Source organism: Metabacillus sp. 84, from assembly GCF_050107715.1.
Taxonomy (GTDB): Bacteria; Bacillota; Bacilli; order Bacillales; family Bacillaceae; genus Metabacillus_B.
Window position 1 is genome coordinate 1 of sequence record NZ_JBNILN010000013.1, and the last position, 56,995, is coordinate 56,995.

At 45.7% G+C, this 56,995-nt stretch carries 59 protein-coding genes, 1 other RNA gene and 2 other annotated features (1 of these 62 cut by a window edge); of the genes, 51 read left to right on the forward strand and 9 right to left on the reverse strand.

Annotated elements, in window-relative coordinates:
- Positions 1–735: 735 nt before the first annotated feature.
- The 4 genes from recJ (at position 736) to dtd (ending at position 6,531) form a co-directional block, all read left to right on the forward strand.
- Positions 736–3,090: a single-stranded-DNA-specific exonuclease RecJ gene (recJ, locus tag ACQCV8_RS16930; RefSeq protein ID WP_426846427.1), complete on the forward strand. Its 2,355-nt coding sequence runs from the start codon at positions 736–738 to the stop codon at positions 3,088–3,090.
- Positions 3,091–3,106: 16 nt separating this feature from the next.
- Positions 3,107–3,619 carry an adenine phosphoribosyltransferase gene (locus tag ACQCV8_RS16935; RefSeq protein ID WP_426846429.1) on the forward strand — a complete coding sequence of 171 codons (513 nt, stop codon included), beginning with the start codon at positions 3,107–3,109 and terminating at the stop codon, positions 3,617–3,619.
- 249 nt (positions 3,620–3,868) lie between these two features.
- A complete protein-coding gene (locus ACQCV8_RS16940) occupies positions 3,869–6,067 on the forward strand; it encodes a RelA/SpoT family protein (protein WP_426846431.1) in 2,199 nt (732 codons plus the stop codon).
- A 17-nt stretch (positions 6,068–6,084) separates the two neighbouring features.
- Positions 6,085–6,531, forward strand: coding sequence for a D-aminoacyl-tRNA deacylase (gene dtd / locus ACQCV8_RS16945; protein ID WP_426846433.1), 447 nt, complete (start codon positions 6,085–6,087; stop codon positions 6,529–6,531).
- Between the two features lie 65 nt (positions 6,532–6,596).
- On the opposite strand, the gene ACQCV8_RS16950 is transcribed toward dtd, so the two are convergent.
- Positions 6,597–8,303, reverse strand: a complete 1,707-nt coding sequence (locus ACQCV8_RS16950) for an SH3 domain-containing protein (protein ID WP_426846435.1) — start codon at positions 8,301–8,303, stop codon at positions 6,597–6,599.
- A 119-nt stretch (positions 8,304–8,422) separates the two neighbouring features.
- Between ACQCV8_RS16950 and ACQCV8_RS16955 the strand changes: the two genes are divergently transcribed.
- The 6 genes from ACQCV8_RS16955 (at position 8,423) to ACQCV8_RS16980 (ending at position 14,094) form a co-directional block, all read left to right on the forward strand.
- Positions 8,423–8,599, forward strand: coding sequence for a hypothetical protein (locus ACQCV8_RS16955; RefSeq protein WP_426846437.1), 177 nt, complete (start codon positions 8,423–8,425; stop codon positions 8,597–8,599).
- A 58-nt stretch (positions 8,600–8,657) separates the two neighbouring features.
- Positions 8,658–8,889: a binding site (T-box leader), on the forward strand.
- A 121-nt stretch (positions 8,890–9,010) separates the two neighbouring features.
- Positions 9,011–10,282 carry a histidine--tRNA ligase gene (hisS, locus tag ACQCV8_RS16960; RefSeq protein WP_426846439.1) on the forward strand — a complete coding sequence of 424 codons (1,272 nt, stop codon included), beginning with the start codon at positions 9,011–9,013 and terminating at the stop codon, positions 10,280–10,282.
- Positions 10,283–10,304: 22 nt separating this feature from the next.
- Positions 10,305–12,074, forward strand: coding sequence for an aspartate--tRNA ligase (gene aspS / locus ACQCV8_RS16965; protein WP_426846441.1), 1,770 nt, complete (start codon positions 10,305–10,307; stop codon positions 12,072–12,074).
- Between the two features lie 73 nt (positions 12,075–12,147).
- A non-coding RNA gene (ssrS, locus tag ACQCV8_RS16970) (6S RNA) lies at positions 12,148–12,332 on the forward strand.
- 90 nt (positions 12,333–12,422) lie between these two features.
- Positions 12,423–13,184, forward strand: coding sequence for a tRNA threonylcarbamoyladenosine dehydratase (locus ACQCV8_RS16975; RefSeq protein WP_426846443.1), 762 nt, complete (start codon positions 12,423–12,425; stop codon positions 13,182–13,184).
- 163 nt (positions 13,185–13,347) lie between these two features.
- On the forward strand, positions 13,348–14,094 hold the full coding sequence (locus tag ACQCV8_RS16980; RefSeq protein WP_426846445.1) for an SDR family oxidoreductase: 747 nt from the start codon (positions 13,348–13,350) through the stop codon (positions 14,092–14,094).
- A gap of 94 nt (positions 14,095–14,188) precedes the next feature.
- Here ACQCV8_RS16980 and ACQCV8_RS16985 read toward each other — a convergent pair whose 3' ends face one another.
- Positions 14,189–15,457, reverse strand: a complete 1,269-nt coding sequence (locus ACQCV8_RS16985; protein WP_426846599.1) for a replication-associated recombination protein A — start codon at positions 15,455–15,457, stop codon at positions 14,189–14,191.
- A 340-nt stretch (positions 15,458–15,797) separates the two neighbouring features.
- Between ACQCV8_RS16985 and cymR the strand changes: the two genes are divergently transcribed.
- The 5 genes from cymR (at position 15,798) to recD2 (ending at position 21,850) form a co-directional block, all read left to right on the forward strand.
- On the forward strand, positions 15,798–16,214 hold the full coding sequence (gene cymR / locus ACQCV8_RS16990; protein WP_426846447.1) for a cysteine metabolism transcriptional regulator CymR: 417 nt from the start codon (positions 15,798–15,800) through the stop codon (positions 16,212–16,214).
- A gap of 102 nt (positions 16,215–16,316) precedes the next feature.
- A complete protein-coding gene (locus tag ACQCV8_RS16995; RefSeq protein WP_426846449.1) occupies positions 16,317–17,459 on the forward strand; it encodes a cysteine desulfurase family protein in 1,143 nt (380 codons plus the stop codon).
- Positions 17,460–17,477: 18 nt separating this feature from the next.
- Positions 17,478–18,593, forward strand: coding sequence for a tRNA 2-thiouridine(34) synthase MnmA (mnmA, locus tag ACQCV8_RS17000; RefSeq protein WP_426846451.1), 1,116 nt, complete (start codon positions 17,478–17,480; stop codon positions 18,591–18,593).
- Between the two features lie 147 nt (positions 18,594–18,740).
- On the forward strand, positions 18,741–19,397 hold the full coding sequence (locus ACQCV8_RS17005) for a tetratricopeptide repeat protein (protein ID WP_426846453.1): 657 nt from the start codon (positions 18,741–18,743) through the stop codon (positions 19,395–19,397).
- Between the two features lie 80 nt (positions 19,398–19,477).
- Positions 19,478–21,850, forward strand: coding sequence for an SF1B family DNA helicase RecD2 (gene recD2 / locus ACQCV8_RS17010; protein ID WP_426846455.1), 2,373 nt, complete (start codon positions 19,478–19,480; stop codon positions 21,848–21,850).
- Positions 21,851–21,929: 79 nt separating this feature from the next.
- Here the strand turns inward: recD2 and ACQCV8_RS17015 are convergent, their stop codons facing one another.
- Positions 21,930–22,079: a hypothetical protein gene (locus tag ACQCV8_RS17015; RefSeq protein ID WP_426846457.1), complete on the reverse strand. Its 150-nt coding sequence runs from the start codon at positions 22,077–22,079 to the stop codon at positions 21,930–21,932.
- 145 nt (positions 22,080–22,224) lie between these two features.
- On the opposite strand from ACQCV8_RS17015, the gene ACQCV8_RS17020 reads away from it, so the two are divergent.
- Genes ACQCV8_RS17020 through ACQCV8_RS17030 form a run of 3 tightly spaced genes read left to right on the forward strand, consistent with a single transcriptional unit; the run spans position 22,225 to position 23,069 of the window.
- Positions 22,225–22,707: a PRC-barrel domain-containing protein gene (locus tag ACQCV8_RS17020; RefSeq protein ID WP_426846459.1), complete on the forward strand. Its 483-nt coding sequence runs from the start codon at positions 22,225–22,227 to the stop codon at positions 22,705–22,707.
- Between the two features lie 12 nt (positions 22,708–22,719).
- Complete coding sequence (locus ACQCV8_RS17025; RefSeq protein WP_035405225.1) at positions 22,720–22,908, forward strand: hypothetical protein; 189 nt, start codon at positions 22,720–22,722, stop codon at positions 22,906–22,908.
- A gap of 23 nt (positions 22,909–22,931) precedes the next feature.
- Positions 22,932–23,069, forward strand: coding sequence for a DUF3918 family protein (locus tag ACQCV8_RS17030; protein ID WP_426846461.1), 138 nt, complete (start codon positions 22,932–22,934; stop codon positions 23,067–23,069).
- A gap of 26 nt (positions 23,070–23,095) precedes the next feature.
- On the opposite strand, the gene ACQCV8_RS17035 is transcribed toward ACQCV8_RS17030, so the two are convergent.
- Positions 23,096–23,410 carry a hypothetical protein gene (locus tag ACQCV8_RS17035; protein ID WP_426846601.1) on the reverse strand — a complete coding sequence of 105 codons (315 nt, stop codon included), beginning with the start codon at positions 23,408–23,410 and terminating at the stop codon, positions 23,096–23,098.
- A 138-nt stretch (positions 23,411–23,548) separates the two neighbouring features.
- Between ACQCV8_RS17035 and ACQCV8_RS17040 the strand changes: the two genes are divergently transcribed.
- From ACQCV8_RS17040 to ACQCV8_RS17105, 14 genes are all read left to right on the forward strand, one after another.
- Complete coding sequence (locus ACQCV8_RS17040) at positions 23,549–24,511, forward strand: nuclease-related domain-containing protein (RefSeq protein WP_426846463.1); 963 nt, start codon at positions 23,549–23,551, stop codon at positions 24,509–24,511.
- Between the two features lie 76 nt (positions 24,512–24,587).
- Positions 24,588–25,643 (forward strand): AI-2E family transporter, encoded by a 1,056-nt coding sequence (locus tag ACQCV8_RS17045; RefSeq protein ID WP_426846465.1) that lies wholly within the window; start codon positions 24,588–24,590, stop codon positions 25,641–25,643.
- 38 nt (positions 25,644–25,681) lie between these two features.
- Positions 25,682–25,898 (forward strand) — a binding site (T-box leader).
- Positions 25,899–25,982: 84 nt separating this feature from the next.
- Positions 25,983–28,619: an alanine--tRNA ligase gene (gene alaS, locus ACQCV8_RS17050; RefSeq protein ID WP_426846467.1), complete on the forward strand. Its 2,637-nt coding sequence runs from the start codon at positions 25,983–25,985 to the stop codon at positions 28,617–28,619.
- Positions 28,620–28,705: 86 nt separating this feature from the next.
- Positions 28,706–28,972: an IreB family regulatory phosphoprotein gene (locus ACQCV8_RS17055; protein WP_426846469.1), complete on the forward strand. Its 267-nt coding sequence runs from the start codon at positions 28,706–28,708 to the stop codon at positions 28,970–28,972.
- A 3-nt stretch (positions 28,973–28,975) separates the two neighbouring features.
- The gene (gene ruvX, locus ACQCV8_RS17060) at positions 28,976–29,392 is read left to right on the forward strand and encodes a Holliday junction resolvase RuvX (protein ID WP_426846471.1); all 417 of its coding nucleotides are present in this window, start codon (positions 28,976–28,978) and stop codon (positions 29,390–29,392) included.
- A gap of 28 nt (positions 29,393–29,420) precedes the next feature.
- Positions 29,421–29,711, forward strand: coding sequence for a DUF1292 domain-containing protein (locus tag ACQCV8_RS17065; RefSeq protein WP_426846473.1), 291 nt, complete (start codon positions 29,421–29,423; stop codon positions 29,709–29,711).
- Positions 29,712–29,897: 186 nt separating this feature from the next.
- Positions 29,898–31,034 carry an endolytic transglycosylase MltG gene (mltG, locus tag ACQCV8_RS17070; RefSeq protein ID WP_426846475.1) on the forward strand — a complete coding sequence of 379 codons (1,137 nt, stop codon included), beginning with the start codon at positions 29,898–29,900 and terminating at the stop codon, positions 31,032–31,034.
- Positions 31,035–31,176: 142 nt separating this feature from the next.
- Positions 31,177–31,833: an O-methyltransferase gene (locus ACQCV8_RS17075; protein ID WP_426846477.1), complete on the forward strand. Its 657-nt coding sequence runs from the start codon at positions 31,177–31,179 to the stop codon at positions 31,831–31,833.
- Positions 31,830–32,762 (forward strand): peptidase U32 family protein, encoded by a 933-nt coding sequence (locus ACQCV8_RS17080; protein WP_426846479.1) that lies wholly within the window; start codon positions 31,830–31,832, stop codon positions 32,760–32,762. Before ACQCV8_RS17075 ends, ACQCV8_RS17080 begins: the two co-directional genes overlap by 4 nt.
- Before the next feature lie 44 nt (positions 32,763–32,806).
- Positions 32,807–34,075, forward strand: coding sequence for a peptidase U32 family protein (locus ACQCV8_RS17085; protein WP_426846481.1), 1,269 nt, complete (start codon positions 32,807–32,809; stop codon positions 34,073–34,075).
- Positions 34,076–34,079: 4 nt separating this feature from the next.
- Complete coding sequence (udk, locus tag ACQCV8_RS17090; protein WP_426846483.1) at positions 34,080–34,715, forward strand: uridine kinase; 636 nt, start codon at positions 34,080–34,082, stop codon at positions 34,713–34,715.
- Between the two features lie 207 nt (positions 34,716–34,922).
- Positions 34,923–35,399 (forward strand): transcription elongation factor GreA, encoded by a 477-nt coding sequence (gene greA, locus ACQCV8_RS17095; protein ID WP_426846485.1) that lies wholly within the window; start codon positions 34,923–34,925, stop codon positions 35,397–35,399.
- 53 nt (positions 35,400–35,452) lie between these two features.
- Entirely contained in the window at positions 35,453–37,204 is a 1,752-nt protein-coding gene (locus tag ACQCV8_RS17100; protein ID WP_426846487.1) for a peptidoglycan D,D-transpeptidase FtsI family protein, read from the forward strand.
- 72 nt (positions 37,205–37,276) lie between these two features.
- Positions 37,277–37,963, forward strand: a complete 687-nt coding sequence (locus tag ACQCV8_RS17105; protein ID WP_426846489.1) for a YrrS family protein — start codon at positions 37,277–37,279, stop codon at positions 37,961–37,963.
- A gap of 550 nt (positions 37,964–38,513) precedes the next feature.
- On the opposite strand, the gene ACQCV8_RS17110 is transcribed toward ACQCV8_RS17105, so the two are convergent.
- A complete protein-coding gene (locus ACQCV8_RS17110) occupies positions 38,514–38,717 on the reverse strand; it encodes a DUF2536 family protein (protein WP_426846491.1) in 204 nt (67 codons plus the stop codon).
- A 181-nt stretch (positions 38,718–38,898) separates the two neighbouring features.
- Between ACQCV8_RS17110 and ACQCV8_RS17115 the strand changes: the two genes are divergently transcribed.
- From ACQCV8_RS17115 to ACQCV8_RS17140, 6 genes are all read left to right on the forward strand, one after another.
- Positions 38,899–39,540 (forward strand): class I SAM-dependent methyltransferase, encoded by a 642-nt coding sequence (locus ACQCV8_RS17115; RefSeq protein ID WP_426846493.1) that lies wholly within the window; start codon positions 38,899–38,901, stop codon positions 39,538–39,540.
- Positions 39,541–39,564: 24 nt separating this feature from the next.
- Positions 39,565–40,260 carry a 5'-methylthioadenosine/S-adenosylhomocysteine nucleosidase gene (gene mtnN / locus ACQCV8_RS17120; RefSeq protein WP_426846495.1) on the forward strand — a complete coding sequence of 232 codons (696 nt, stop codon included), beginning with the start codon at positions 39,565–39,567 and terminating at the stop codon, positions 40,258–40,260.
- A 28-nt stretch (positions 40,261–40,288) separates the two neighbouring features.
- Entirely contained in the window at positions 40,289–41,212 is a 924-nt protein-coding gene (locus ACQCV8_RS17125; RefSeq protein WP_426846497.1) for a PLP-dependent cysteine synthase family protein, read from the forward strand.
- Positions 41,213–41,214: 2 nt separating this feature from the next.
- On the forward strand, positions 41,215–42,348 hold the full coding sequence (locus tag ACQCV8_RS17130) for a bifunctional cystathionine gamma-lyase/homocysteine desulfhydrase (RefSeq protein WP_426846499.1): 1,134 nt from the start codon (positions 41,215–41,217) through the stop codon (positions 42,346–42,348).
- Between the two features lie 82 nt (positions 42,349–42,430).
- Positions 42,431–42,652, forward strand: a complete 222-nt coding sequence (locus ACQCV8_RS17135; protein WP_426846501.1) for a YrhC family protein — start codon at positions 42,431–42,433, stop codon at positions 42,650–42,652.
- A 608-nt stretch (positions 42,653–43,260) separates the two neighbouring features.
- On the forward strand, positions 43,261–43,389 hold the full coding sequence (locus tag ACQCV8_RS17140) for a YrzI family small protein (protein ID WP_426846503.1): 129 nt from the start codon (positions 43,261–43,263) through the stop codon (positions 43,387–43,389).
- 126 nt (positions 43,390–43,515) lie between these two features.
- On the opposite strand, the gene sigK is transcribed toward ACQCV8_RS17140, so the two are convergent.
- Complete coding sequence (sigK, locus tag ACQCV8_RS17145) at positions 43,516–44,241, reverse strand: RNA polymerase sporulation sigma factor SigK (protein ID WP_426846505.1); 726 nt, start codon at positions 44,239–44,241, stop codon at positions 43,516–43,518.
- Positions 44,242–44,420: 179 nt separating this feature from the next.
- Between sigK and ACQCV8_RS17150 the strand changes: the two genes are divergently transcribed.
- Complete coding sequence (locus ACQCV8_RS17150) at positions 44,421–45,146, forward strand: SGNH/GDSL hydrolase family protein (protein WP_426846507.1); 726 nt, start codon at positions 44,421–44,423, stop codon at positions 45,144–45,146.
- Positions 45,147–45,563: 417 nt separating this feature from the next.
- On the opposite strand, the gene ACQCV8_RS17155 is transcribed toward ACQCV8_RS17150, so the two are convergent.
- The gene (locus tag ACQCV8_RS17155) at positions 45,564–45,701 is read right to left on the reverse strand and encodes a sporulation histidine kinase inhibitor Sda (RefSeq protein ID WP_426846603.1); all 138 of its coding nucleotides are present in this window, start codon (positions 45,699–45,701) and stop codon (positions 45,564–45,566) included.
- 366 nt (positions 45,702–46,067) lie between these two features.
- Here ACQCV8_RS17155 and ACQCV8_RS17160 point away from each other — a divergent pair, with 366 nt between their 5' ends.
- From ACQCV8_RS17160 to ACQCV8_RS17195, 8 genes are all read left to right on the forward strand, one after another.
- Positions 46,068–46,589: a YqeG family HAD IIIA-type phosphatase gene (locus ACQCV8_RS17160; protein ID WP_426846509.1), complete on the forward strand. Its 522-nt coding sequence runs from the start codon at positions 46,068–46,070 to the stop codon at positions 46,587–46,589.
- Positions 46,571–47,689, forward strand: a complete 1,119-nt coding sequence (gene yqeH, locus ACQCV8_RS17165) for a ribosome biogenesis GTPase YqeH (protein WP_426846511.1) — start codon at positions 46,571–46,573, stop codon at positions 47,687–47,689. Before ACQCV8_RS17160 ends, yqeH begins: the two co-directional genes overlap by 19 nt.
- Positions 47,690–47,705: 16 nt before the next feature.
- Positions 47,706–48,554 carry a shikimate dehydrogenase gene (gene aroE / locus ACQCV8_RS17170; RefSeq protein ID WP_426846513.1) on the forward strand — a complete coding sequence of 283 codons (849 nt, stop codon included), beginning with the start codon at positions 47,706–47,708 and terminating at the stop codon, positions 48,552–48,554.
- Positions 48,548–48,841: a ribosome assembly RNA-binding protein YhbY gene (yhbY, locus tag ACQCV8_RS17175; protein ID WP_426846515.1), complete on the forward strand. Its 294-nt coding sequence runs from the start codon at positions 48,548–48,550 to the stop codon at positions 48,839–48,841. The genes aroE and yhbY overlap by 7 nt, the downstream gene beginning before the upstream one ends.
- A 179-nt stretch (positions 48,842–49,020) precedes the next feature.
- Positions 49,021–49,590: a nicotinate-nucleotide adenylyltransferase gene (locus ACQCV8_RS17180; protein WP_426846517.1), complete on the forward strand. Its 570-nt coding sequence runs from the start codon at positions 49,021–49,023 to the stop codon at positions 49,588–49,590.
- Positions 49,580–50,161, forward strand: a complete 582-nt coding sequence (gene yqeK / locus ACQCV8_RS17185) for a bis(5'-nucleosyl)-tetraphosphatase (symmetrical) YqeK (RefSeq protein ID WP_426846519.1) — start codon at positions 49,580–49,582, stop codon at positions 50,159–50,161. Before ACQCV8_RS17180 ends, yqeK begins: the two co-directional genes overlap by 11 nt.
- Positions 50,158–50,514, forward strand: a complete 357-nt coding sequence (gene rsfS, locus ACQCV8_RS17190) for a ribosome silencing factor (RefSeq protein ID WP_426846521.1) — start codon at positions 50,158–50,160, stop codon at positions 50,512–50,514. The genes yqeK and rsfS overlap by 4 nt, the downstream gene beginning before the upstream one ends.
- The gene (locus ACQCV8_RS17195; RefSeq protein WP_426846523.1) at positions 50,511–51,263 is read left to right on the forward strand and encodes a class I SAM-dependent DNA methyltransferase; all 753 of its coding nucleotides are present in this window, start codon (positions 50,511–50,513) and stop codon (positions 51,261–51,263) included. Before rsfS ends, ACQCV8_RS17195 begins: the two co-directional genes overlap by 4 nt.
- A gap of 173 nt (positions 51,264–51,436) precedes the next feature.
- On the opposite strand, the gene comER is transcribed toward ACQCV8_RS17195, so the two are convergent.
- A complete protein-coding gene (gene comER / locus ACQCV8_RS17200) occupies positions 51,437–52,264 on the reverse strand; it encodes a late competence protein ComER (protein ID WP_426846525.1) in 828 nt (275 codons plus the stop codon).
- Between the two features lie 89 nt (positions 52,265–52,353).
- Between comER and ACQCV8_RS17205 the strand changes: the two genes are divergently transcribed.
- The 3 genes from ACQCV8_RS17205 to ACQCV8_RS17215 all read left to right on the forward strand — a co-directional run bounded on the left by ACQCV8_RS17205 (position 52,354) and on the right by ACQCV8_RS17215 (position 55,937).
- Entirely contained in the window at positions 52,354–52,995 is a 642-nt protein-coding gene (locus tag ACQCV8_RS17205; protein ID WP_426846527.1) for a helix-hairpin-helix domain-containing protein, read from the forward strand.
- 62 nt (positions 52,996–53,057) lie between these two features.
- Positions 53,058–53,621, forward strand: coding sequence for a ComE operon protein 2 (locus tag ACQCV8_RS17210; RefSeq protein ID WP_426846529.1), 564 nt, complete (start codon positions 53,058–53,060; stop codon positions 53,619–53,621).
- Positions 53,622–53,642: 21 nt separating this feature from the next.
- The gene (locus ACQCV8_RS17215; RefSeq protein WP_426846531.1) at positions 53,643–55,937 is read left to right on the forward strand and encodes a DNA internalization-related competence protein ComEC/Rec2; all 2,295 of its coding nucleotides are present in this window, start codon (positions 53,643–53,645) and stop codon (positions 55,935–55,937) included.
- Positions 55,938–56,008: 71 nt separating this feature from the next.
- Here the strand turns inward: ACQCV8_RS17215 and ACQCV8_RS17220 are convergent, their stop codons facing one another.
- Entirely contained in the window at positions 56,009–56,143 is a 135-nt protein-coding gene (locus ACQCV8_RS17220; protein ID WP_426846533.1) for a YqzM family protein, read from the reverse strand.
- A 328-nt stretch (positions 56,144–56,471) separates the two neighbouring features.
- Here ACQCV8_RS17220 and holA point away from each other — a divergent pair, with 328 nt between their 5' ends.
- A protein-coding gene (gene holA, locus ACQCV8_RS17225) for a DNA polymerase III subunit delta (protein WP_426846535.1) crosses the window boundary here: on the forward strand, positions 56,472–56,995 show its 5' portion. It continues 514 nt past the right edge of the window; only the first 524 of its 1,038 coding nucleotides appear in the window; it begins with the start codon at positions 56,472–56,474; its stop codon lies beyond the right edge, outside the window.

Sequence of the window (56,995 nt, forward strand, 5' to 3'; positions counted from 1 at the left end):
GAGATCGAAAGTACATGTATGACGGGCAAGAGAACTAAGTTCTCTCCCTTTATAAATTAATACCCTATCCAATTTATAAACTTGAAAACATTGTAATGAACTTTTACACAGAAAAATGGACTTGACCCGGGTTTTTGTCGGAAATCGGCTGAACTTCATTTAAATCGTCCGAACTTCATATAAATCGACTTGGTGCTGTCGCATTTCGGTTGGAATTCATATAAATCTGCCTGGTTTTTTTATATCGGCCGAAATTCGTATATATCGATCGAACTTCAATTATATCGACCGAACTTCATATAAATCGACCGAAACTCAATTATATCGACCAAAACGTAAATATATCGACCAAAACGTAAATATATCGACCAAAACGTAAATATATCGACCAAAACGTAAATATATCGACCAAAACGTAAATATATCGACCATCCTTGCCGATATATCGACTTTTCGACAAAATCCGTGCAGTTTCTTCCCCGCTGCCGGAGCGAATGTCCGCTGGCCGCAGCGCAGCTATGATTCTGCTGGGTTTTTCATTACGCTGTGAGGCATTGGCCTCCTTGCGCTTATCCGGAGCGTTTACGCTTTTTTGAACTGTAAATACACCGATCGGCCAGCATTCCGGTAATGCGCAAAGCGAGAGAACGATAAGTACGTGCTGCTTTTTGAATCCTATGCCGTTTGAAACGGAATCCGCCCTAAAGTATAATAGAATGATTGAGGGGTGAAGAAATGTTAAAACCTAAAGCCCGCTGGAACGTTACTGGCGCAGATGCCCAAAGGTCAAAAGTGCTTGCGGAAAGTCTGAACATCAGCATTCTGGCTGCTTCCCTGCTTGTGAATCGGGGAATTGATGAACCGGAATCGGCAAAAGCATTCTTATATATGGACCGGCAATCCTTTCATGATCCTTTTTTGATGAACGGAATGGAAATGACCGTTGACCGGATAAATGAAGCAATAATTAAAAAGGAAAAAATTTGTGTGTACGGTGATTATGATGCGGATGGTGTAACTTCCACCGTGGTCATGCTGGAGACATTGAAACAGCTTGGCGCGGATGCGGATTTTTACATACCGAACCGCTTTACGGAGGGCTATGGTCCGAATAACCCTGCGTTTCTAAAGCTTAAGGAATCAGGAGTTTCCCTGATTATAACCGTAGATACAGGGATATCAGCCGTTAATGAAGCTGCCTATGCAAAAGAAATCGATGTAGATTTAATTATTACTGATCACCATGAAGCCGGCCCGGTTCTTCCGGAAGCATTGGCAATTGTCCATCCAAAGCTGCCCGGCAGTATATACCCTTTTAAGGAGCTTGCGGGTGTGGGTGTTGCTTTAAAGGTTTCGCATGCATTGCTCAGCACGGTTCAAGATTCGTTTTTGGAGCTGGCTGCTATTGGGACAATCGCCGATCTGGTATCGCTGCATGGAGAGAACAGGCTGATTGCCTATAAAGGCATTGACCGGCTGAAGAAGACTAAACGTCCCGGCATTAAAGCGTTGTTAAAGGCTGCTTCTTCTAAAGAAGGAGAGCTTACTGAAGAAACAATCGGATTTGCGATTGCCCCAAGAATTAATGCTGTCGGGCGCCTGCAATCTGCTGATCCGGCAGTTGAGCTGCTGCGCACATCCGATCCGGTTAGGGCAGATGAACTGGCTTTATCTATAGACAGCCTGAATCGCGAGAGACAAAAAATAGTCCAGGATATAGCACTGGAAGCCATTGAAATGACAGAGAAATTATATCCTCCTGAAGAGTATCCTGTACTGGTTCTTGCCGGAACCGGCTGGAATCCCGGAGTGGTCGGAATTGTTGCGTCCAAACTTGTAGAGAAATTTTACCGTCCTGCAATTATTCTCTGTTTGGATGAAGAAGGAGTAAAAGCAAAAGGTTCCGCCCGGAGCATCGCGGGGTTTGATTTGTTTAAAAATCTGTCTGAATGCCGTGATCTGCTCCCGCACTTTGGCGGCCATCCGATGGCAGCAGGGATGACACTTGCAGCAGAGGACGTGGATGAGCTACGGGAACGCCTTAATGCTCTTGCAAAAGAACAGCTCACAGAAGAAGATTTTATCCCGCTCACCAAGGTGGATTTATCGTGCCAATTGGAGGATGTAACCCTTGAATCCATAGAGGAAATGAACCTTCTTGCACCTTTTGGTATGAATAATCCCAAGCCTGTGATTATGATTGAGGACCTGAGCGTTTCCGGAATGAGAAAAATTGGTTCCAACCAAAATCATCTTAAGCTGACACTTGAACAGGAGATGACCAAACTTGATTGTGTCGGTTTTGGATTTGGGTATCTGCATGATGAGATATCCCCGGTTTCAAAAGTGGCTGTAGTGGGTCAGCTCTCCGTCAATGAATGGAACAATTTCCGAAAGCCTCAGTTTATGCTGCAGGATGCAGCCGTGCAGGATTGGCAGCTTTTTGACCACCGCGGTGCGCGTCAGATCAAATCGATCTTGGACAGGGTACCATCAGATAAGAAGCTCTTGATTTATTTTAGGGATCCAGCAGCCAGTGAGATAAGCGCTGCAGAAATAACTGGGGAACACATCTATATAAAGAATTCCAAAACCGCTGCCTCGATCAGTCTTGAAGGAAGGTATGCTGTATTTATGGATGTGCCAAGTGATCTTGAAATGCTCACAGCGCTCCTTTCCAGAGGGGTTCCTGAAAGAATTTATGCCTTTTTCCTGCAGACCGAAACCCACTTTTTTTCGACCATTCCAACCAGGGAGCACTTTAAATGGTTTTATGGATTTTTGCTGAAAAGGGATATGTTTGACCTGAAAAAGCATGGGGCAGAGCTCGCGAAGTACAAAGGCTGGACATCCGATACAATCAATTTTATGTCTGAGGTGTTTTTTGAGCTGGATTTTGTTACAATAAAAAATGGTCTGATCTCAATTAATCGAAACGGTTCAAAACGCGATTTAAGTGAATCAATTGCCTATAAACAGAAAACAGAACAAATGGAGCTGGAAAACAGGCTGCTGTACTCCTCTTACCGCGAGCTGCTGGAATGGTTTGATGAGCGGATAAAGAGTACCCGGACGCCTGTTCAAGTTTGAGGAGGAAAATCGAAAGATGGATTTAAAACAATATGTAACGATCGTTGAGGACTATCCGAAACCCGGAATTCGCTTCAAAGATATCACAACACTGATGGATAAAGGCGAAGTTTATAAATATGCCACAGACCAAATCGTTGAATTCGCCCGGGAAAAACAAATCGACTTGGTTGTCGGGCCAGAAGCCCGCGGATTTATCATTGGATGCCCAGTTGCCTATGCTCTTGAAGTTGGATTCGCCCCGGTTCGAAAAGAAGGCAAGCTGCCGCGTGAGGTTGTAAAGGTCGATTATGGTCTGGAGTATGGCAAGGATGTCCTGACGATTCATAGGGACGCCATCAAGCCTGGTCAAAGAGTGCTCATCACAGATGACCTTTTGGCGACAGGCGGTACAATTGAAGCTACGATTAAGCTTGTTGAGGAGCTAGGCGGAGTTGTTGCCGGCATGGCCTTCCTGATTGAGCTGACTTATCTGGATGGGCGGGACAAGCTGGACGGCTATGAAGTCCTGACGCTCATGCAATATTAATCCTGACTAGAAGAACCGGCCTGAGCTGCCGGTTCTTTTTTTGGTTCGTTTTGTAAAGTAATTTACGGGAAATTCTGCTTTTTTAACTTTGGGTGAAAGCGCGACCACTGCTTGTATTGCAGCCTTCTTTATTTGGATTGTTTAACGGGCTTTGCAGGAAGGGGTCTTAATTATTTCCCTATCCCTTTACAGAACGGTTTTTTTTCACGATAATAGGGACAATACAGTTTTCTTCAAAAAGGTGATTTCATGGCGAATGAACAAGTCCTGACCGCTGAACAGGTGTTAGATCGGGCTAAGCGGTATTTGGCTGACGACAATTTAGATTTTATCCGGAGAGCATACGATTTTGCAGAAGAAGCTCATAGTGAGCAATATCGCAAATCCGGTGAACCTTATATAATCCATCCAATTCAAGTGGCGGGTATTTTAGTGGATCTGGACATGGATCCATCTACAATAGCAGGCGGTTTTCTGCATGACGTTGTAGAAGATACGGATGTAACTCTTGACGATATCCGGCGGGCGTTCAGTGACGAAGTTGCGATGCTGGTCGACGGGGTTACAAAGCTTGGGAAAATAAAATATAAATCCCATGAAGAGCAGCAGGCCGAAAACCATCGGAAAATGTTTGTCGCAATGGCCCAGGATATCCGGGTCATCCTCATAAAACTGGCAGACCGTCTCCATAATATGAGGACCCTCAAACACCTGCCGCAGGAAAAGCAGCGGAGAATTTCAAACGAAACCCTTGAGATTTTTGCCCCTCTTGCCCACAGGCTCGGGATTTCAAAGATCAAATGGGAGCTTGAAGACACCGCCCTTCGGTACTTAAACCCTCAGCAATATTACCGGATCGTTAATTTAATGAAAAAGAAACGGGCTGAGCGCGAAGAGTATTTAGAAGAGGTAATTAATGATGTGAAGAACAGCGTCCAGGAAGTGCAGATTCAAGCCGAGTTTTCAGGCAGACCTAAGCACATTTACAGCATTTATAAGAAAATGGTGCTGCAAAACAAGCAATTTAACGAAATTTATGACTTGCTTGCTGTCCGCATTGTTGTCAGCAGCATAAAGGATTGCTATGCCGTTCTTGGAATTATCCACACGTGCTGGAAGCCGATGCCGGGCAGGTTCAAGGATTATATTGCCATGCCTAAGCCCAATATGTATCAGTCTCTCCATACAACGGTGATTGGTCCTAAAGGAGATCCGCTGGAAGTCCAGATTCGCACGATGGACATGCATCACATTGCAGAATACGGAATTGCTGCCCACTGGGCGTATAAAGAAGGAAAAGAACTGGATGATCACGCATCACTTGAAAAGAAATTAACGTGGTTCAGGGAAATCCTGGAGTTCCAAAACGAGTCCAACAACGCTGAAGAATTTATGGAGTCGTTAAAAATTGACCTGTTTTCTGATATGGTGTTTGTATTTACGCCGAAGGGGGATGTCATCGAGCTGCCTTCAGGATCCGTGCCTATCGATTTTTCCTACCGGATCCATTCTGAAATCGGCAATAAGACGATCGGCGCCAAAGTGAACGGAAAAATGGTGACTCTTGATTATAAGCTGAAAACAGGAGATATTATCGAGATTCTGACTTCTAAGCATTCGTATGGACCGAGCCAGGACTGGCTCAAGCTTGCCCAGACGTCCCAGGCGAAGAATAAGATCCGCCAATTTTTCAAAAAGCAGCGCCGTGAAGAAAATGTTGAAAAAGGCAAGGAATGGGTCGAGAAAGAAATCAAAAATATGGATTTCGATCTTAAGGAAATTCTTGCGGCCGACAATGTTAGACGCGTTTACGAGAAGTTTAACTTTGCCAATGAGGAAGATATGTTTGCGGCGGTCGGCTACAATGGGATCACAGCACTGCAGGTTGCAAACAGACTGACTGAGAAGTGGCGGAAAAAGCGTGATCTTGAAGAACAGGAAAAAGCCGTTGAAGAAGTATCCACTGAAACAAAGCATTACCCGACTCATAAAAAACGGGACGCGGGTGTGAAAGTAAAAGGCATAGATAACCTTCTCATCAGACTTTCAAAATGCTGCAATCCGGTTCCCGGAGACGAAATTGCCGGGTTTATTACAAAGGGGCGGGGAGTCTCTGTTCACCGCGCTGATTGTACAAACATTCAGGCTGATGATGCAAAGGACAGGCTGATACCGGTAGAATGGGAAAACCAGCCTGATGGGAAAAAAGAGTACAATGTGGAAATAGAAATTATGGGGTATGACCGCAGAGGGCTTCTTAATGAAGTGCTTCAGGCCGTCAATGAAACAAAAACAAATATATCATCTGTATCCGGACGATCGGACCGCAATAAAGTTGCCACGATCCATATGGCTCTATCTATTGCGAATATCAACCACCTTCATAAAGTAGTAGAACGGATTAAGCAGATTTCAGATATTTATTCAGTTAGAAGATTGATGAATTAAAGTGAGGGTTCCTTTTAATGAAGATGGTTCTCCAGCGTGTGAAAAAAGCAGAGGTAACGGTGGACGGGAAATCAGTAGGCAAAATCGGCAAGGGGATACTGGTGCTCGTCGGCATTACTCATGAAGATAACGAAGCGGATGCCAGATATCTTTCTGACAAACTGGCCAATCTTCGTATTTTTGAAGATTTAACAGGGAAAATGAATCACTCCATTCTTGATGTAAAAGGAGAGGTTCTCTCAGTATCCCAGTTTACCCTTTATGGAGACTGCCGTAAGGGAAGAAGGCCGAACTTCATGGCAGCAGCCAAGCCTGACAGAGCGGAACCGCTGTATGAACGGTTCAATGAAGAGCTCCGGAAGCTGGGACTCTCAGTGGAGACCGGTTCATTCGGTGCCATGATGGACGTCTCGCTTGTAAATGACGGCCCGGTTACTCTTACAGTGGACAGTCCGGACCAATAGGAACCTGGAAAGCAGTCAACAAAAACCGCACGGAATTAATCCGTGCGGTTTTTTTACGCGCTTAGTTATTTAAAATAATTCTTTAGTCCTTCCGTAATGCCGGTTGCCGCGTTTTGCTGGAAGGAGCTGGAGTTCACATTCATTTCCTCTGAAGCACTGCTTAAAAATCCGAGTTCGATTAAAGCAGCCGGACGGTTATTGTTGCGGAGAACATGGAAATCCCCGAATTTTACGCCCCGATCTTTAAGTCCCGTTTTGCGAATTAATTCATTTTGCAAAGAGGAGGCTAGTTTTTGGCCTGATGAATGATAATAAAAGAACGTCATCCCTTTGACCGTTTTATTCAGATTGCTGTCATAATGAAGGCTAAGAAAAGCGTCGGCTGCTTTAACACGCGCCGTAGTTACCCTTGAGCTTAAACTGATGTATAAGTCCGAGCTTCTCGTTAAAATGACATTTGCACCCTCGGCTTGAAGCCTGCCTTTAAGCGTGTTAGCCGATTTAAGGGTGAGGTGCTTCTCAAGCGTTCCTCCTGCCCCTTTCGCCCCTCCGTCAATACCTCCGTGTCCGGGATCCACCACGATGGTTTTCCCTTTTAGAGCTGCCTGCTGCCCGGGGGTGCTGATCATTTTGCCATACGTTGTATCTTCGGCAAGCCATCCTGCCACATATCCGGTTTTTCCGCCGGAAAGGGAGATTTTATACCAGTCGTTTTGAACGCCAAGTACTTTAAATGTCTGGCCTGCTGTTCCTCTCGCAAGAATTTGGCTGTTAACAGACGGGTTTGAACGGATGTTTGTTCCGTTTGCCGTTAATCGGATGGATCCGCTTGTTTTCCCAGCTGCTTCCTTGCCGGAGGACTCTCCTTGTTTTTTCAGATACAGACTGGAGACCCAGCCTGTCTGGCTGCCGTTATAACGGATTCTGGACCAGCTGCTTTTTTCTTCGAGAATTTGAACCTTCTCGTTTTTCATCACTTTTCCGGAAAGACGTCCGTTCAAGGAAGGAGCACTTCTTACATTCAATGATGAAGCAGTAACGGTTCCGCTCGTTTCAGCTTTGTTTTCAGACACTGAGCTTTTTACATACTCCTTGCTGACCCAGCCCGTTTTTCCGCTGTATGAAATCCGGTGCCACGAACCCTCAGTCTTTAAAATGGTAACCGGAGTTCCTTTTTTGACCGAACCGAGCATAGAGGCAGCCGGATTCGGTGCAGAGCGGACATTCAGGGAGGCGGCCGTTATGTAACCGGTTGGACCTGAAGCAGGCTGTGTTTTTTCAGCAGAGCTGCCGGAAGACGCCTCAATGTATCGGGTGGAGATCCAGCCCTTCACACCATTGTATGAAATATTCGTCCAGTCTCCTTCTGTTTTTAGCACGGCAGCCTGTTTGCCTGCAGGAAATGTTCCAACAACGGAATACCCTGTACCAGGGCCCTTGCGGATCCGCAAATCACTGGACTTTGTCGAGACCATTTTGGTTTTTGAGGAGGACTGGATCTGGACGAGCCAGCTTGCAGCCCACCCTGTCCGGTTTCCAGGCAGAGAAAGCTTAACCCATTCTTTCTTTCTCTCTAATACAGGATACGTTTCGTTCTTTTTTGCAATGGCTTCAATCCCATAGCTCAATCCGGGACCCTTGCGGATATTAAGAGTATCGTTCAATATCTTAGCGGTTTCCTTTGATGCAGCTTCTGCATTATCAGGATTGGCAGGAATCATGGAGAAAAGCAAAACCATGCATAAAATCAGACTTGCAGCTTTTTTAAACATAAGAACCCCCTTTATAAATCCTAATTCTCTTTTTATATCGGCAATTCCTTGATTCATTTGAAATATTTTTTCGTCAAAATGGGCAAGATAAAATGAATCATATGAAAGGGGGAGTCTTTATGAGGTACAGTGAAAAAGGCAGATTGGCCCACCAGCATCCGGGAAATCTGTTCGCAGCGGATCTGCACGTCCTTTCTAAAACCGAACAGGATTCTGCTTCTCCAGAGATGGCTTCGGAATTTGGTCTTGCTCAAAAAGATGTTAAAAGCCTGAAAAAATATTTACATCAATCTTGACATGACATCTGCAGGTGCGTATGATAAGATAAAATTCGAACAAGATCTTTTACATAATTTTTAACCAGCGAGGAAGAAAAGTAACTGGAAGTACACATGGAAAGAGAAGAAATGCCCAGGCTGAAAGCATTTCCCCATGATGATCCAATGAACGAACACTTCTCAGGTTTCTATCTGAAAAGCATCCCGCTTAGTAGGAATAGGACGCAGCCGGCGTTAACGGTTTGAGCGGAAGCGGTTTTTTTGCTTCAACTAGGGTGGAACCACGGGTATAAACTCTCGTCCCTGCGATTTTTGCAGGGATGGGAGTTTTTTTTATTTTCAGCAAAAGAAAGGAATCGGTCTACACCAAAAAAATGCTTTATACGGGTTTTTTAAACCCTGATTATAATGACAACAGGAGTGATGAAAATGGCTTTTCAAGTTCCAAGAGGAACCCAGGATATACTGCCGGGAGAGTCAGAACGGTGGCAATTCATTGAAAATACAGCAAGAGAAGTCTGCAGCATGTATCAATACAAAGAAATCAGGACCCCCATTTTTGAACACACCGAGCTTTTCCTGAGAAGCGTTGGGGAATCCACTGATATTGTTCAAAAAGAGATGTACAGCTTTGAAGACAGGAAAGGAAGGAGCATGACGCTCCGTCCGGAAGGAACCGCTTCTGCGGTAAGATCCTTTGTTGAAAACAAAATGCACGCTGCACCCCAGCAGCCCGTTAAGCTTTATTACATTGGACCGATGTTCCGGTATGAAAGACCTCAGGCCGGAAGATACCGCCAGTTTGTCCAATTCGGAATTGAAGCAATTGGAAGCGTGGACCCGGCTATCGACGCAGAGGTTATTTCTCTGGCAATGAGCGTCTACCAAAAGGCGGGGCTAAAGAATTTATCCCTTGTCATTAACAGTCTTGGCGACCTCGAGAGCAGGACAAAGCACAAAGAAGCGTTAGTGGCCCATTTTAATCCGCGCATCGATGAGTTTTGTTCTGACTGTCAGAATCGGCTTTCTCAAAATCCGCTCCGGATCCTTGATTGCAAAAAAGACCGCGGGCATGAACTGATTCAATCCGCCCCTTCGATTCTGGAATTTTTGAATGAGGAATCGGCAGCCTATTTTGAAAAAGTAAAATTCTATTTGGACGAGCTCGGCATCAGCTACACAGTCGATAAAAATCTCGTCCGCGGACTGGACTATTATAACCACACCGCCTTTGAAATTATGAGCAATGCAGAAGGCTTTGGCGCCATTACCACCCTTGCAGGCGGCGGCCGCTACAGCGGTCTTGTCAAAGAAATGGGAGGACCGGAAATGTCCGGAATCGGATTCGCGATGAGCCTCGAACGGTTCCTGGCGGCAATTGATGCAGAGAAAGCCGAGCTTCCCGCAGAGGCTTCGATCGACTGCTTTGTCGCATATATGGGAGAAAAAGCAAAAGACCGCTCCGTATCCATCCTGAATGATCTTAGAAAAGCGGGATTATCTTCGGAGAGGGATTATGAAGATAAAAAACTGAAAGGCCAATTCAAATCCGCAGACCGGCTTAAGGCACGTTTTGTAGCCGTTCTTGGCGATGACGAGCTGGACCGGGAGGCCATTACGCTGAAAGATATGGAATCAGGCGAACAGCAGGAAGTTCCGATATCCGAACTCGCCTCGGTAATTCAGTCAAAGCGATCTTAAATGAAAGTTAGGAGAGATAAACATGTTTGGTAGGTCTTACTACTGCGGAGAAGTGACTCCGGAAGCTATTGGAGAGAAAGTGATATTAAAGGGATGGGTGCAAAAAAGACGCGACCTTGGCGGGCTTATCTTTATCGACCTTCGTGACCGGACAGGAATTGTCCAGGTCGTTGTGAATCCGGAAGATGCGAAGAAAGCGTGGGAAACGGCGAATGATGTGCGCAGTGAGTTTGTCCTTGATATAGAAGGGGTGGTTTCCAAAAGAGAGGAAGGAACAATCAACCCCAACCTGAAAACGGGGAGCATTGAAATTCATGCTTCATCTGTAGCGATCCTGAATGCATCGAAAACTCCTCCGTTTATGATTGATGACAAATCAGAGGAAGTTTCAGAGGACGTGCGCCTGAAATACCGCTACCTGGACTTAAGACGGCCGGCTTTATACAACACAATTAAGATGCGGCATGATGTGACCAAGGCAATTCGTACATTCCTGGACCAGGATGGGTTTCTTGACGTTGAAACACCGGTATTAACGAAAAGCACTCCTGAAGGAGCCAGGGATTATCTCGTTCCGAGCCGGGTGCACGAAGGCGAATTCTATGCTTTGCCTCAGTCTCCTCAGCTGTTTAAGCAGCTGCTCATGGTTTCAGGATTTGATAAATACTATCAAATTGCCCGCTGCTTCCGTGATGAAGATTTAAGGGCAGACCGCCAGCCTGAATTCACTCAAATCGACATTGAGACTTCATTTATGAGCCAGGACCAGATCATTGAGATGGCCGAGAACATGATGTTTTATGTAATGAAAACAGTCAAGGGTGTGGATATCCAGCTTCCCCTCCCGCGCATGAGCTATGATGAAGCGATGTCCCGCTATGGTTCGGATAAACCGGATACCCGGTTCGGCATGGAGCTTGCAGACATTTCAGAGCTTGCTGCCTCCAGCGGATTTAAGGTATTCAGCAGTACGGTTGAGTCTGGAGGAGAAGTCAAGGCCATTTGTGTAAAAGGCGGAGCCTCTACCTATTCCAGAAAAGATATTGATGCGCTGACTGAGTTTGTAAAGCCTTACGGCGCCAAAGGGCTTGCCTGGCTGAAGCATGAAGAAGATGGATTGAAAGGTCCCATTGCCAAGTTCTTTTCCGAAGAAGAACAGAATAGCCTGACTGCATCTCTCAAATCAGAGCTTGGAGACCTTCTCCTTTTTGTAGCGGATAAAAAATCAGTAACGGCCGATTCACTGGGAGCTCTCCGCCTGAAACTCGGCAAAGAGCTTGGCCTGATTGACGAAAGCACGTTCAACTTCCTATGGGTGGTAGATTGGCCGCTGCTTGAATTCGACGAAAAAGAAAACCGTTATTATGCAGCCCATCATCCATTTACCATGCCGTCCAGTGACCACTTGGATAAATTTGAGAGCGATCCCGCCGGTATGAAAGCTCAAGCCTATGACCTGGTTCTCAATGGATATGAACTGGGGGGAGGGTCCATTCGTATTTTTGAAAAAGAGATTCAGGAAAAAATGTTTGCACTGCTTGGAATGTCCAAGGAGCAAACGGAGGATCAATTCGGTTTCCTTCTCGAGGCTTTTGAGTACGGAGTTCCTCCGCATGGCGGAATTGCGCTCGGTCTTGACAGGCTTGTCATGCTGCTGGCCGGAAGAAGCAACCTTCGTGACACGATTGCGTTTCCTAAAACAGCCAGTGCAAGCTGCCTGATGACCGATGCACCTGGTGAAGCCAGTGATGCCCAGCTGGATGAATTGCATATTGCGAGAAAGTCAAAGTAACGTGAATGAGGATCGGCCGGATTCCCCTTGATTAGAAAAATCCGGTATAGTATAATTTTTAAAAAGACGGGCCCAAGTCCTGATGTGTACGTTGTAAACCTTGAGTTTTGACCGAACATTTTTTTGATTGGGAGCCCGCGTTTTTGGGATGAGTAAACGCCTTTATAAGGACTTGCGAATTTTCCAGAACAGGGCACCCACCTGCTGAGAGCGGGTTCAAAACAAAGGATGAAATTCGACGGCACGATTGGGACTAAGCCCATTTGGCCATAAACGATATCTGCATGGGCAAAGCTTGCTCATGCAGTTTTTAATGAGAAGATTATCCTTTTATTGGAGTGAGTAAATGTGCTGCACCAATTTTCCCGCAACGAACTGGCCATTGGAAAAGACGGCCTGGAATTATTAAAAAACAGTACGGTTGCCGTGCTCGGAATCGGGGGAGTCGGTTCCTTTTCTGCGGAAGCTCTGGCCCGGTCCGGAGTCGGCAGGTTAATTCTTGTAGACAAAGATGATGTGGATATTACCAACGTCAATCGTCAAATCCATGCTCTTGTCTCTACGGTCGGCCAGCCGAAAGCAGATTTAATGAGAGACCGGGTTAAAGAAATCAATCCGGAGTGTGAGGTCATCTCACTGAAAATGTTTTATACAGAAGAAACTTATGAGGAATTTTTCAGCTATGGGCTTGACTACGTGATTGATGCGTCGGACACCATTTCTTATAAAATCCACTTGATGAAAGAGTGTCTGAAACGCGGCATTCCGATTATCTCCAGTATGGGAGCTGCCAACAAAACGGATCCGACACGGTTCAAAGTGACGGATATCTCCAAAACCCATACGGATCCCATTGCTAAAGTTATTCGTACGAGGCTGAGAAAAGAGCGGATCCATAAAGGGATAGAGGTCGTATTTTCAGATGAAAGCCCGATCGTGATCCGCGAAGACGTGCGCAAGGTGGTCGGAAAAGAGGATGCACCCATCCGAAAAGCAAAAATGCCGCCTTCCTCCAATGCCTGGGTCCCTTCAGTGGCAGGGCTGATTATGGGAGGACATGTCATCATGAAGCTCCTTAAGGACATTAAAATTCATCGTGTAAATGACTGAGCAGCCTTTAAGGCTGCTTTATTTAGCTGCAAGGAATATGAAAAAAGCTATCCGGCGGAAAATTCCTGCGATGCCCAGCCTGTGGTTCGATGTTCCCGTGGATTTTTAACCTTTAACAAAAAGGGTATAGATAAGAAGTCACGATAATAAAAGGAGAGATAAAATGACTTCAATTCAGGGAAAAACAGCGATCATCACAGGAGCAAGCAGCGGAATCGGAGAGGCGATTGCCAAAAAGCTGGCTTCTGAGGGAGCAAATATCGTTCTGGCCGCAAGACGAGAGGACCGGATCAATGCACTGGCGGATGAATTAAAAAGCTCCTATTCAACTGAAGTATTAACGATTCCGACAGACGTCACGTCCAAAGAAGCTGTAGAGCAGCTTGCCAATCAGACAAGGGAGACATTCGGAAAAGTAGACATTCTCATTAATAATGCCGGAATTATGCTGCTGTCCTTCCTTAAAAATGATCATGTCGATCAATGGGAGCAAATGGTTGATGTGAATATAAAGGGAGTTCTATTCGGAATCCACTCTGTACTGCCGGGTATGCTTGAAGCAGGTGAGGGCCATGTCATTAACGTATCATCTGTAGCCGGCCATGAAGTGTTCCCATCTTCTTCCGTATACAGTGCAACCAAATATGCAGTCCGTGCGATTTCGATGGGGATGGAGAAGGAATTGGCTAATACGCCTATAAAAGTAACCAACATTTCTCCGGGAGCCGTTCAGACAGAGTTGACTAACCATATTACCGATGAGGATGTTCACAGCCTATTCAAGGATATGATGGAAGATGTGAAGCCTCTGAACGCTGAGGATATAGCAGAAGCGGTATACTATGCCGTTTCGCAGCCAGATCATGTCAATGTGAACGAAGTGACTGTAAGACCGACCAATCAGGCATAATGGCCTATACAAAAAAGACCGGTGGAGCCCGGTCTTTTTTTGTGTGCGATTTTTCATCTTCTGCTGAGAAACTTTATTGGAAGAGTCGGTTAAGCTATGAATCCTGGCCATTCAGCTTCTTATAAACCTGGGCTAGAGCCTGTTCAAATTTACCTGTAGTCTTCGGAGAATAGTAGCTTTTGTTTTTTAGAGAATCCGGCAGGTACTGCTGTCTAATCCAGCCGTTTTCAAAATCGTGCGGATATTGATAGCCTATTCCGCGCCCTAGCTTGCTGGCTCCCTTGTAATGGGCGTCCTTTAAGTGCGCTGGAACATCGCCGGATTTCCCTGATCTGATATCCGCAAGTGCAGCGTCAAGAGCCGTATAAGCCGAGTTGGATTTAGGCGATAGGCACAACTCGATGACAGCATTGGCGAGCGGAATTCTTGCTTCCGGAAATCCGAGCCGTTCGGCAGCTTCAATGGCTGCAAGCGTCCTGGCTCCAGCCTGCGGACTTGCAAGGCCGATATCCTCATACGAAATGACGAGCAGTCTTCGCGCAATGCTGACGAGATCACCGGCTTCAATTAATCGGCCTAAATAATGGAGGGCCGCGTTCACATCAGAACCGCGGATCGATTTTTGAAAAGCGGAGAGAACGTCATAATGGGCGTCGCCATCCTTGTCATGAGCAAACGCTTTTTTCTGGAGGCATTGCTCTGCCGTTTTTAACTCAATCCGGATGATGCCTTTCTCATTTTCAGGTGTGGACAAAACGGCAAGCTCAAGCGCATTCAGCGAAGAGCGGACATCACCTCCGCTCCCTGCGGCTAAATGATCAAGCGCTTCCTTTGAAACCTCGATGGATTTCGTTCCGAACCCCCGCTCTTCATCTTCAATCGCACGTAAAAGCGCGGTCTTAATTTCTTCTTCCGCAAGCGGCTTCAGCTCAAAAATCTGGCATCTGCTGCGGATAGCAGGGTTTATCGCATGATATGGATTGCTCGTTGTCGCTCCAATCAATACAATCCGGCCATTTTCGAGGTGCGGCAAGAGGAAATCCTGTTTTGCTTTATCCAGGCGGTGGACTTCATCCAGGATTAAAATGACCTTGCCGGACATTTTGGCTTCCTCAGCAACAATTTCCATATCTTTTTTATTGTGTATGACCGCGTTCAATGTCCTGAATGCGGTCCCGGTGCTCCCGGCTATAGCAGCAGCGATTGACGTTTTCCCTATGCCGGGCGGGCCGTATAAAATCATCGAGCTTAAGTAGCCGGCATGGACCATTCTCCAAATAATCTGGCCTTCTCCAGCCAAATGTTCCTGTCCGATGATTTCATCCAGTTTTCTCGGTCTCATTCTGTAAGCAAGAGGCTTCAATTCAATCTCTCCCCATCCATGCATGTCTGCTCCCCATTATAGTACGTTTTTAATTTGTTTGCTAAAATACAGATTCTTTGCATTCAGCGCCTGATTTCATTATAATATTCCAATCAGTCCTGCGGTTTTCAAGCGGACCCCCTGCTAAATGTGGTATAATAGCATAGGTTTTCATGGATATATAGATTGTGCATAAAGCAGAGATCTGTTTAAGCTGTGCACATGACGAATAGATTAATGTGTGCTGGCGAGGCCGGTAAACATCTTTAGTGTAAAGGTGAGGAATATTTGTTTTTATCAGATGTCCTTTTGATACGATTCCGGGTTAGGGGTGTTTTGATTGAAAATATCGACAAAAGGCCGATATGGCCTGACAATCATGATTGAATTAGCAAAGAAGCATGGAGAAGGTCCGACATCCTTAAAAAGCATTGCCCAGACAAATGATCTATCAGAGCATTACCTTGAGCAGCTGATTGCTCCTCTGCGAAATGCAGGTCTCGTTAAAAGCATCAGAGGTGCTTACGGGGGATATGTGCTCGGAGATGAACCCGTGAACATCACATCCGGTGATATCATCCGTGTCCTTGAAGGGCCGATCAGTCCTGTAGAAGTGCTGGAAGATGAAGAGCCTGCCAAACGGGAGCTTTGGATCCGGATCCGTGATGCGGTAAAAGATGTCCTCGATAATACAACACTTGATGATCTTGCAAGCTATACGGATGGAGAACAGGAACCGTATATGTTTTATATTTAGGCGGCCGCTTCTGCCGATCAGAACTTTGCGGCCCGGCGGAAAACCGGTTTAGACCGTACAGCCGTTCAGGCAGGCGGTGCTTATATTTAAAGAGGTGAGTTTATGTCTCGGATTTATTTGGATCATGCTGCGACCTCGCCCATGCATCCTGCTGTTATAGATGCCATGACTTCCTTTATGGCTGAAACCTTCGGCAATCCATCCAGCATTCATGCCCATGGCAGGGAAAGCAGGAGGATTCTGGACGCTGCAAGAGAAGATCTTGCAGCCATTTTGGGAGCTCAGGCGAATGAAATTATTTTTACAAGCGGCGGTACAGAGGCCGATAACATGGCAATATTGGGAACGGCATACGCAAACCGTTCAAAAGGGAATCATATTATTACAACAGCAGTAGAGCACCACGCTGTGCTTCACACATGCCAATTTCTTGAAAAAGAAGGATTTCGTGTAACCTATCTCCCTGTTAACGAAGAGGGGATGATTTCACTTCATGATTTTGAACAGGCACTTACGGATGACACAATTCTTGTAACAGTTATGTATGGGAACAATGAATCCGGAACCATACAGCCGGTGAACGAGATTGGTGAACGGCTGAAAAATCACCAGGCTTTATTTCATACGGATGCCGTTCAGGCATTCGGAGTGCTCAAGCTTGATGTAAAAGAAATGGGTGCGGATTTGCTGTCTGTTTCAGGCCACAAGCTGAATGGGCCAAAAGGAATAGGGTTTCTTTATGTAAGAGCTGGAATCAAGCTGAAACCGCAGGTATTCGGAGGCGAGCAGGAGCTGAAAAGACGTGCCGGAACTGAAAACGCCGCAGGCGCAGCAGGCTTGCACAAAGCAGCGGCATTAGCTGAGCAGACAAGAAACGAGAAGGCTGAAGAGTATTTGGCCATGAAGCGTAAAATGCTGGACGTATTTCGTGATGAAGGGATTCTATTTGAAGTGAACGGTTCCCCGGAAAACAGTCTTCCTCATATACTGAATGTGTATTTTCCGGGCACGAACGTCGAATCCTTTCTGATTAACCTGGATTTAGCAGGTATTTCAGCCTCAAGCGGTTCGGCTTGCACAGCAGGCTCGATTGATCCTTCCCACGTTTTGACAGCGATGTTCGGGAAAGACTCTGGCAGACCGGCTTCATCCATCCGCTTCAGCTTTGGTTTTGGCAATACAGTGGAACAGGTTGAAACCGCAGCCCGAAAAACAGCCGCTATTGTAAAACGGCTTACAGCATAGAAAAGAGGTGAAATTCAAATGGAAAAAGCACCTAAGGATACACGTGTGGTCGTTGGGATGTCCGGCGGCGTCGATTCCTCTGTCGCAGCGCTAATGCTGAAGGAGCAGGGATATGATGTCATCGGTATTTTTATGAAAAACTGGGATGACACCGATGAAAACGGCGTCTGCACGGCGACCGAAGACTACAACGATGTCATTAAGGTTTGCAACCAAATCGGCATTCCGTACTATGCCGTCAATTTTGAAAAACAATACTGGGACAAGGTATTTACCTACTTCCTGGATGAATATAAAGCGGGCAGGACTCCGAATCCGGACGTCATGTGCAATAAAGAAATTAAATTTAAAGCCTTTCTTGATCATGCCATGTCCCTGGGGGCAGATTATCTCGCTACAGGCCACTATGCTAGAGTGGAGAAGCGGGACGGCATCTATAAAATGCTGAGAGGCGTCGACGAAAACAAGGATCAAACTTATTTCCTTAATCAGCTTGGCCAGGATCAGCTTTCAAAAGTGATGTTCCCGCTTGGCGGCATTGATAAATCCGAAGTAAGGGAAATGGCGAAGAATGCAGGGCTTGCCACAGCTTCCAAAAAAGACAGTACCGGAATCTGCTTCATCGGAGAGCGCAATTTCAAAGAATTTCTTAGCGGCTACCTCCCTGCACAGCCAGGAGAAATGCAAACCCTGTCCGGCGCAAAAATGGGCCGGCACGACGGGCTGATGTATTATACGATCGGTCAAAGACATGGGCTTGGAATCGGCGGAAGCGGTGAGCCGTGGTTCGTTATCGGCAAGGACTTAAAACGAAATATTCTGTTTGTCGATCAGGGCTTTCACAATGATCTTCTCTATTCCGATTCCATTATCGCAACAGACATCAGCTGGGGGGCAGGCAAAGCACCTGAAGGAGATTTCCAGTGCACAGCTAAATTCCGCTACCGTCAAAGCGATCATAAAGTAACAGTAACTATGCTTACTGAAACAACGGCAAAAATTACGTTTGAAGAACCGATCAGAGCCGTTACACCAGGTCAGGCCGCCGTTTTTTACGATGGAGAGGCTTGCCTCGGCGGAGGGACCATCGATGAAGTTTTCAGAGACAGCGAAAAATTAATGTACGTAGGATAAATGCACAGCAGGACTGCTCCGAAAGATGTTCAGCCAATCAGCAACCGCTGATGATCAAGGTCTGGCAAATGGCGGGCGGTCCTCTTTGCCTATTTCCAGAAACAGTTGATACGGTGCGAACGTTGCACACAGAGAGGAGCATGGAACATGGATAACAACCAATTAGGCATCCAAGCCATGAAACAAGGCGAACTTGAGCAGGCTGCCAGGCACTTCACAGAAGCGATCGAAGAGGATCCTGCCAATCCGGTCTTCTATGTGAATTTTGGAAATCTGCTTGCTTCAGTCAGCGAATTTGAAAAAGCAGAAAGCTTTTTTAATAAAGCCATTGAGCTTGACCCTAAGTCAGGAACCGCTCTATACGGCAAAGGAAATGTTTACTACGAAAAAGAAGAATATGAAAAGGCAGCCAAGGCTTTTACATCGGCTATCACTGAAGGCGTAGAGGAAGCGGACGCCTATTTTATGACAGGTATGTCTCTCGTTCAGCTGAATAAGGAAAGACTTGGGCTTCCATACTTTATGAGAGCAGTAGAGCTAAACGGCCAGGACGCCGATGCCCGCTTCCAATATGGATTGTGCCTTGCTTCACAGGGAGAGCTCAGTCAGGCGGCGAACGAATTTAAAACAGCAACAGAGCTCGATCCAAATCATGCCGATGCCTATTATAACCTTGGTGTTGCGTTTTCATTTGAAGAAAAAGCACAGCAAGCCTATGAAATGTTTGCGAAAGCGGTTCGTATCCAGCCTGACCACGTTCTCGCTTTGAATGGCAAAAAGCTGATGGAAGAAGCGTTAAAATAATGGTAATCATGGCTGTTCACCGGCCGCAGGAAATGGCCCAGGGATAAGCTTAGAGGAGCCAGGGAGGGGAGGAATGCGTGATGCAAATGTCCATAGATGAATTGGGAAATGGAGATAGCGGGGACAAACCATTTTTAAAAGGAATCATTAAAGCCGTCATATTCCACAATGAAAAAAACCTGTATACTGTTCTGAAAGCAAGACAAGTTGAATCCAATTTGGACATCGATGAAAAAGACGTCACAGTAACCGGATATTTCCCCCTCCTTTCAGAGGAAGAAACTTACATATTTTACGGGATGATTAAGCATCATCCGAAATTCGGAATGCAATTTCAAACAGAGCATTTCCGAAAGGATATTCCGAATACAGAAGAGGGCATTGTCCAATATTTATCAAGTGATTTATTTAAGGGGATCGGGAAAAAAACCGCAGAAATCATCGTGGGAAATCTTGGAACATCTGCCATCTCAAAAATCATGCAGGACCCCGCCGTGCTGCACAGCATTCCGAAAGTCAATAAAGAGAAAGCCGATATTTTAGCGCAAACGCTGAAGCAGCATCAGGGACTTGAGCAAATCATGATCTCCTTGTCGCAATTCGGCTTCGGACCGCAGCTTTCCATGAAGATTTATCAGCAGTATCAGGATGAAACGCTTCAGAAAATACAGGAAAATCCTTTTCAGCTTGTGAAGGATGTGGAAGGCATTGGTTTCGGCAAAGCTGATGAGCTTGCACGGCAGCTTGGGATCTCTGGCAGCAATGCAGAGCGGATTAATGCAGCCTGCCTTTATACAATCGAACAATCCAGTTCACAAGAGGGCCATGTATACCTGCGGGAGGATCAGCTCGCCGATAAAACGATGCAGCTGCTGAACAGCTCCGATCAGGGCGCTGTAGGGGCGGATGCAATCTCGAGGCAGATTGCTTCACTCGCCGAAAGCAAGCAGCTCATTGCCGATGAAGGCAAGATTTATTTTCCCATTCTTTATTACTCTGAAAAAAAAGTAGCGGAGCATATTCAGCAGATTCTTGACCAAACCGAATATGAAGGACTGTTCCCAGAGTCCGAATTTCTTCTTTCCCTCGGAAATCTAGAAGAAAGAATGAAGGTTACGTACGCTCCGAGCCAAAAGGAAGCCATACAGCGGGCCTTAATGACCCCGATGCTTTTGCTGACAGGAGGGCCCGGGACCGGAAAAACAACGGTTATCCGAGGAATCGTCGAGCTTTATTCAGATCTGCACGGCTGTTCTCTTGATCCAGGTGATTATAAAAAAGATGAGCCATTCCCAATCCTTCTTGTAGCGCCTACAGGACGGGCGGCTAAAAGAATGAGCGAATCGACAGGGATGCCGGCTGTAACCATCCACAGGCTGCTCGGCTGGAATGGAGCGGAAGGCTTTGACCGCAATGAAGACAATCCGATCGAAGGAAAGCTCCTGATTATCGATGAAATGTCGATGGTGGATATTTGGCTCGCCAATCAGCTTTTCAAATCCCTGCCCAAGCAAATTCAAGTGGTTATGGTAGGAGATGAGGATCAGCTGCCCTCCGTCGGACCCGGCCAGGTGCTCCGGGACCTTCTCGCATCAAATGAAGTGCCAACGGTGAGACTGACGGATATTTACCGCCAGGCAGAAGGATCTTCCATCATCGAGCTTGCCCATCATATTAAAGAAGGCCGTGCTCCTGACGATTTAAGGACTCCAACGGCAGACCGTTCTTTTATCCGCTGCGGCTCCGGCCAAGTGAAGGAAGTCGTTCGGAAAGTCGTGGAGAATGCAAAGAAAAAGGGGTTTTCCGCCCGTGATATTCAGGTGCTGGCGCCAATGTACAGAGGTCCTGCAGGCATCGACCAGCTGAATATTCTTCTCCAGGATATTTTTAACCCTGCATCCTCCACAAAACGGGAAATGAAATTCGGAGACCTCGTCTATAGAATCGGAGACAAAGTCCTTCAGCTCGTCAATCAGCCTGAAAGCCATGTCTATAACGGTGATATGGGTGAGATTGAATCGATTTTTTATGCAAAGGAAAATACAGAAAAAGAAGACATGATTGTTGTTTCATTTGACGGAAACGAAGTCACCTATACAAGATCGGATTTTTCGCAGTTCACGCATGCATACTGCTGCTCCATTCATAAATCACAGGGAAGTGAATTTCCCGTCGTCATTCTTCCTGTTGTGAAAAGCTATTACAGAATGCTAAGGAGAAACCTCATCTACACCGCGATAACAAGAAGCAAGAAATTTCTAATCATGTGCGGAGAAGAGGAAGCCTTTAAACGCGGCATCGAAAACAGGGATCAGCTGGAACGACAGACCTCTCTGAGGCAGCGCCTGAACAAGTCAGCCGGGGAGGAAGATAATCTTCAGAAACTTCTTCCATTTGATGTTAAGGATGCGAATATCGGAATGGGGAATGCAACACCCTTTGATTTTATGTAAGATGACCAGACCCTCCGGCTCAATGAATCCAAAGCAAAAAGCCGCCTGCTGGATAACAGGCGGCTTTTGCTTTGTTCAATTAATTGAACATCGGTAAAATATAGCTGATCAAAAACCAAATGACTCCGAAAAAAATGATTAAGTATGCGGCGTATTTGATAAATGTGGAAGCAACAAGACTGGAGTCCTTTCTTTTTTCTCTAACCTCGACATCTTTATGTTCATCCATAAATTCACGTCCTCTTTTTTGTTATTAAATACCACATCTGGGGAAGTTCAAACCTGTAAGCCAGCACCGGAATGGAAAACGTTACGCCGTATGACCGGGGACAAGCCGAAGAATCCTAAGAGTGTTCGGAAAGGTGGAGATCATCTTGCGGACATACGGAACATTAAAAGGACTTCCGGTTTTTGATGCAAGAAACGCAGCCTGCATCGGCAAAGTGACGGACCTCGTCATCAGTGCAGCCGGCCGTGTTTCCGGACTGGTAATAGATGGAAAAGGCCTGTTCAAAAAAGACCGCTTTATTCCTCTGTCCTGTATTTCGTCAGTCGGAGAGGATGGAGTAATGGTTGGCAATCCCGAACTTCTGCAGCCGCTCGCCGCTGCAAAAGAGGATTACCGGTTCCAGGGACACGGAAAGCTGCTGAACAAAACCGTATACTCTAAAAACGGAGTACAGCTCGGTCTCCTGGAGGACGTATATTTTTCAGAACAACTGGGCACAATCGTAGCATACGAACTGACAGACGGATTCTTTGCGGATTTAACCGAGGGGCGCAAAAAAGTGAACCCTTTAAGTGAAGAGCTCACAATAAGCAAAGATGCCATCGTCATGAATGTGATACAGGAGTGAGGTGTGCCCGGTATGCTGAAATGCCCGAACTGCCAATGCAAGGACCTGGGGAAAATAGGAGTGAACCAGTACTATTGCTGGGGCTGCTTTATCGAGCTTTCCGTCTCCAAAGGAATGATTTTGACCCACCAGGTTGAAGAAGATGGAACCTTAAGCTCATTGGACGATTTGTTTGACGAACACGACCGAACCGTAAGCTGACGAAATTAGAGGAGGAAACCGACATGAACCGCACCATGACCTCATTAATTTCAATGGGACTCGGCGCTGCTGCCACCTATGCCATGGGCAACAGAAAACGCATGAATACCCGCAGAATGAGAAAAAGCCTTCAGCGTTCAATGAAAAGAATGTTCGACTGATTGAATGCTGCATATGTACCCCCCGCCTATTTGGCGGGGGTTTTTTGTGGTTTGGGGAGGGTCGCGAATTCTGTTGAAATTTGATGAGAGGTGTCGTATGGCCCGTATATTGCGAAAGTTGGCCCGTAAACGGGGAAAGTTGGCCCGCAAGCGTGAAAAGTTGGCCCGTAAACGCGGAAAGTTGGCCCGCAAGCGTGAAAAGTTGGCCCGTAAACGCGGAAAGTTGGCCCGTAAACGCGGAAAGTTGGCCCGCAAGCGTGAAAAGTTGGCCCGTAAACGCGGAAAGTTGGCCCGCAAGCGTGAAAAGTTGGCCCGTAAACATAAAAAGACGGCCGGCACAGCTAATGATCCGGTCCGATTCAGTCAGCATCCGACATAGCTAAAGCAGGACTGCTAACTGTCAAAAAAGTATTGGGTGGAAGCAGGGTTTTGCGGGAGTTTGCAGAAACTAAATGGGAGATGTGGAAAGGAGTAAACAAATGATTGTTAAACCCCTCGAAGTTCCCCTTGCTTTAAAACAATTACAAGCCTTAAAAAGAAGGCTGCCCTCAGGTCATCCCAAGACAGAAAGTATAAAAAAAGCGTTAGCAGCAAGAACGGCAGGTTATGTTGGAGAAAGAGCTTTAGTATACCCCTTGAGTTTCATAAATAATGACTTCAAAATTTTCCATGATGTCAGGTTGTTTGATGGTCAGCATTACTTTCAAATTGATGTGCTGATTGTTACTAAGGCTTTTATTGTAATACTTGAAGTCAAAAATATTGCGGGAACTCTTTACTTCGACTCCGAATTCTCACAGCTGATCCGTATCCAAAATGATGTTAAAGAGCCGTTTCCAGATCCGCTCATTCAAATAAAACGACAGGAGATGCAGTTTTCAACATGGCTAAAAAAGTTTGATTTCCCTGATTTACCGATTAAAACCTTCATAATTATTGCAAATCCGCGAACAATTCTGCAAACGTCATCCAAAAACAGCTCTATCCATCAGAAAGTCCTTCATAGTTCAATTATTCCTTTTAAAATGAATGAATTAGAGAATGTCCTTAATCAAAAGATTTTAACTACCGACCAGGTAAACGAGTTGGTTGCAAGATTAGCCAATGAACATGCATTAAGTCAAACTGACATGCTTAAGCGCTTTGAAATCAAGAGAGAGGATGTTTTACCAGGAGTTTATTGTAGCGCCTGCTGTAATCTCACAATGAAAAAAGCATTTAAATCACTTTGGACTTGTTCCATTTGCAGTCACACAATGGAGAATGCGCACCATCCAGCGTTAGAAGACTACGCTCTCCTGTTTCAGAAAACCATAACGAACCGGGAGGCTCGATTCTTTTTGGATATACCATCCAGTTCGATCGTGAAAAAATTATTTAATCAGATGAATATGAAGCCTGTTGGACATTCCAAATTAAGTTTTTACAGGATTAATGTCTAAATTCTCGTAAAGTTGTGGCCGCTTCTTGAATAATCCCCCCGCCATCCTCCCAAACTAAAAACCGGAGGAATGCCCCATGAAGGAAAAAAAGATTCTGTACAGAGCGGGGATTGTTCTCCTGTCGCTTCTGTCCCTTTATTTGTTTTTGAAGCTGAAGGTTGTCTGGAATCCAGTGTGGATTATTGCCCAGGCTATTTTCATTCCGTTTTTAATCGCTTCGTTTATTACATATCTGCTTCATCCGATTGTGGAGAAGCTGCATGAGACGGGACTGCCGAGAACGCTCTCGATTCTAATTATCTATCTCCTGTTTTTCGGGTCGATTGCTTACGGGTGTTACCGTGGGGTTCCTTTGCTGATCAATCAGCTGATGGAGCTGTCGGCGAATGCTCCGCGGATGGTGCGGCTTTATGAGGGGTGGCTTGCAATGGTTCGCGATCAGACGGATCATTGGCCGGTGGGGCTTCATCACCGGGTGGAGGACCTGCTTGGAGAGGCGGAACAATGGCTCTCCGGGATGATTGATACGATTATATTTTCGATTCGTTCATTATTTGATAATGCGGTGATTCTGACATTAATCCCGTTTCTGGTTTTTTATATGCTGAAGGATTTTACCCTTTTAAAAAAAACGGCTTGGTATTTAACTCCGAAAAAGTGGAGGAGAAGGGGCAAGGAGCTGATCCGGGATGCGGATGAATCGCTGGGAAGCTATATCCGGGGCCAGTTCTTCGTCTGTGTGATTATCGGATTGCTTGCTTTTCTCTCACTCTGGATTTTCGGGGTCAAATATCCGCTTGTGCTTGGGATAATTATTGCGGTTACTAACATCATTCCCTACTTTGGACCGGTGATTGGAGCGGTTCCTGCGCTGATACTGGCGGCCGCGATGTCAACAGAGACGGTAATTACAGTAGTCATTATTATATTGGTTCTGCAGTTTCTTGAGGGGAACGTCATCAGCCCGCTTATAGTGGGAAGAAGCCTTCATATGCATCCCATTGTTATTATGCTTGCGCTGGCTGCAGGAGGGGAGCTGGCCGGGATATTCGGCCTGATCATTGCCGTACCGGTTACAGCGGTGCTGCGTGTTATGGTGGAGCATGGAGTTCGCCTGCTCAGAGCTGATTGACAGGCGGGCAGGGTTTGACTATAATCATCAATAGAATACATAAAACATTGATGGAAACGAGTATGTTACAGTCCATTCTAAAGAGAGAATGCCTCCAGGCTGAAAAGGCATTTGATGAAGGGTAACAGAATGCTATTCCTGAGTGCAGGTAAAAGCCCTGCCGTCCCGTGACCGCGTTATGGCCGAATGAAGCTGATGGATGCCTGCATCCATAATCAGGGTGGTACCGCGAGCAAGCAAACTCTCGTCCCTGTGCAAATCAATACTGATTTGCGCAGGAACGGGAGTTTTTTGTTTTTGCAGAGTCCCCCGGCTTACATACAAAAAGGAGGATTACCAATGAAATTTTTAACGTCCGCAGAAGTACGGCAGATGTTTCTTGATTTCTTTAAAGAAAAAGGCCATGCCGTTGAGCCAAGCGCTTCCCTCGTTCCGCATGAGGATCCTTCATTGCTGTGGATCAACAGCGGAGTCGCTACCCTGAAAAAATATTTTGATGGACGGGTGATTCCGGCAAACCCAAGGATTTGCAATGCTCAAAAATCCATCCGGACGAATGATATTGAGAACGTCGGAAAAACAGCACGCCACCATACCTTTTTTGAAATGCTTGGGAACTTTTCGATAGGAGAGTACTTTAAGGTTGAAGCGATCGAATGGGCATGGGAATTCCTCACGAGTGACAAATGGATTGGCTTTGATCCAGAAAAGCTTTCTGTGACCATTCATCCTGAAGATGATGAAGCATTTGAAATCTGGACAGAAAAAGTAGGTGTTCCGGAAGACCGCATCATCCGCCTTGAAGGGAACTTCTGGGATATCGGCGAAGGTCCGAGCGGCCCGAATACGGAAATTTTTTATGACCGGGGTGAGGTTTACGGTCATGACCCGGAAGATCCTGAGCTGTACCCGGGCGGGGAAAATGAACGGTATTTGGAAGTGTGGAATCTCGTTTTTTCTGAGTTTAACCATAATTCGGACGGCACCTATACGCCGCTTCCTAAGAAAAACATTGATACTGGCATGGGGCTTGAGCGCATGTGTTCTGTGATCCAAAACGTACCGACTAACTATGAAACCGATCTTTTTATGCCAATTATTGAAGCAACAGCTAAGATTTCCGGTATGGAGTATCACGGCAGCAAGGAAAAGGATGAGGCGTTCAAGGTCATCGCCGATCATATCAGAACGGTTTCTTTTGCAGTCGGTGATGGAGCTTTGCCGTCAAATGAAGGCCGCGGATATGTGCTGCGCCGTTTGCTGCGCCGCGCTGTCAGGTACGCTAAGAAGCTCGATATTAACCGTCCGTTTATGTTTGAGCTTGTACCGGCAGTCGGAGAAATCATGGAAGCCTTCTATCCGGAGGTTCAACAAAAAACAGAATTCATTCAAAAAGTAATCAAAAATGAAGAAGAGCGGTTCCATGAAACGCTCAATGATGGACTTGCTATTCTTTCTGAGGTAATAAAAAAACAAAGGCAAGCCGGGCACCGCATCATACCAGGCGCAGACGTCTTCCGTCTTTATGACACTTATGGCTTCCCTGTAGAGCTGACAGAGGAATATGCAGAGGAAGAAGAAATGGAGATCGACACGGAAGGCTTTGAAGCTGAAATGGAAAAGCAGCGGGAGCGGGCAAGATCCGCGCGCCAGGAAGTCGATTCCATGCAGGTTCAGGGCGGGGTTCTCGGTGATCTTAAAAAGGAAAGCACGTTTGTTGGATATGAAACGCTCAACGTTGAAACGGAAATTGCGGCTCTCATAAAAAATGGCGAGCTTGCCGATGAGGCGAGTGAAGGCGATGAGATTCAGCTTATCCTTGTGCAGACACCATTTTACGCGGAAAGCGGCGGCCAGATTGCAGATGAAGGAACCATTTCAAATGATAGGTTTACCGTCCGTGTGAAGGATGTAAAAAAGGCACCGAATGGGCAGAACCTTCACCGTGCAATTGTTGAGAAGGGCACCATCCATAAACATGATAAGGCTGCAGCTGCAGTGGACCGGCGTATCCGGGAAGGCGTTGTTAAAAACCACACGGCTACCCACCTGCTGCATCAAGCACTGAAGGATGTTCTTGGAGGCCATGTAAATCAGGCGGGCTCCTTAGTAACGGCAGACCGCCTGCGTTTTGACTTTTCCCACTTCGGCCAGATTACCGACAGTGAGCTTAAACAGATCGAGCACACCGTTAACGAAAAAATTTGGGCAGGCATCGGAGTGAACATTGACCTGAAGCCGATTGACGAAGCGAAAGCAATGGGCGCCATGGCTCTATTCGGTGAAAAATACGGAAAAATTGTCCGCGTTGTTCAAATCGGAGATTACAGTGTCGAGCTTTGCGGGGGCTGTCATGTCGAAAATACCTCTTCGATCGGTCTGTTCAAGCTCATCTCTGAATCGGGAATTGGAGCAGGTACGAGAAGGATAGAAGCTGTTACAGGCAAAACAGCCTATGAAGCGATGAGTGACCAGCTGTCGATTCTTGAGGAAGCTGCGGTCAAGCTGAAAACGAAGGCAAAAGAGGTTCCGGCCAGAATTGACAGCCTGGCAGCTGAACTGAAAGAGCTGCAGCGCGAAAATGAATCGCTGACCTCTAAATTGGGCAATCTTGAAGCATCCTCTTTGACAGATCAGGTAAAAGATGTGGACGGAGTAAAACTTCTTGCAAGCAAGGTGAATGCCAAGGACATGAACAGTCTTCGGGCAATTCTTGATGATTTAAAAGCAAAGCTGGGATCAGCTGTCATCGTGCTGGGAGCTGCCAGCGGTGATAAAGTGAATATTGCAGCCGGTGTTTCCAAGGACCTGATCGACCGGGGGCTTCATGCAGGCAAGCTCGTTAAAGAAGTGGCAGAGCGCTGCGGCGGAGGCGGCGGAGGCCGTCCTGATATGGCTCAGGCAGGCGGGAAAGACCCTGAAAAACTTGAATCTGCTTTAAACTATGCAGAGGAATGGATTAAATCCGTTTTATAATTCCCATTCTTAGTGTAGAATGGTGATAAGAGTCAGGACGAGCAGGATTCAGTCCTCTATGTGAACTTGAGAAAGAGGTGCAGACAGTGAGCTCATTCGATAAAACAATGAAATTCAACGTTTCGGAGGATTCCGTTCAAGCAGATGTGAACGAAGTTTTGTTTACCGTATATGATGCACTGAAAGAAAAAGGCTACAATCCGATCAATCAGATTGTCGGCTATTTGCTTTCCGGTGATCCGGCTTATATTCCGAGGCACCGGGATGCCAGAAGCCTGATCCGGAAGCTTGAGCGTGACGAGCTGATTGAAGAGCTTGTAAAATCGTATCTGCAAAATAACCGCGGGGAGTAATGCATGCGAGTACTTGGTTTGGATTATGGAACGAAAACAATCGGAGTAGCAGTCAGTGACTACCTTGGCTGGACGGCCCAGGGCCTCGAAACGGTTAAAATTAACGAAGAAGGCGGAGACTATGGTCTGACGAGGCTTTCTGAACTGATCAAAACGGAAGAAGCGGACAAGATTGTCGTCGGTCTTCCCAAAAATATGAATGGCACCATCGGCCCGCGCGGGGAAGCCTGCCAGCGGTTTGCCTCTTTATTAGAGGAAACCTTCTCGCTTCCGGTCGTCCTTTGGGACGAGCGTCTGACTACGATGGCTGCCGAACGAATGCTCATTGAAGCAGACGTCAGCAGAAAAAAACGAAAAAAGGTCATTGATAAAATGGCTGCGGTCATGATCCTCCAAGGGTATCTTGACAGCCTCCGGTAACGGAGAGTACTAAACGAGGTGAATAGTTATGGAACATGGAGAAAAGCAAATTACAGTAGTGGATGAGAACGGAAACGAGCAGCTTTGCGAAATCTTATTTACGTTCGAATCCGATGAGTTTAACAAATCTTACGTGCTATACTATCCAATCAGCAGCGAAGATCAGGATGAAGAAGATGTCGAGATTCATGCATCAAGCTTTACTCCGAACGAAAACGGAGAAGACGGCGAACTTCAGCCGATTGAAACTGAAGAAGAATGGGACATGATTGAAGAAATGATGAACACATTCTTCGATAACGAAGAGGAAGAAGAATAATACAGAAGGAAGCCGGGATGGGAACCCGGCTTCCTTTTTTTCATTCAGTTTCTGAATAGAGCCGCCGGTTCCCCCTGGCCCTCTGCAGCTAAAGCAATTGGAAAAGCGCCGTATGGATACAAATTGTTAATGACGAATAAAGGGGAATTTTGTAGTATAATAATGGGAAGTGGAAGGGGGAAAAAGATGAAACATAAATCTGATAAATCATCTATACATAAGACTTTACTTGAAAGACAGGAAGAAGCAAAATCAATCCGGAAGATTGTAATCAGGATTGTCCTTATAACAGGAATTGCCCTGGCTTTGATAGCGGTCACAGGGATCATCTATATACAAAATGCATTGAGTCCCGTAGATTCAGCAGATAAAAAGGAAGTGAAGGTTTCGATTCCTCTTGGTTCTTCTGTCACAGGCATTGCTGCAGAACTGAAGGATGAAGGTCTGATTAAAGATGCCAGAGTTTTTAAATACTATGTAAAGTTTAAAAATGAAACAGGTTTTCAGGCAGGAGACTATCTGATGAGCAGGTCCATGACGATGGATGATATGATCGAGCTTCTGAAAACCGGAAAAATGTCTGAAGATGTAGCCATTCAGCTGATGGTACCAGAAGGCCACAAATTAACGCAAATTGCGGCAATTATTGAAAATAATTCCGAGTTTTCAAAGGAAGAAGTGTTAAAAAAAGTACAGGATCCAGAGTTTATCGCTTCGATGAAAGAAAAATTTCCGGATACTGTATCCAAAGAAGTGGACAGCAAATCCGTGAAATATAAGCTTGAAGGCTATTTATTCCCGGCAACCTATCCTTTCAAAGATCCAAATACTTCACTTGATGCCATTCTCGAGAAGATGATCGGGGAGACAGATAAGCGGGTAAAGCCGCTTCTTCCGCAGATTAAGGAAAAAAAGTGGACCGTTCACACCTTCCTGACGATGTCCTCTCTAATTGAAGAGGAGGCCACAGGACAAGTTGACAGACAGAAAATATCCAGTGTGTTTGTTAACCGGATCAACCAGGACATGCCTCTTCAGACGGATCCCACCGTGCTCTATGCTTTGGGAGAGCATAAAGACCGTGTAACCTATGATGACCTGAAAGTCTCTTCACCGTATAATACGTACAAAAACAAAGGCCTCCCTCCAGGACCGATTTCCAATAGCGGTACCATGTCCATGGAAGCCGCGCTGCAGCCTGATAATACAGATTATCTGTATTTCCTGGCATCGCCGGAAGGGAAAGTATATTATTCAAGAACACTCAAAGAGCATAATCAGCTTAAAGAAAAATATATTACCGGGCCGAGAGAAGAATCATAACTCAGAGAGGGAGTGAAATTTATTTCATTCCCTCTTTATTTGTGCTAAAATATATCAAGTTGTGTGCAGACACGACCGCAGATATAATGAAGGCAAGAGTTCCTAATCAGAACTCTTCTTTTTGCGCAAGGAGGCCAATTCAGTGCTTGAACCAACTCTTCATGCTTATATAGAAAGCATGATTCCCGAACGCTCCGGCCCGATCAAGGATATGGAGAGCTATGCTCAAGAGCATGGAGTTCCCATTATGGAAGCAGCAGGAATGGAAGTTTTGCTGCAATTTCTCCGTATCCATTCTCCCCTTCGCATACTAGAAATCGGAACGGCCATCGGCTATTCAGCCATCCGCATGGCGTCCGCTGTTCCGAAAGCCTCTATAGTGAGTATAGAAAGAGACCAGGATCGTTACGATCAGGCACTTTTACGGACGAAACAGTCGGATCTCAGTAGCAGAATCCGGATATATTTCGGTGATGCCCTGGAGATTCATGATCAAATAAGGAATGAAGGGCCTTTTGATGCATTGTTTATCGATGCGGCAAAAGGGCAGTATCAGCGTTTTTTTGAATTATATGAGCCCATGCTCAATAACGGCGGTATGATCATTACCGATAATATTTTATTTAAAGGTCTTGTCGCAGAAGAGCAGGACCATATTGACAATAAACGAATCAGAAGCCTCGTGAAAAAAATTGCGGGGTATAACAGCTGGCTGATGTCACATCAGGGATTCGATACATGCATTATCCCTGTTGGAGACGGCATCGCCGTAAGCATTAAAAGAGGTGAGCAAACGTGAAAAAACCAGAATTGCTAGTCACTCCTTCAAAGCTCGATGATATAGAGGCGCTTGCGAAAGCAGGAGCAACGGCTATGATAATCGGTGAGCAAAAATTCGGTCTTCGTCTCGCAGGGGAGTTTAACCGTGAGGATTTCAGGAAAGCGGTTGAGATCGCCCATCAGAACGGGGTTAAAGTATACGCGGCGATGAACGCGATTTTTCATAACGATCTTATCGAAGACTTAGCCGATTACATGCTTTTCCTTAAAGAAGCCAAGGCTGATGCCATTGTGTTCGGAGACCCGGCTGTTCTGATGACAGCCCGGGAAACAGTTCCGGATATGAAACTTCACTGGAATACAGAGACGACAGCGACCAACTACTTTACCTGCAACTATTGGGGCAGGAAAGGTGCACAAAGAGCAGTGCTTGCGAGGGAGCTCAACATGGATTCAATCGTTGAGACGAAGGAAAATGCAGAAGTGGAAATTGAGATCCAAGTCCATGGAATGACGTGCATGTTCCAGTCCAAGCGTTCTTTAATCGGAAACTATTATTTATATCAGGGAAAATCGATGGAAGTCGTGAATCAGGATAAGATGGAAAAGGGTCTGCTGCTTCATGATAAAGAAAGGGAAAACAAATATCCGGTTTATGAAGATCAGAACGGCACACACATTATGAGTCCCAACGATATGTGTATAATCGATGAATTGGAAGACTTGATTGACGCAGGCGTGGATTCCTTTAAGATCGACGGGGTTCTTCAAACGAGCGAATATGTCATCGAAGTCACAAAAAAATACAGGAAAGCCATTGACCTGTGCGTAGATGCGCGTGAGGAATATGAAGAGGTCAAGAGCAGCCTGCTGTCAGAAATTGAAGAAATCCAGCCTACCCACCGGCCGCTTGACACCGGCTTTTTCTTTAAAGAAACCGTCTACTGAGGACGGACGATATAAGCAATAAAAATAAATAAGGAGGTATACGTATGAATAGAGTAACCGATTCTATTTCCACCCTCATCAATGGAAAACGCGTCATTACGAAAAAACCTGAGCTCTTGGCGCCGGCTGGAAATCTGGAAAAGCTGAAAATTGCCGTCCGCTATGGAGCAGATGCTGTATTTATAGGAGGACGGGAATATGGTCTTCGCTCAAACGCAGACAACTTTTCACAGGAAGAAATGGCAGAAGGCGTCCAATTTGCCAATCAATACAACGCAAAAATTTACGTAACCACCAATATTTTTGCCCATAACGAAAATATGGATGGGATCGCTGATTATTTGAAAGGGCTTGAAGATGCGGGAGTTACCGGTATCATTGTCGCAGATCCCCTCATCATCGAAACATGTAAAACAGCCGCTCCAAAGCTCGAGATCCACTTAAGCACCCAGCAGTCTCTTTCAAACTGGAAAGCTGTTCAGTTTTGGAAAGAGGAAGGGCTTGAGCGTGTTGTTCTCGCCCGTGAGACAAGCGGGGACGAGATCCGCGAAATGAAAGAGAAGGTGGATATTGAAATAGAAACGTTTATCCACGGAGCGATGTGCATTGCCTATTCCGGACGCTGTACTCTTTCCAACCATATGACAGCACGCGACTCCAACCGTGGAGGCTGCTGCCAGTCCTGCCGCTGGGATTATGATCTTTATAAGCAGGAGGATGGAAAGGAAACACCGCTCTTTGGAGAAAACGATTCACCATTTGCGATGAGTCCAAAGGATCTCAAACTGGTCGAATCGATTCCAAGAATGATTGAAATGGGAATCGACAGCCTGAAAATAGAAGGACGGATGAAATCCATTCACTATGTAGCCACTGTAGTCAGCGTATACCGGAAAGTAATTGATGCTTACTGTGCGGACCCTGATAACTTTACAATCCAGCAGGAGTGGCTTGAGGAGCTGGACAAGTGCGCAAATCGCGAGACCGCTCCTGCCTTCTTTGAAGGAGTGCCAGGGCATAAAGAGCAGATGTTCGGCGTTCACGGCAAAAAGACGAACTTTGATTTCGTAGGAATGGTGCTGAACTATGACCCGGAAGGAAAAACAGTGACGCTTCAGCAGCGGAACTATTTTAAGCCTGGAGACGAAGTCGAATTCTTCGGACCGGAGCTCGAAAACTTCCGTACAGTCATCGAAAAGGTGTATGATGAAGAAGGAAATGAGCTGGATGCAGCGCGCCACCCGCTTCAAACCGTTACATTCAAATTGGACCGGCCGGTTTATCCATACAACATGATGCGGAAGGGGTTCTGAGGCAATGGGAAAGAAACCCGTCGTAATAGGGGTTGCCGGAGGATCCGGTTCTGGTAAAACAAGTGTAACCAAAGCGATCTATGAGCACTTCAAAGGACATTCCATCATGATGCTCGAACAAGATTACTACTACAAGGATCAAAGCCATCTTCCGTATGAAGAACGTCTGAACACGAATTATGACCATCCGCTTGCCTTTGACAATGATCTTCTAATTGATCACTTAAAAAAACTTCTTCACTATGAAGGCATTGAAAAGCCTGTCTATGATTACACCATTCATACCAGGTCAGAAGAGGTTCTGCGCATTGAACCAAAGGATGTTATCATTCTGGAAGGGATCCTTATTCTGGAGGATGAACGCCTGAGGGATCTCATGGACATCAAGATGTATGTGGATACGGATGCAGACATACGGATTATCCGCCGCATTCTGCGAGATATAAAGGAGCGGGGCCGTTCGATTGATTCTGTCATTGAACAGTATGTCTCAGTTGTAAGGCCGATGCATAACCAGTTTATCGAACCGACGAAGCGCTATGCTGATATTATCATTCCAGAGGGTGGACAGAACCACGTAGCCGTGGATTTAATGGTAACAAAAATTCAAACAATTCTTGAACAAAACGCTATTTTGTAATAACATAGCATAGATATAGAGCACTGTGCCCATATTATGTATAGATTGTTAAACGTTTCATGTAAAAATGCGTTCAGAGAGTGAACAGAAGCATTTCTGAATATGAAAAAGAGTGTGAGGGCAGGCTTGCCCTCGCTCTTGTATTATTAACAGGTCTTACATACAAAAAAATTCGGGGGACAGCTGTTTCAGAAGGAGTGGATATCAATGGCACAAGAGAAAGAATTTCCGATGACGAAAGAAGGAAAAGAAAAGCTCGAACAGGAATTGGAGTACATGAAAACGGTACGCCGCAAAGAAGTGGTCGAGCGTATCAAAATCGCGCGCAGCTTCGGTGATCTTTCTGAAAACTCCGAGTATGATTCCGCTAAGGAAGAGCAGGCGTTTGTTGAGGGAAGAATTACGACACTCGAGAATATGATCCGCAATGCTAAGATTATCGTAGAAGATACATCAAACACGAACGTAGTGGCCCTTGGAAAAACCGTGACGTTCCAGGAGCTTCCAAAAGGCGATGAAGAGTCCTACACGATTGTAGGAAGTGCAGAAGCCGATCCTTTCGAAGGAAAAATTTCCAACGACTCACCAATTGCGAAAAGCCTTATCGGCAAGCAGGTTGGAGACGAAGTATCCGTTCAGACCCCAGGTGGGGAAATGCAGGTAAAAATCGTAAATATCAAGTAAATCCGATTAAACCGGAACCGCCTCGTCGACAATGTGGATGAGGTGGTTTTTTTATGCGGAAAATCAAGAAGAGAGTCAGGACGGTCTGCATTGTAATCACGGCAGGCATTGCTGTTTTAGCATGGAGATTGGCAGAGCTTCAGCTGTTCCGGACAGAATCCTTTGGCAGCCATCATATCAATTTAATAGAAGAGAGCGTAGCACAGCGGACGCAATCCGTATTAATTGATGATGGAAGAGGAACACTGATCGACCGGAACGGGGAATTGCTGTCCGCGGGAGTAAAGCCCTCCCTCGTTTTGTTTCCATTTATTAAAGGTCTTGACTGGCCCAGCGCAGAAATAGCAGATCTTGCAGGGATGTCAGATGGGATCCTTCGTTCTCTAGTATCCAAAGCCGAATCTCCGGTCATTTTATCCAGCGGCGATGGAGCTGCCCTGGACAGCGCAGACCTCGAGAAAATAAACGCTCTGAAAATTCCGGGCGTTTATGGAGTGATGGTCCAGGATCATCCAAATGAGCTGTCTGCCTTCCATATCATGGGGTATACTGCGGAAATGCCTAAAGTGCTCGCAAAAAGATACCCGGACAAAAAACTGCCGTCTACCGTGAAAATCGGAGCCGCCGGACTTCAAAAAGCGTTTGATGAATTTCTGCTGCCTGAGTCTGAAACGAAGCTGCTCTATCACGTAGATGGAAATGGAAATCCGCTTTTTGGCGTAAATGTAAAGTACATTGCTGACTCAAGCGCCCATTTTCCAGTCAAAGTAAAAACGACATTGGATTTGGCCATTCAAAGATTAATGGAAGAAGCACTGACTGAAGCCGGCGTACAAAAGGGAGGCGCCGTGCTAATTGATATTGAGTCCAGCACCCTGCTCGCCATGGCCAGCAAACCGGATTTAAATGTTAACGGGGAACAGGCAAGCCTGAAAAACTATATGCTCGAAAGCATGAAACCGGGCTCTATTTATAAAATTGTAACCGCCGCTGCAGCGGTCGAGAATGGCCTGGATCACCCGTCTGCCCGCTATAATTGCGATCTCAACCCTTATGGGGGGGCAGAAGAAGACCGGAAGCTTGGAACGCTTGATTTCGATACAAGTTTTTCAAGAAGCTGCAATTATACATTTAATGTTCTTTCAAGCCAGCTGATTCGTAAAGATGCGGATTATATGGAAAATACCGCCGAAAAACTCGGGCTTGTAAACCCGGTTGGATGGGAAGGAACCGTTTTTCATTATGGCGCGTTCAGGCAGTTCCCTGAAGAAAAACAAGGTACTGTCTGGAGCGATCACCGCGACAAAAGCTCAGCAAAAGCCGTTGCCCAGACGGCCATTGGACAAAAGGATGTCCAGGCTACACCGCTCGCCATCGCCAACATGATGGCAACGATCGCAAGAGGGGGAAAAGGAATGGCCGTAAAAACTGCAGAAGAAATTTTATATAAAAACGGCACATCGATGTTCCAGTTTCCTGATAAAGAACTGTCAGACGTAACGCTTGACCACTACACAGCCCAAAAACTCCAAAAACTCCTTCGGCTGGTCGTGACGGATGAACAGGGAACAGGCGCAGGATTCGGGGCCCTTCCGTTTGAGGTGTCCGGAAAATCGGGTACAGCCGAAACAGGCAGAAAGGATCCGAATGGGAACAACCTCATCAATAAATGGTTTGCAGGCTATTTTCCATCCGGCAAGCCAAAATATGCGCTTGTCGTCCTGGATGCTGAAACAATCAGCAGCAGGGCAGCAGCAAATAAAGTGTTCTATCAGATTGCTTCCGGTCTGGACATCCAGGAGTAAATCTAAACTGGCTTCATTCGCATACCGGTGATAGAATAGTACAGAAGGTAAGTGGGAAAAGGAGTGAAGAGAATGAATAAAACCCGTTACGGCAATCGTGATAAGCGCAGAAAAACGAATGTTGTTCTCAATGCGCTCATCGGAATTGTGCTAATTCTCATCTTAGCCGTTGGCTATCAGCTTATCTTAGGCGGAGAAAAAGAAGAGACTTCCAACAGCAAAATCTCTGACCAGCAGGAAACTCAAAGTGAAGAGCCGGCTGCAGATCAGGAAGACAATGCTTCTGATGAAGCGGAAAACAAGGATAAAGAAACACAAAATACATCCGGCGATGAACAATCTGCTGAGGATAAGGCTGCAGATGAAAAAGCGAAGGAAGAAGAAAAGCAGAAAAATGAGAAAGAGCAGTCTGAAGATCCAAACGAAGGGGCAACTGTAACAGAAGGCGAACCTGGATCAGATGTTGCCGAAGTCATTGAAAATCCCAATTGGAAGCCGGTGGGAACTACCCAGGAAGGTGACCATACCGCGGTTTATGATAAAGGTTCGACTGATTGGCAGGAAATGACCAAGGCATTGACAGCCGCAACAGGTGTACAGGCAGACAATATGACCATCTGGCGCCTTGAAAACAACGGTTCACCTGATGATGCCATCGGCACAATCTCAGCAAAAGGTTCGGATGAAAAGCTAAGAGTATCCATCCAGTTTGTTGAAAACGAAGGATGGAAGCCGGTTAAAGTTGAAAAACTGAAATAACACCATACTGTGCAAAGCAGCCCCTGAGCGCTTCTCAATCGCTATTGGGCATGTCAAGGAAACAACTAAAAGTCACATCAGAAGAAAGTGCTCTGGGCTATTACACGCTCAGAGCACTTTTTTTGATGGGAAGGTGGAGTTTCAGACGACGGGGTGATGTCAGACAATGAGGTGATGTCAGACAAGAATGTCAGACAATGAGGTGATGTCAGACAAGAATGTCAGACATTATGGTGATGTCAGACAAGGATGTCAGACATTATGGTGATGTCAGACAAGAATGTCAGACAACGAGGTGATGCCAGACAAGAATGTCAGACAACAAGGTGATGTCAGACAAGGATGTCAGACATTATGGTGATGTCAGACAAGAATGTCAGACAACACGGCCATGTCAGACAAGAATGTCAGACAACGAGGTGATGTCAGACAAGGATGTCAGACATTATGGTGATGTCAGACAACAATGTCAGACAACGGGCCATGTCAGACAACAATGTCAGACAACGCGAAACCGTCACTCAAGAAATAAGCCAAATTGGAGGCCTTATTACTTCGCTTTAAAATGAACAACTGCACTGTAAAACCTTCGACCATCCTCCGTCACATGCATTTGATGAGTAACAGAATGTACCTCCATCATAATGGCTTTGTTGTGATCGATTTGCTCGGCAATTTTCAATTCCAGATCCTTAATGCTGGCTGCTTCGAAAAATTCGACTTTGTCTTTTAAATAATCAAGCTGAAAATTCATGTTTGATGCTCCTCCTCAAATCTCTATGTTCAGTTTACCAAAAACCTTGTTCCAGTGGGATATGGAAAACATTTATATTGAGAAGAAGAACTCTTTATGATACTATTTGAACAGTTACTCGGCTTAATTCATACTATACACATAGGAATTATATAGTTTCAATAAAAGGGAGAGATGGTTCATGGGGAGAGAGTTTTTGGAATTGTTTGAAGGATGGGCCTCTGATTATGACAGCACGGTTAGCGGCAAGACAAGAGAATATAAAGAGGTTTTTCAAAATTATGAAGAGATTCTGAACCAGACAGCGGCAAGTACGGGCCATGTTGTGCTGGAGTTTGGAGTGGGGACTGGAAATTTAACCGCTATTCTGCACGAACTCGGCAGAAAGGTTTATGGAATTGAGCCTTCAAGCGCCATGCGTGAGAAGGCAAAAGCAAAGCTCCCTGCAGAGATTATGATAAACGATGGAGACTTTCTGGATTTTCCAGAGCCTCCTGAGCAGGTTGATTCCATTGTAAGCACGTATGCATTTCACCATTTGACTGATGAAGAAAAAGAGAAAGCCATCGGCAGATATGGAAGCATGCTTGCCAATGGTGGTAAAATAATCTTTGCTGATACTGTTTTCACAGATCGGGATGCGTATGTGAAAAAGATCGATGAGTCAAAAAGAAGGCAGTTTACGGGCCTTGTAAAGGATCTTGAAACAGAATATTACACGACCCATATTGTGATGAAGCAGATTTTTCTGAAGCATGGGTTTTCTGTTTCGTTTACTCAAATGAATCCATTTGTATGGATCATGGAGGCAGTAAAACAGTAATTTTAAAAAAAGAGGGTTGTTCTAATGAAAATCGCTATTATCGGAGCAATGGAAGAAGAAGTGACGATACTGAGAGAAAAATTGGAAGGCAGAAGCAGCGAAATGATTGCCGGAAGTGAATTTACCCAGGGTGTGTACGAAGGAAAAGAGATTGTCCTGCTGAAATCCGGAATCGGCAAAGTTAACGCCGCCATGAGTACATCCATATTGCTTGACCGCTTTAAACCGGATTATGTCATCAATACCGGTTCAGCCGGAGGTTTCCATCATTCTTTGAATGTAGGAGATGTGGTTGTTTCGGCGGAAGTGAGGCACCATGATGTGGATGTAACGGCATTTGGGTATGAATACGGCCAGGTTCCAGGTCTTCCCCCTGCCTATCTCCCTGACCAGCGCCTATTGGAAATTGCGGAAGAGCAGGCAAAAAACATCGAAGGCATTCAGGCCGTTACAGGGATGATTGCTACGGGAGACTCATTTATGAATGATCCTGAACGGGTTGAGTACATCCGGACAAAATTTGATAATCTTTACGCGGTTGAAATGGAAGCAGCTGCGATTGCTCAAGTATGCCACCAGTTTCAAGTTCCATTTGTCATCATCCGGGCATTATCTGATATTGCAGGGAAAGAATCAGATGTATCGTTTGATCAGTTCCTGGAAAAAGCAGGCCTGCATTCTGCAGAGCATGTGCTGAGGATTGTCCGTCATTTAAATTAATTAGCTTCCGACAGAGAAGGTGCATGGAATGAAAGTTATCAAAGGAATTCATGAATTAATCGGTTCTACTCCCCTTATGGAAATTCAGCATTTTCCTCTTCCTAAAGGTACACGTCTGTTTGCGAAGCTCGAGTTTTGCAATCCCGGCGGCAGTATTAAGGACCGGCTCGGGAAAGAACTGATTGAGGAAGCGCTTCGGACAGAAAAGGTGCAGAAGGGCGGGACCATTGTAGAACCTACTGCGGGGAATACAGGAATCGGCCTGGCCCTAGCTGCCCTGAATAAAGATTTGCAGGCGGTGTTTTGCATTCCTGAAAAATTCAGTATGGAAAAACAGGAAATCATGAAGGCGCTCGGCGCCAGGATTGTGCATACACCCACGGCAGACGGAATGAAAGGCGCCATCAAAAAAGCCCAGGAGCTCCTAGAGGAGATTCCCGGTTCCTATTGTCCGCAGCAGTTTGCCAACCCTGCGAATCCGCTTGCTTATTACAAGACGCTCGGACCAGAAATCTGGGAGCAGCTTGACGGGAAGGTGGATCTGTTTGTGGCAGGCGCAGGAACAGGTGGAACCTTTATGGGAACGGCTGAGTATTTAAAGGAACAAAATCCTGAATTAAAAGCGTGCATTGTCGAACCCGAGGGCTCTATATTGAACGGAGGGGAATCGGGTCCCCATAAAACAGAGGGCATCGGGATGGAGTTTTTGCCGGAATATATGAATCCCGATTATTTCGATGCCATCCATACAGTATCTGACGAAGACGCCTTCCGAAGAGTGAAAGAACTCGCAAAGCGGGAGGGGCTTCTTGTCGGAAGCTCTTCGGGAGCGGCTTTTCACGCAGCCCTTCTAGAAGCTGAGAAAGCAAAAGAGGGAAGTACGCTCGTTACAGTCTTCGCAGACAGCAGCGAACGCTACTTGAGCAAGAAAATTTACGAAGGGGGTATCTGAACATGAAGAAACTTACGAAGATGATTCACGGCGGGATTACGGGCGATGTCCAGACAGGAGCTGTGAATGTTCCGGTTTATCAGGTTAGCACGTATAAGCAGGACCGTGTAGGCGAGCATAAAGGCTATGAATATTCCCGTACAGGGAACCCCACCAGACATGCTCTCGAGGAATTGATTAAGGATCTGGAAGAGGGACATGCCGGATTTGCATTCGGTTCCGGTATGGCGGCAATCTCAGCTGTCATGATGCTGTTCAGCAGCGGAGACCACGTCATTATGACGGATGATGTTTACGGCGGAACGTACCGTGTCATGACAAAGGTTTTGAACCGTCTTGGGATTGAATCTACCTTTGTGGATACAAGTAAACTTGAAAACATAACTGACGCCATCCAATCCAATACGAAGGCTCTTTATTTAGAAACGCCTACAAACCCTCTGCTGAAAATTACAGACATTGAGGCTTCTGCGAGGCTCGCTAAAGAAAAGGGTCTGCTTACCATCGTGGATAACACCTTCAGCACGCCTTACTGGCAGATGCCGCTTACTCAAGGGGCAGATATCGTCCTTCACAGTGCCACGAAGTATATAGGGGGGCACAGCGATGTCGTAGCGGGTCTTGTCGCGGTAAACACCCAGGAGCTTGCAGATGAGCTACACTTCGTTCAAAACTCTACAGGGGGCGTGCTGGGGCCTCAGGATTCCTGGCTTTTGATCCGGGGAGTGAAAACGCTCGGTTTAAGGATGGAAGCCCATGAGAAAAATACAAAGCAGATTGTACAGTTCTTGAAAGAACACCCTGCTGTCTCCACAATTTATTATCCCGGTCTTGAGGATCACCCGAATCACGATATCGCCAAGAGACAGGCGAATGGATTCGGCGGAATGGTCTCTTTTGATGTAGGGAGCGGGGAAAAAGCAGACGAGGTGCTCAGCAGACTGAAATACTTTACCCTTGCAGAAAGTCTCGGAGCTGTTGAAAGCCTGATCTCGGTACCTGCCAGAATGACGCATGCTTCGATTCCTGCTGACAGAAGAAAAGAGCTCGGCATCACAGACGGGCTGATCAGAATTTCTGTAGGAATTGAAGACGCAGAGGATTTGATTGCCGATTTAAAGCAGGCTCTTTCCTGATTTCCTGATATTACAAGTCAAATAGATTGTCAGACTATGTTATCCTAGTATTTGTAAAAACATTTTCCGGCAGGTGATTGGCTTGAAAAAACAGTGGGAGAACTTAGTGAATGATTTCAAAAATTATGCTTTTGTCCTCTTAGCATTAGGGACATTTTTCTATATTGGTGTGTTCGTTGCTTCCAGTCAGACAGCCGAGCAGTATGCGATGATGGGCACATCAGGCGTGATGCTTGCTGGAGCGATGGTTTGCTTTAAAATCTCATTAGCTTATAAAAAGAAGCTTCAAGAAGAAGCTGATTAGCCTGCAGATTGACTCTGCAGGTTTTATTATGCTTGGCAGCAAAAAGTACAAATGCTGAGTTATTTTAAACTTTAGCCACGGCTCTACATAGTAAGAAGTCATTCTAGTGATTTCTCTTTCTTGTCCAAAGCCTGCAGATGCATCAATCGCCTGAACTTCCGCCTTGATATTTACGGAGATAGAGCGTTTAACATTGAAGACCCTTTGCGCACATAGTTCATTTTTTTTCAAAAAAGTTTGAATTTAGAGTTCACAAAAGTTGGTTTTGTGGATATAATTACCATGTACTTATAAAATGAATGAAAGGAGACCGGTTAAAATGATGTATACAGAGATGACCCAACAGCAACTGAATAGGAAGTTCAAATCGATTTGGCCGGTATCCAGCTAACGTATTTCTTTTTCTGTGCATTTATTAGACAATACGCCGCAGGTTGAGCGATTTGCTTACTTGCGGCGTTTTATAGTATCTGTAAAAGCGCCCGGGGTATCTTCCTGCGGCGTTTTTTTATGATAATTCAAATCTTGTGCTGCTGAAGAACCACCGGTGAGGGTCTCTTTTTCAGGATATCAGGCTAAAGAGCTTTGATTGAAAGGAGGTGATTTTTATGACCATTCATTTATTATTCTTGAACATAACGTTCCATAGAAATGTGAGAACAAGAGAAAAAACCAATTATGATCAGCAGGTGAAGAGCATCATGGAAAGTGTGAAAAACAGGCAGCTGATGCTGTAGGAAAAAGAAAACCATATACGAAAGGAGCGGATTGTAATGATAAAAGAAATGACGAACTACCTCACTGTGGAGATAGACAGCGGCTAGCTGAAAAAAGATAAGGAGAGAGGGAAGCACCCTTTCTCCTTATCTTTTCTTTTTTTTATTGTTCTTTTCTTTTTCGGCACGGTAAAATTCATGAAACATTTTCATAAGTGCCCTCTTTTCGATCCGGGAAACATAGCTTCTTGAGATACCTAGTTCTTTAGCGATTTCGCGCTGTGTTTTTTCTTTTTGAAGGTCGAGGCCGAACCTACCGACGATGACTTCCTTCTCCCGCTCATCCAATACATCAATAAACTGTTTGACTTTCTCGAGCTCCATATTCAGCTGGATCGTATCGATGACATCCTCGCTTTCCGATTTGAGAACATCGATAAGGGAAATTTCATTGCCCTCTTTATCCTGGCCGATCGGATCATGAAGGGAGACGTCCTTTTTCGTTTTTTTTAAGGCTCTGAGATGCATCAGAATTTCATTTTCGATGCACCTTGCGGCATAGGTGGCAAGCTTTGTTCCCTTTCCCTGGGAATAGCTTTCAATCGCCTTAATAAGCCCGATCGTTCCGATGGAGATCAAGTCTTCTGCATCCTCTCCGGTGTTCTCGAACTTTTTGACGATATGAGCGACAAGCCTTAGATTATGTTCAATAAGAAGGTTTCTTGCATGCTCATCGCCCTCTGCCATTAATTGCAGGTATTTCTTTTCATCGCTGGCAGACAAAGGCTGCGGAAAAGCGTTGTTTTTCACATAGCTTACAAGAAAAACCATTTCCCTTATTACGTAGGCCAGAGCTGTAAATAATCCGGACAAGTAAGCACCCCCGCGGTCGTTATGTAGGCAATCGCCTATTAGTTATGTTTATGTAGCGGGAAGCCTGCCCGTGTCTGTTTACGTGCATAAAGTTCAGAAAGTGGGGAACCCCGCCTGCATCAGTTGAAACACGGGAAGTTCTATATTATAGTTTGGTATAGCTTACGGAGGTGCCAGAGTTGAAGAAGGTTTTCATGATGATCAGTCTCCTGTTCGCCGCCGGATGCGGTGCAGGAAACAATGAATACAATGCGGTCGCGTTTGGAGACAGCAATACAGAGGGAGCCAATTACCCTGTAAGGGATTATCCCGAAAACGAAAAATGGGTAAATCTGCTTGCCTTGGCTCAGCAGGGTACAGCCAATATTTACAATGCGGGGATTGGCGGAGAAACAACAGAAGACGGAAGGAAACGGTTCAAAAAAGATGTGCTGAACCGGAACCCTGAAACGGTGTTTATCATGTTCGGGACGAACGATGCTGTTGTTCTCCCAAATGGAAAGCCGCGTGTGTCAAAGCAGCGTTTTGAGCAGAATCTGCTGTATTTTGTAAATGAAATAAAAAAGCACGGAGGTCAGCCTGTGCTTATGACGTGCCTGCCAATCGCAGAGGGAAACGGAACGGACAAGCTGTATTACTCTCGCTACGATAAAATTTATTATGATGCCGGAAAAGGTGCCCGCAACTGGCACAACTCCTACAACGATATTGTAAGAGAAATAGCCGGCAGAGAGAAAGTCCCGCTTATCGATCATTGGCGCAATATGGTGAGAGAGGCAGGCGGAGATACAGATAAAGCCCTCATTGCCTCGGGCATGATCGACCCCTCAGGTAATCATATGACGCCTAAAGGGGCCAGAGTGCTGTATGAAGCCATAATGGACAGCGGATTTTTAAAAAAATAGACAAATTCCTATAAGAATGGGACACATGCCTATACCCAGTGATATGTACATACATACTATGCTGTTAAGAATGGTGAAGGAGGTCTTTCGGATGTCTGCAGGCTACTATCCGTGCAGTCCCGGATGCGGTCCGCTGCCGTATCCGTATCCTTATATCCCCCCCTGTGCGGGTTATGGTTTCTGGTATGCTGTTTTGATTGTGGCATTTATTCTGCTTTTGATTTTCGGAGCTTACTATTGGTATTATGGCGGTTTTTACAGCTAAGGCACCTCTTGTGAAGGGGTGTTTTTTTCTGTGCATGCAAGCCGGGTAGAGGAATAGGGTGTGGGCATGGTATAATAGCTTGCATTCATGATTTGAGAGGCTGGCCGATAGGGTATGGCAATAATAAAAGAAAAGCGCTAAGCTCTCGATGCTCAGGAGTTCCTTAAAAAGTGAGCAAGAGACCGGCGCTTGATTTCAGATTCGATTAAATAGATAAAATCGTTGCTTAATTTTAATTCAGTTGCTTTATAATACGATTCAATCAGCAGTTCATCCGATAATTTACGCATGCTGGAAGGCCAAATAATTGGCACGTCACCTCCTGAAAAAACTGGTCTATCCCGGTGCTTTTCTGAATAAGATGGCAGGTTGGGTTTATTTGATTTTAATCTAACATGTTTTGGAAAAAGGAACAATCGTTCCGTTATCCACAGGGAAAAGTGGATAACCTGTTAACAGTTTGTTTATAAACTGAAAGGTTTTTCGAGAAAACAGGCTGTTTGCTGTGTATAGAGTTATCCACAGGCGGAAGATTCAGCCGGATTTTGTCGAAAAGTTTTCTTTCGGGTGGTTACGATGCAGTATTATTTTGAAAGATGTGCCGAAATTCGGTAAGATGGAGACTGGCAAAATTTGATTACAGAGGTGTGAGCCCCTTGCTAAAACTGTTTTTACCAGGTGAATTTGTAAAAAGCATATTCGAGATTAACCCATACAAGCTTAAGGAAAAAAATATAAAAGGGATCATCACGGATTTAGACAATACGCTCGTAGAGTGGGACAGACCGAGTGCGACTCCAAAGCTGATTGAATGGTTTAAAGAGATGAATGACTGCGGAATTAAAGTAACAATTGTTTCCAATAACGTTGAAAAGCGGGTAAAAGAGTTCTCGGATCCCCTTGAGATCCCTTTTATCTATAAAGCGAGAAAGCCAATGGGACGGGCATTCCGCAAAGCCATTCATGATATGCAGCTGAAAAAGGAGGAAGTGGTCGTTATCGGTGACCAGCTTCTGACAGATGTACTGGGGGGAAACCGAAACGGGTTTCACACCATTCTAGTAGTTCCCGTTGCTTCCACAGATGGGGCGGTGACAAAGTTTAACAGGAAAATAGAGAGAAGAATTATGGATACATTAAAGAAAAAGGGTATGATTCAATGGGAGGAAAAGCAGTGAAAGAAGAAATTGTGTGTGTAGGCTGCGGAGCCGTAATCCAGACGGAAAATCCGGAAGAAATCGGGTATACGCCTTCGAGTGCGCTGTTAAGAGATCCTATTATTTGCCAGCGCTGCTTCCGTCTGAAAAACTATAATGAGATTCAGGATGTGTCGTTAACCGATGCTGATTTTCTGAAAATCCTTCACGGGGTAGGGGAAACGGATTCGCTGATTGTTAAAATCGTAGATATCTTTGATTTCAGCGGAAGCTGGATCAGCGGTATTCAGCGGTTCGCCGGCAATAACCCGATTCTCCTGGTGGCCAATAAAGCAGATATCCTTCCAAAATCGGTTAAGAGAGAAAAGCTGATTCATTGGATGAAGCGCGAGGCGAAAGAAAATGGGCTGAAGCCTGTTGATATCTTTCTCGTGAGTTCTTCCCGCGGGCAGGGTGTCCGGGAGGTGATGGAAGCCATTGATCATTACCGCGAAGGCAAAGATGTGTATGTAGTGGGATGTACCAATGTAGGGAAATCAACATTCATTAACCGGATCATAAAAGAGGTGGCTGGTGAAAAAGATTTGATTACGACCTCTCATTACCCGGGGACTACCCTTGATTTAATTGAAATTCCGCTTGATGATGGATCCGCCCTTTACGATACACCAGGTATTATCAACCATCACCAGATGGCTCACTATGTAAACAGGGATGATTTGAAGCTGCTGTCTCCTAAAAAAGAAATTAAGCCGAAAGTGTTTCAGCTGAATGAAGAACAAACGCTGTTTTTCGGGGGCCTGGCGCGCTTTGATTTCCTTCATGGCGGGAGAAGCACGTTTACCTGCTATATTCCGAATGAGCTTTATATTCACCGGACAAAACTAGAGCAGGCAGACCACCTTTATGAAACGCACAGAGGGGAACTTCTGTCTCCTCCGCGGCCGGAACAGCTCGATGATTTTCCGGAACTTGTCCCGCATACATTTACGGTTAAAGAAGAGAAAACGGATATCGTCTTTTCGGGACTGGGCTGGATTACAGTTAATGAACCAAATAAAAAGGTTACCGCATATGCCCCTAAAGGTGTTTATGTAGGGCTCAGGAGCTCGCTGATTTAAGGAGGGGGACCTTTCCATGACAGCAGACGTATATGGAATCATCGGATGTCCTGTAGGCCATTCCATGTCTCCTGAAATTCATAACCTGGCGTTTCAGGATCTTCTCATCGATGCCGTTTATCATAGGTTTCACGTGGAAAAAAGGGACTTGGAAGCCGCGGTTAAAGGAATTAGAGCGCTTGGCATTAAAGGTGTGAATGTGACCATTCCGCATAAAGAAGACGTCATCCCCTTTCTTGACGCTATTGACGAAACAGCTGCCAGAATGGGAGCCGTTAACACCATCGTGAATGAAGATGGAAGGTTAAAAGGATACAATACGGATGGACAAGGGTATATAGAATCTGTCCTGCCGTATTTAGATAAGGAGCTATCCGAAATATCCTGTCTGATCATCGGAGCCGGAGGAGCGGCCAGGGGAATATACTCAGCTATGGCCCATGCTGAGACCGGAAGGGTAGATTTAGCTAACAGGACCCCTTCCAGAGCGTATGCGATCCTGGAAAGCTGCAGTGCCCCTGTTTCGAGCAAGGTAATCACTCTTGATCAGGCCCAGTGCTCACTCACTGACTATGATTTAATCATTCAGACGACGTCTATTGGCATGTCACCGAAGGAACAAGCAAAACCGATCTCTTTAGCTGGCATTGTTCCTGGGACGATTGTGAGCGACATTATTTATAATCCCGTAAAAACCGTGTTTTTACAAGAAGCTGAAAAACATGGATGCCGCATCGTTTCCGGTGTGGGCATGTTTATTTATCAAGCTGCGCTATCATTTCGCCATTGGACAGGGAAAATGCCTGATGTAAAGGCAATGGAGGCTGTAGTGCTGCAAAAACTAGGAGGCAGCAAGATATGCTAACAGGTAAACAAAAACGCTTTTTGCGTTCAGAAGCACACCATTTAAACCCGATTTTCCAAGTTGGAAAGGCCGGCGTAAATGAGAATATGATTAAGCAAATAGAGGAAGCACTTGAAGTAAGGGAACTGATCAAAGTAAGCATACTTCAAAACTGTGAAGAGGATAAGGACACGGTAGCAGAAAAACTGTCCAAGGGTGCCCGTGCGGAGCTTGTTCAGGTGATTGGTCATACGATTGTCCTGTATAAGGAATCAAGGGAGAATAAGCAAATTAAGCTGCCGAACTGATCTGGACAATCCTCCATACCGCAGTTTTCCCCATACTAGATGGAACCGCGATCCGGCAGCCATGCAGGATCGCTGCACCACCGGGACTTTCGCTCAGCATTTCCGTCCGTCTATTCTTTTCCCGGAGCTTTAAACGAGGATCGCACGTGCGGTAACGGAGAGACAAAGGGGATTTTCACATGAAAGAAATTGGTATATTTGGAGGGACCTTTGACCCGCCTCATTATGGACATCTTTTAATGGCGAACGAGGTGAAAGCGGCACTCTCATTGGATGAGATCTGGTTTATGCCTAACAGCCTGCCGCCGCACAAGCAAGATGAAGACCACTCCAGTCCGGCTCACCGCTATGAAATGCTTAGACTTGCGATTAGCGGGGAGGAAGGATTCAAGATAGAACCGATTGAGCTGGAGCGCTCCGGCCCTTCTTATACATACGATACGATTGTGCTGTTGAAGGAAAAGTATCCGGAACACCGGTTTTCCTTTATTATTGGTGCGGATATGATCGAGTACCTTCCCCGCTGGAATCGGGTGGAGGAATTATTGTCCCTTGTCCGGTTTATCGGAGTCGGGCGGCCCGGCTATTCTTCAGAAGGAGAATACGGCATAGCCATTGTGGATGTTCCGCAATTTGATGTGTCATCCACATTGATCAGACAGCGTCTCGAAAACGGGGAAACGACCAACTTTTTGCTTCCGGAAAAAATAACGAGGTACATTAAGGGGAAGGGACTGTATGGAACGTAAGCAGGCTTTAGAACTGGTAAAAAAACAGCTGACCGACCATCGGTACCAGCATACTTTGGGAGTAATGGAAACAGCTATAGAACTTGCCGGAAAGTATGGAGCGGATATTAAAAAAGCAGAGACCGCAGCCATCTTCCATGATTATGCGAAATTCAGACAAAAAGAGGAAATGAAACAGATTATTCTAGCGCAAAATATGAAGCAGGATTTGCTTATTCACAATACGGAGCTGTGGCACGCGCCGGCAGGGGCATATCTGGTCCGGACAGAAGCGGGAATTGAAGATCCTGAAATATTGGATGCGATCAAGTATCATACCTCCGGCAAAGCAGGTATGAGCCTGCTTGAAAAAGTGATTTATGTAGCGGACTACATTGAACCCGGGAGAAGGTTTCCAGGTGTGGAAGAAGCGAGAGAAGCTGCGGAAAGAAGCCTCGAGGAAGCGATGATGCTTTCCCTGCAGAACACGATAACGTTTTTGCTTAAGAAAAATCAGGCTGTTTATCCGATGACAATCGAAGCCTATAATGACTTAGTATTTTCTAAACGGGAGGAATCCATTAAAGAATGAATGAAAAAGATATATTAAAACTCGCTGCTGCTGCTGCAGATGATAAACGGGCAGAGGATATGACGGCCCTTCGCATGAAAGGCCTATCACTCATTGCAGATTACTTTTTGATCTGCCACGGAAATTCTGACAAACAAGTACAGGCAATCGCCCGTGAAATCAAAGACCAAGCTGATATAAATGGCATTCATGTTAAACGGATGGAAGGCTATGATGAAGCACGCTGGATTTTGATTGACCTCGGTGATGTTGTCGCCCATGTATTCCATAGAGATGAGCGAATTTACTACAATCTTGAAAAATTATGGGGAGACGCGCCGTCAGAGGATTTGGCCAAACTTCTTGAAGCATGATTTATACGGGTTTTGCCGGAATCTATGACCATCTGATGAAGGATGTTCCCTACCGGGATTGGGCGGATTTGCTCGATCGCCTGATGAAAGAGCATGGAAACGGCGGCAAGAAAATTATGGATATGGCATGCGGTACCGGAGAAATTACTGTTTTGCTTGCGCAAAAAGGCTACATGGCAGCAGGGGCTGACATTAGTGAGGACATGCTCGCTGTCGCTATCCAAAAGGCTGAGTCGAATAAAGTAGAGATTCCTTTTTTCAATCAGGATATGAGGGAAATGGAGGGACATCACCATGCCTATGATGCTGTGATGATGAATTGCGATTCCCTGAATTATCTGCTTGAGGAAGAGGACGTCCGGCAAACGCTGCATTCTGCGGCGGCCATGCTCCATGCCGGAGGCCTCCTGCTCTTCGATGTCCATTCACTTTACAAGATGGAACACATTCTGCAAGGTGCTACGTTCGCAGACGCAGGAGAAGATGTAAGTTTTATCTGGAACTGCTTTGAAGGAGATCACCCTTATTCTGCAGACCATGAACTTAGTTTTTTTATCAAGGATCCGGATGGCCGCTACAGCCGAATCGACGAGTTTCATCAGCAGCGGGCGTATGCGTCGGAACAATTGCTTGCCTGGCTTGAAGCTGAAGGCTTTGAAGTGCTTGAGCATTTTTCTGATTTTACCCCGGGTATGCTTTTGGAAAAATCTGAAAGGCAGTTTTATGCCGCCAAAAAAACCCGGGTATAGTTCGCCCAATCGCCTAAAATGATGAGGAAAACCCAAGAGTGCCCGCTATAAGTGGGGTTCCTGGGTTTTTTCTTTCGTTTTATGAAGGCATGGAAGGGCGGCAAAAAACGCAAATACGAAATAAAAAAATCTGTCTGCTCTTGAAGGAATCTATCGAAACGCATCGAATCATATTAGTGATGGCTCCTGAATTGATCCCCGATAAGCGAAAGATCCTCATCGAACTTCTCATGTGTCTTCTGAAACAAATGCTCAAACACATCTCCAAGCTCCTTCTCAAGGATATTAATTCCTTCACCTGTTACTCCGCCCTTTACACACACTTTCTTTTGCAGTGCCGGAAGCGTATAATGTCCGGTTTCAATTAGTTTCCCCATCCCGGTAATCATCCCGGAAGCAAGCTGTTCTGCCATTTCTTTGCTAATGTCGGTTTCCTTTACTGCAGCATCAGTAAAACGCTGAATCAGGTAGCTGAAAAATGCAGGACCGCAGCTCACGATATCGGATGCTGCCCGTGTTACCGTTTCTTCGATCAGGACAGGCTCGGAAATGGATTCAAAAAGCGTGATGATTGTATTTCTCCATTCATCCGAACAGGCTGCTCCAAAGGTAACAAGCGAGACCCCGCTAAGCGCCCGGTTGGTGATGCTCGGAATGACTCTCGCTGTCTGGCAGGGAGAAATGGTTTCAAGCAGACTGGCGGATACTGGACTCGTAATCGAGACTAAGCAGTGGTTTTCCGTGAGGTGCGGTTCCAGCTGTGTGACCAGCGGATAGAGATCAAGCGGCTTAACACAAAGAAAAATAAGGGAACAGGCCTTTACAATTTCCTCGCTGCTCTCCGCAACCTTGATGCCGGGAATAGCAGACTGTATAGGATAAGCTTTTTCCAATGTCCGATTGGTGATAAGTATGGACGGGGGTTTGATCGCTCCGGATTCAGCGAAAGCTTCGATTAAAATTCTTCCCATGTTGCCCGTGCCGATAAAGCCGACATTCAATGACTTCCCCTCCTTCACTTCCCTATTCTCCTACACAGTATGAATATCAATTTGTATTTATTCCTAAAACTGTTTACATGAGGTGATGTATGAATTGGCTGCATAAATATAAAATTCCGTTATTAGGAGCCGCTTTAATTTTGCTTATCGCAGGATTCATTTACCTAAATGGACTTCCGCAGAAGGAAGCCCTGCCTGTCCAGGAAAACATGGAAAATCTTGAACCTCCAGAAGCGCAGGAAACAAAGGAGCCGGACGGTGGTTCAAGGGTATCGCCAGATGATCAGCGTACTCCGTTCATTGTAGATATTAAGGGAGCTGTAAAAGAGCCGGGAGTTTATGAATTTTGGGATGGAGCAAGGGTGAAGGATGCTGTAGACCGGGCGGGAGGGCTGCTGGAGACCGCAGATGGAAAACAAATTAATCTGGCGGGGCTGCTCATAGATGGAACGGCTGTCTATATCCCGGCAGAAGGAGAGGACCCTGAGAGCCTGCCGGCACCGCCGGGCAGCTCAGGAGCACCCGGCCAGACAGAGCCTGTGATTGATTTAAACAAAGCGACCCTTGAAGATCTTCAGACGCTTCCTGGAATCGGGCCGTCGAAAGCTGAAGCCATTCTTAGCTACAGGGAAGAAAAGGGGGCTTTCAAAACAAAGGACGAATTAAAAGAAGTGTCTGGAATCGGTGATAAAACGTTTGAAAAGCTGCAGGATTCTATCCTGGTAAATTAACCTTTGACGGGAGATTTTAAACCTGTCTAAAATGGGAGAAGGAAAAGAGCGGAGGGATACTGTTGAATCGCATATCATGGGATCAATATTTTATGGCGCAAAGCCATTTGCTGGCTTTGAGGAGCACGTGCACACGTCTTGCAGTCGGTGCAACCATCGTAAGGGAAAAGAGAATGATTGCAGGCGGCTATAACGGTTCGATTACTGGCGGAGACCACTGCATAGATACCGGCTGCTATGTCATTGAAGGCCACTGTGTCAGAACCATTCATGCAGAAATGAATGCGATCCTGCAATGCGCGAAATTTGGTGTGCCAACTGAAGGAGCAGAGATTTATGTGACTCATTTTCCATGTCTGCAATGCTGCAAAGCCATTATTCAGGCAGGGATTCGTTCCGTTTTTTACTCTGCGGATTACAAAAATCATCCCTATGCTGTAGAACTTTTTCAGCAAGCCGGTGTCAAAGTGAGGCAGGTGGAGCACAAGCAGCCGGATTACAGCCGTAATGGTGAGAAGGATGAATTGCTTGCCGACCTTTTGAACAGGCTGAAAGAGCTCGCAGATGATGAATCCGAATTGAGCGAGCTGACAAAAAGAGCAGACAGGCTGATCTCAGGGACCTGAACATAACAGGGGGGGCCGGATTTGAACTATGTATTATGCGCGGCCGCTTCTGCAATTGCGATCCTTTCTTCCAAGTATTCAGCAGAATGGGCAGGCTTTTTGGCTGTTTCGGCAGGAAGCCTGCTTCATTTTCTGAAAAAAAGGGAGATGGCAGCTATATGGGCGCTTGCCGTTTTTTTTCTATTTCTCTATCTGTCCTCTTATCATGAAAGCCACTCAAACAGCATGCTGAAAGAAGGGGGTTTTTCCGGAAGGGGAATGCTTACCGTTCATCCGGATGTGGATGGAGACAGGTTTAAATCATTCATTAAGCTTGAAAATGGTGAAACAGCTGTGCTCAGGCAGTTTATTGAAAGTGAAGAAATGAAACAAAAGCTCTTAAAAGTAAAAAGCGGCATGTCCTGCAGGACTGAAGGCAAGCTTGAGGCACCGCTGAATCCGACGATCCCGAACAGTTTTCATTATAAAGCGTATTTGGAGTCTCAAGGTATTTACTGGGTCATGACTGCCTCGGAAATTACGGATTGTAAAATGGAACCCTCCCTGGAAGCGGCTCTTCTCAGCTGGAGATCATCCGGCCTTGAGCGGATCCTGAACACGTTTCCCCCGGAATCTGCTGGGATTGCACAGGCGCTTGTTTTTGGAGAAAGGGAATGGATCAGCCAGGAGACGGAACATGCCTATCAGCGGATCGGTATTATTCATCTGCTGGCCATTTCTGGCATGCAGGTCGCCATGATTGCGTTTGCCGGACGTTACATCCTTATAAGAGCAGGTGTCAGCAGGGAAGTCTCAGCGCTGATTCTGTTTATTTTCCTTCCTGCTTATCTCATTTTAGCCGGCGGCTCACCCTCTGTTACAAGAGCCGTACTGGCAGCAGAACTGTACTTGCTTTGCGTGATTTTAAAATGGAAACTGCACCCCCTCAGCCTGCTGTCTGTCTTATTTATAATGTGGCTTGGCTTTTATCCTCTCCATTTATTCCTCACTGGTTTTCAGCTCACCTTTATAATCAGCTTTACCATTTTGCTTTCCTTCCCCCTGTTAAACGCATGCGGAGGAAATATGCACAAGCAGAATTTTGCTCTCACAGTTCTCTCCATGATTTGTACCCTGCCCCTCATCCTCCATTCCTTCTGGGAAATTTCCCTACTCAGTTTGCCCGTCAACTTTTTCTATGTTCCCCTTTATTCCTTTGTGATCATGCCGGCATCTCTCATTTCCTTCACCATGTCACTTTTTCAAATCCCTTTATGGAAAGAAGCCGTTTCCGCTGCACACACAGCGATTGTTTGGACAAATCAGCTGGCTGAATTCCTTTCGGTGAAGGACCCGTTTTTGTTAAGGCCTGGAAAGCCACCTGGATGGCTACTGGCCGGCTACTCAGGGGGAGTTCTATTCAGTCTGTGGTCTTCAGATAAAGGCTTCTGGAAACGCATAATCGCTTTGGCTGTGCTAAGCAGCTTAGGAATGGTGCATTTTATGCTTCCTTATGCCAACCCTGGGGGTGCGGTAACCTTTTTAGATGTTGGACAGGGGGATTGCATCGTGATTGAACTCCCATACCGGAAAGGGGTCTATGTCATAGATACCGGCGGGAAATTTACTTTTGAAAAGGCTGGGGAAGAGTGGAGAACGACGAGAGAAGAAGCAAAACTCGCTGAATATACCCTGCTCACTTATTTAGCTTCCCAGGGGATCAGCCGCATTGATGCGGTTTTTCTGACGCATGGTGATCATGATCATACAGGGGAATATGAAACGCTGGCGGAGGCTGTAACCATTTCAAAGCTGATAATCCCGCAAGGATTTGTGCGTGATGACTCCGATAGGAGGATCATCGATGAATCGTCCAGGCGGGGTATTTCTGTTCAGACTGTGAAGGGGGGAGAGCTCATTATGGAGGAAGGCATTCATTTTCAAGTGCTTTGGCCGCTGCAGTGGAGCGATAGCAAAAATGAAGATTCCCTCGTTTTGCGGTTCACACTTGGAGGACAGCGGTGGCTCTTGACGGGGGATTTAGAGAAAGAAGGGGAAGAGGCTATGCTTCGCGCTTACAGGGATATAGAAATAGATGTGTTAAAAGCAGGCCATCATGGAAGCAGATTTTCAACAACACCGAATTTGCTGAACCGAACCACTCCTTCGCATGCGGTCCTGTCTGCCGGCAGGAAAAACCGGTATGGCCATCCGCACAAGGAAGTATTAGACCGCTTAAAGAAACAAAACGTAAATGTATATCGGACAGATGAACATGGGACGATTCAATATCTCTTTAAAGGCGAAAGTGGAACCTTTAAAACGTTTTCTCCATAAGATGAAATATAAAGCGGGGAAAGAAAAAAGAGACTGCTTTCCAGCCTCAAGGATCGGTACGGACTTTTTTGTTAAGATGCAGCCAGTTTGATCACTGTCGCGATGATGAAAAGGGTTGCAAAAAAGCCGAATGAAACAGCAAACCCTACTCCGGAATCAACAGCGTCATTCCGTTTGCTCTGTACATTTTTTTCAAATTCATTCATATTTACCCCTCCCGTTTACTTTTCAGTATAAGGCAGACTAGAAAAAAAATCCATCCTCTCAGAAGAAGAGGCCAACCCGCTGCCTGCTTAAATACGGGCAGTGGTCATGTCTTCGGATAGAAGATGTTAACAGCCATACAATTAAAGTCAGGGTGCAAAATAATAGGAAATAAACGGTGGCATCGTTTTTCTGCAGAATGAACCCGGGACCTGCAGGAGAACGTTTATTATATATGGCAGGAGGGGTTCACCCTCCTCCGTTCTATTTTAGTTGCATCCCGTTGGCAAACTCTATACGATGAGTATAGAGTTTTTACATAGGAGCTGGATGGATGTGCTGCAATTCTGGAAGCAACTTCGCAACGGAAACCTTTCGCCCGTCTATTTATTGATTGGGACTGAAACCTACCTGATGGAGCAATCAGTTAAGAAGCTGGTTGATGCGGCTTTGCATGAAGAAGAAAGGGATTTCAACCTTTCTGTTTATGATTTGGAAGAGACGGCTGTCGAAACGGCCGTCGAGGACGCTGAAACTCTGCCGTTCATGGGAGAAAAAAGGGTCGTCCTTCTTAAAAATCCTTCCTTCCTGACTGGCGAAAAAAAGAAGGAAAAAATTGAACATCATGTTGAAAGATTTGAACAATATGTAAAAGAGCCCGCCCCGTATACCGTCTTAATTGTTCAAGCCCCATATGAAAAATTGGATGAACGGAAAAAAATTTCAAAAACGCTCAAGAAAAACGCGGTTATCGGGGAAGCCAGAGCTTTATCAGGCCAGGAGCTTGTTCAGTGGATTCATTCCCTGGCTTCCGAGGCTGGGGTGGTTATAGAGCAGGATGCAGCAGAGCATTT

Excerpts from the sequence above, each read along its gene's own strand:
- ACQCV8_RS16980 (WP_426846445.1), top strand. The coding sequence starts at position 13,348 with ATGACTTCAATTCAGGGAAAAACAGCGATCATCACAGGAGCAAGCAGC.
- mtnN (WP_426846495.1), top strand. The coding sequence starts at position 39,565 with ATGAAAATCGCTATTATCGGAGCAATGGAAGAAGAAGTGACGATACTG.
- ACQCV8_RS17130 (WP_426846499.1), top strand. The coding sequence starts at position 41,215 with ATGAAGAAACTTACGAAGATGATTCACGGCGGGATTACGGGCGATGTC.
- recJ (WP_426846427.1), top strand. The coding sequence starts at position 736 with ATGTTAAAACCTAAAGCCCGCTGGAACGTTACTGGCGCAGATGCCCAA.
- recD2 (WP_426846455.1), top strand. The coding sequence starts at position 19,478 with ATGCAAATGTCCATAGATGAATTGGGAAATGGAGATAGCGGGGACAAA.
- ACQCV8_RS17180 (WP_426846517.1), top strand. The coding sequence starts at position 49,021 with ATGAAAGAAATTGGTATATTTGGAGGGACCTTTGACCCGCCTCATTAT.
- yqeK (WP_426846519.1), top strand. The coding sequence starts at position 49,580 with ATGGAACGTAAGCAGGCTTTAGAACTGGTAAAAAAACAGCTGACCGAC.
- ruvX (WP_426846471.1), top strand. The coding sequence starts at position 28,976 with ATGCGAGTACTTGGTTTGGATTATGGAACGAAAACAATCGGAGTAGCA.
- dtd (WP_426846433.1), top strand. The coding sequence starts at position 6,085 with ATGAAGATGGTTCTCCAGCGTGTGAAAAAAGCAGAGGTAACGGTGGAC.
- ACQCV8_RS17100 (WP_426846487.1), top strand. The coding sequence starts at position 35,453 with ATGCGGAAAATCAAGAAGAGAGTCAGGACGGTCTGCATTGTAATCACG.
- ACQCV8_RS16940 (WP_426846431.1), top strand. The coding sequence starts at position 3,869 with ATGGCGAATGAACAAGTCCTGACCGCTGAACAGGTGTTAGATCGGGCT.
- ACQCV8_RS17155 (WP_426846603.1), bottom strand. The coding sequence starts at position 45,701 with ATGCGTAAATTATCGGATGAACTGCTGATTGAATCGTATTATAAAGCA.
- yqeH (WP_426846511.1), top strand. The coding sequence starts at position 46,571 with ATGGGAGGAAAAGCAGTGAAAGAAGAAATTGTGTGTGTAGGCTGCGGA.
- alaS (WP_426846467.1), top strand. The coding sequence starts at position 25,983 with ATGAAATTTTTAACGTCCGCAGAAGTACGGCAGATGTTTCTTGATTTC.
- ACQCV8_RS16995 (WP_426846449.1), top strand. The coding sequence starts at position 16,317 with ATGTCTCGGATTTATTTGGATCATGCTGCGACCTCGCCCATGCATCCT.
- ACQCV8_RS17115 (WP_426846493.1), top strand. The coding sequence starts at position 38,899 with ATGGGGAGAGAGTTTTTGGAATTGTTTGAAGGATGGGCCTCTGATTAT.
- ACQCV8_RS17005 (WP_426846453.1), top strand. The coding sequence starts at position 18,741 with ATGGATAACAACCAATTAGGCATCCAAGCCATGAAACAAGGCGAACTT.
- ACQCV8_RS16950 (WP_426846435.1), bottom strand. The coding sequence starts at position 8,303 with ATGTTTAAAAAAGCTGCAAGTCTGATTTTATGCATGGTTTTGCTTTTC.
- ACQCV8_RS16935 (WP_426846429.1), top strand. The coding sequence starts at position 3,107 with ATGGATTTAAAACAATATGTAACGATCGTTGAGGACTATCCGAAACCC.
- greA (WP_426846485.1), top strand. The coding sequence starts at position 34,923 with ATGGCACAAGAGAAAGAATTTCCGATGACGAAAGAAGGAAAAGAAAAG.
- ACQCV8_RS17140 (WP_426846503.1), top strand. The coding sequence starts at position 43,261 with ATGACCATTCATTTATTATTCTTGAACATAACGTTCCATAGAAATGTG.
- ACQCV8_RS17030 (WP_426846461.1), top strand. The coding sequence starts at position 22,932 with ATGAACCGCACCATGACCTCATTAATTTCAATGGGACTCGGCGCTGCT.
- mltG (WP_426846475.1), top strand. The coding sequence starts at position 29,898 with ATGAAACATAAATCTGATAAATCATCTATACATAAGACTTTACTTGAA.
- aspS (WP_426846441.1), top strand. The coding sequence starts at position 10,305 with ATGTTTGGTAGGTCTTACTACTGCGGAGAAGTGACTCCGGAAGCTATT.
- ACQCV8_RS17085 (WP_426846481.1), top strand. The coding sequence starts at position 32,807 with ATGAATAGAGTAACCGATTCTATTTCCACCCTCATCAATGGAAAACGC.
- mnmA (WP_426846451.1), top strand. The coding sequence starts at position 17,478 with ATGGAAAAAGCACCTAAGGATACACGTGTGGTCGTTGGGATGTCCGGC.
- ACQCV8_RS17045 (WP_426846465.1), top strand. The coding sequence starts at position 24,588 with ATGAAGGAAAAAAAGATTCTGTACAGAGCGGGGATTGTTCTCCTGTCG.
- ACQCV8_RS17220 (WP_426846533.1), bottom strand. The coding sequence starts at position 56,143 with ATGAATGAATTTGAAAAAAATGTACAGAGCAAACGGAATGACGCTGTT.
- ACQCV8_RS17105 (WP_426846489.1), top strand. The coding sequence starts at position 37,277 with ATGAATAAAACCCGTTACGGCAATCGTGATAAGCGCAGAAAAACGAAT.
- hisS (WP_426846439.1), top strand. The coding sequence starts at position 9,011 with ATGGCTTTTCAAGTTCCAAGAGGAACCCAGGATATACTGCCGGGAGAG.
- rsfS (WP_426846521.1), top strand. The coding sequence starts at position 50,158 with ATGAATGAAAAAGATATATTAAAACTCGCTGCTGCTGCTGCAGATGAT.
- ACQCV8_RS17205 (WP_426846527.1), top strand. The coding sequence starts at position 52,354 with ATGAATTGGCTGCATAAATATAAAATTCCGTTATTAGGAGCCGCTTTA.
- ACQCV8_RS17125 (WP_426846497.1), top strand. The coding sequence starts at position 40,289 with ATGAAAGTTATCAAAGGAATTCATGAATTAATCGGTTCTACTCCCCTT.
- aroE (WP_426846513.1), top strand. The coding sequence starts at position 47,706 with ATGACAGCAGACGTATATGGAATCATCGGATGTCCTGTAGGCCATTCC.
- yhbY (WP_426846515.1), top strand. The coding sequence starts at position 48,548 with ATGCTAACAGGTAAACAAAAACGCTTTTTGCGTTCAGAAGCACACCAT.
- ACQCV8_RS17025 (WP_035405225.1), top strand. The coding sequence starts at position 22,720 with ATGCTGAAATGCCCGAACTGCCAATGCAAGGACCTGGGGAAAATAGGA.
- ACQCV8_RS16955 (WP_426846437.1), top strand. The coding sequence starts at position 8,423 with ATGAGGTACAGTGAAAAAGGCAGATTGGCCCACCAGCATCCGGGAAAT.
- ACQCV8_RS17040 (WP_426846463.1), top strand. The coding sequence starts at position 23,549 with ATGATTGTTAAACCCCTCGAAGTTCCCCTTGCTTTAAAACAATTACAA.
- udk (WP_426846483.1), top strand. The coding sequence starts at position 34,080 with ATGGGAAAGAAACCCGTCGTAATAGGGGTTGCCGGAGGATCCGGTTCT.
- ACQCV8_RS17110 (WP_426846491.1), bottom strand. The coding sequence starts at position 38,717 with ATGAATTTTCAGCTTGATTATTTAAAAGACAAAGTCGAATTTTTCGAA.
- ACQCV8_RS17065 (WP_426846473.1), top strand. The coding sequence starts at position 29,421 with ATGGAACATGGAGAAAAGCAAATTACAGTAGTGGATGAGAACGGAAAC.
- ACQCV8_RS17195 (WP_426846523.1), top strand. The coding sequence starts at position 50,511 with ATGATTTATACGGGTTTTGCCGGAATCTATGACCATCTGATGAAGGAT.
- ACQCV8_RS17015 (WP_426846457.1), bottom strand. The coding sequence starts at position 22,079 with ATGGATGAACATAAAGATGTCGAGGTTAGAGAAAAAAGAAAGGACTCC.